The organism is Paenibacillus sp. FSL R7-0333, from assembly GCF_038000365.1.
GTDB lineage: Bacteria > Bacillota > Bacilli > Paenibacillales > Paenibacillaceae > Paenibacillus_AQ > Paenibacillus_AQ silagei.
Genome location: NZ_JBBOBZ010000001.1, coordinates 5,073,644 through 5,131,314 on the forward strand (window position 1 = coordinate 5,073,644; position 57,671 = coordinate 5,131,314).

Sequence of the window (57,671 nt, forward strand, 5' to 3'; positions counted from 1 at the left end):
CTTTGGAAGCCCTTCTGAGAACCTCTTCCTTCACACCGGTTGCTATATATACTGCCGACATTGCAGGGAACTGAGCCAAGTGGCCGGCTGCCAGATGCACATACTGCTGTGCGTAATTATCAAGACTTATGTTCATGGCCTCTTGGCCATACAATATATCTCCTTCGATACGTAATTGCATAGCAGCCCATTTGGGGTAATGGGACATAGAGCCGATGATCGTGTGGGCTAATTCCAACGGCTTGGCGGCAAAAGGAAATGAAGCAGCTATCCAGATCCCCGTGTTAAGGGCCTCCTCTGGAGTCATGGTGCTGATAGGGAAACGGGAGCATCTAACCGCCAGTTCAGACAATGATTCTGCATCTCTCATTCGTAGGAGTGACACACTTCGGGAGGCCAGGACTGACTGGAATTGATCTACCTCTATGAAAGCATCAATAGATAAAGGTGAAAAAAAAGGTTCGTTGGTCAGATTAATAAAGTTGCGTGTTTGACCATCAGCAAGGATAATACAGGCCGATTCGCCCCGTTCAATGCACAGGAATGCTTCCGATACTGCCCGGTAAAGAGCCATCAGCTGATTACAGAGCCCCTCCATCCCATGCACATGATTCTGGAAATATTTCATCTACTCACCTCTATTGTTGTATTGCATAATAATTAAATTATTCTTTGCAAAGGCAATATATGCAGAAGCCGGACCGAACTACAGAAAAGCGGTGTTCCACTGCATTCAGCAGATGGACACCGCTTCTTCGTTGGTGATCTCCCTCTGGGCTAGGAGAGATTTACTCAGGATGACCCATCTCTGACGCGAGGTCGATTAGCATGATTCTTTTCAATTCGTCCCTGTCCAGATACGGATACATATCCTCAATAGGCCTATTTACAACCAGCTTGGGATAGACGTCGGTTGTTCTGTCCACCTTAACCTCAATAAATGCCGGTCCCTTAGTACTTAAGAACTGTTCAAGCTGATGAATATCATCCGTGTTATTCATTTGAAAGGCCGGAATGGTATAAGCTTTAACAATATCGATAAATGAAGGATTAGGATTTACTGTAGACTGTTTCCTGCCCTCAAAATACAAATTCTGGAACTGCCTCACCATTCCCAGAGAGCTATTATTCATAACCACTATTTTAATGGGCAGATGCAGCCGGACAACCGTATCTAATTCCTGTATGTTCAATTGAAAGCCACCGTCTCCCGCAATGACGAGAGTCTCGTCCCCTGTTGCTAAGCAAGCTCCGATGGCTGCCGGCAAGGCGAATCCCATCGCCCCCATCCCGCCGGAATTGAGTAGTCTTTGGTTCCCGGACAATAAGAATGACTGCGATGCCCACATCTGATGCTGTCCCACATCCAGGCAGATTGCCTTGAACTTCGCAGATCTGGAGGACAATAGCCCCATGAAGCGGTTAGGTTCAATTTCATTGGCACTCGGAGTGAAAGAATACGTAGGATATTGCCCTTTGAGACCGGCAATATATGCTAACCACTCAGTGATATCCGGCGGGTGATACCCGGTTAGTGCAGAATCCATCCGTTCCAGGAATACCTTCAGATCAGACTTGATGGCAAGTGTTGCTGCAACCTTGCTGTTAAGCTCATTATGATCAATATCCACGTGTATCATTTGGGCCCCACGCCCAAAGGTATCCGGTCTGGTTCCGGTCTGCCTGCTGTCGAGTCTTGAACCGAAGATGAGCAACAGGTCACAATTAGCAAGAATCAGATTGCTGTACCGGTTACCATAGGATCCTATCAGACCTGTATACAGCGGATGATCATGCGAGATCACATCAAGCCCCATTAATGATGTAACTATGGGTATTCCTGTCTTGCCAATGAATCGGGACAGTGCTGCTGCAGAATTACCGGCTCTTACACCACCGCCCGCTAAGATCAGCGGTCTCTTGGCTGCACCTAGCATCTTAATAACATCTTCAATGACAGAATCGCTTACGTCCCCTGAATCTTTCATAAGCGCTTTGTACTCTTTGCTATTGTAGAAGCTATTCAGAGTCTCAGGCTCAACCTGTGCCCGTTGAAGATTCATCGGAATGTCTAATAAGACTGGCCCTGGCCGGCCATGCTGAGTCAGAACTATTGCCTTCTCCAGCTCATACCTGATCTGATCCGGCTCTGTAACCATGACAGCATATTTAGTCAACGGCTTCGCTACGCTGACAATATCGGTTTCTTGAAACCCTATTTGTCTTACTTGCCGCTCAAATTTATATTCGTAAGTGTTCACTTGTCCCGTGATAAACAAACAAGGAACTGAATCGAAGTAACAACTGCCTATTCCGGTAAGCAAATTCAATGCCCCCGGTCCACTTGTGGCCATAACCACACCGAGCTTCCCGTTCATCCTGGCATAAGCTTCAGCCGCAAAAGCACCTGCTTGTTCATGGCGAACCGAAACACATTCGATATCATTTCTAACCGAAACGGAATCAAGTAGATGGACAATGGCTCCGCCTATAAATTCAAAGACATGCGATATGCCTTGTTGCTTAAGATAATCTATTACATAATCAGATACCTTCAAGCACACTCACTCCTTACATTAATGGTCTTGAATCAGATATACCTCAGTTCGCAGTAAGGGATTCTTCGGCTATGCTTGATAAGTATTGTCCATACGCCAGCTTGTGCAGCGGCTTGGCCAGCTCCAGAAGCTGTTCCCTGGTGATATACCCCTTGTTAAAAGCAATTTCTTCTATACAAGCTACATACAGCCCCTGCCGCTTCTGGATAGTCTCGACCAGATTGGCCGCCTCCAGGAGCGATTCGGGCGTTCCGGTGTCCAGCCAGGCCATTCCCCGGCCGAAGCGTTCCACGTGTAGTTGTCCTCTTCTCAGATACTCTATGTTAACATCGGTAATCTCGATTTCGCCGCGCCGCGAGGGCTTGATGTGTCTGGCTATCTCCACTACCTGCCGGTCGTAGAAGTACAAGCCCGGCACCGCATAGTGGGACCGGGGATACAGCGGCTTCTCCTCCAGTGCAACCGCCTTGCCCGAGCTGTCGAATTCGACAACACCGTAAGCAGACGGATTCTGTACCCGGCAGCCGAATATTGTGGCACCTTCCTGACGCGAAACAGCCTTCTCCAGAATGGCGCCGAAGCTCTGCCCATAAAATATATTATCGCCCAGAATCATACACACCTGATCCGTGCCGATGAATTCTTCGCCGATAAGGAACGCCTCCGCGAGTCCGCGCGGCTGCTCCTGAACCGCATATTGCAGCGATAGCCCCAATTGTTCACCGTTACCAAGCAAATCCTGGAACAGCCGGATATCCCGCCCGGTGGAGATCAGCAGAATGTCCCGGATGCCCGCCAGCATCAGGACAGACAGCGGATAATAGATCATCGGCTTGTCATACACCGGTAGAATCTGCTTCGAGATCGACTTCGTCAGCGGATGCAGCCTCGTCCCCGAGCCGCCTGCCAGAATGATTCCCTTCATAATTGTCCACACTCCCTACTCCCCTTGGTTTTGGGCTAAACTCTCTCTAAACGGCTCTGCGACTCATATCTTCCACTGGATACGGAATTGTAGAATACTGGAGTGTCTGCATTGCATCAGGCGTGAGCAGCATACCTGAGATATTTATGGTGGGGATCAAATCCATTTTCAAATCGATTGTCTCTTCCTGCGTGTTGAAACGGTACAGCGTAATTCCTACTCCGTAGTAAATATAACGGCCGTCCGGTGAAGCGGCATAGGTAGCAAAGAAGGGGTTTCTTGGAAGATTGGTGGTGTCCCACATCGGGACGGATTTAATCACACCATTAACTGCGTCAAAAATTTTAAGTGCCCCGTTACCGACAAAATAGACCTTGGATGCCCACGCAAAAGCACCTTCCTGCTCCACCTGTTCCGCGTAAAGATAGCCGTTCTCCGGTCGGGCCGGACCCTTTAGCCCCCCACCGAAGAACCCCGGGTAGCCCGCGCCCCCCGCGGATTGGCCTTAATGTGTCTGAGGCTGTGCTGCTGCGATTTGAAGTGTCTCAGCCAGATGGACTGCCGGTCCCGGCATTCCCAGCGGAAGAGACATAAGGTTCGACATCACTTCACCACTCCTTTTTCAACTTCAAGGCATTGATACGGCTTGCATGACTTCTCTCACTTGTCCAACCGATATGAATTGAAGAACAACTCCATGGTTCCCCCAACCATAAGAGTTGCTCTCGGGATAACTAATGCAGCACAGGACTTCTCGTTTATTTGCTCTGCGTCTTGTATCTTCCGTTGGAGAGGGAATAGCCCAGCGGCGAGTTGTTAGCTTCGGGCGGAAGATCGAAGGTTCGGACTGTCAGATCCTCCACACTTATCGAGTAGTTATTCTGGGTTCCGGTAAGGACAACAAAACGGCTGTCCCAGGTAAATATGAGCCCGCCCTCGATGCCTAAATCCAACATTGGAATGTACCGTGAAGTTAACTCGCTGGTCGAGAACAGCATCAGCTCACTAATTCCCGCGATACAGATCCACTGCTCATCCGGCGATAGAACCATAGCGTATGGTTGGTCCGGACCCGGGTAAATGCCCAATTGGGTGTATCCTAGATAACGGGCTATCCCTGTCACATTGTCTTGTGATAATCCGCTGCCCATTACATATACCTCACCATTCTCCAATTGAAGTATGCCAGATGTTATAGCAGCATTTCCACCAGCAGAAGCCTCTTGAGAAGAATCACCAATAATTAAAGGAGTATAATAGTATTGATATCTATTTGGAGTTAGCAAAACCTGCTTACTGTCAGGTGTAACTACCAGCGGGTTGGAGTCGGAGGGGTCCGCTGCCGGTGGACTGAGATAAGTAAAGAAAGGTCCTGTAAGCAAATCCGTTGCAATCTCATAGGCATACACCTGGCCCGTGTTGATAGTCTGGCCTGTGTAGATATAGAAGAAAGCATAACGGCTGTCAGGAGAAGCGGCAGAGAAACGGACGCTGGAGCTCAAAGACAAGATTCGGACCGTTGCCCTATTCACAAGATCATAGATCTGAACCCGGGGATTGGTAAGATCTGAGATAAAGAGATACCTCTGATCAGGCGTCAACAGCAGGTCGGAAGCGACCATGCCTCCTGTCAAGTCAAGTTCCCAATCCACAGTTAGTGTATCTATGTTGAACTGATATAGTCTATCCTTCACCGCATAGTAAATATAACGGCCATCCATTGAAGCGACATTGGCACCAAATCCGACATAGATGCTGTCGTACATAGGGACGGGTGCTGATAGACCCTCTACAGCGTCGAAAATCTGAACTGCACCTGCAGCGAGATAATAGACCGTTCTGTCCCTGACATAGGGCCGCTCTTTTTCCGACGCTTCCGCCAATAAATACCGGTTCTCCACCCTTAAGTCGAAACCATCTGGCACAGGCTGATCTATCTTTACTTGTACAGAATACGCCCCGAGACCACCAGCGTTATAATGAGTTAGACTGAACGGGCAGTCCACACTCGCCCGCTCCCCGCCCGGGAAGCTGTCAGAGCTCTGCTGAATAGAATAGAAAGAGAAGTCTTGGAGGATGGTGTCGTTGAAGAGTACATTGATAACAATGGGAACCCGCGTGGCGGTCAAATACGGCTGAAAAGTAACCAGAACATTCCCCTGTAATACGACATTCGGTCCACCCTCAAAGACCACTTGAGGTAAGGTCAGAACAGTCTGAAAGTCATAAGTCAAGCCTAATGGATCGGCACTATATTGATACTGGGGAGGAAGCAACGGCTCTCCAGTAGCACCTGCAGCTCCTGTCAAACCTACCGGGCCGGTTGGGCCTTTATCCCCCGTACCTGTCGCTCCCCGGTCGCCCGTTAATCCTGTGAGGCCCCTGGCCCCAGTGGTCCCCTTGCGGCCTCCGCCTGTAGCCCCGGTTACAGCAGCCCCGGTCGCCCCACGGTCGCCAGCTCCAGTCTGCCCCGTCGGGCCGGTCGGACCGGCAGCCCCGGCAGCACCGCCGGTCCCTCCGGTAGCATCGGCTCCGGTAGTACCCGTGTCTCCGGTGGGACCGGTCGGGCCGTACCCTGTCGGTCCCACCGGCCCCTTTAGCCCCCCCCCACCGAGGAACCCCGGGTAGCCCGTGACCCCCGTTAGACCGGTCGGACCGGTCGGACCGGTAATGCCGGTATCCGCTCTGATTGTGGCTACCGAGGCAATACCGGCAACGGCTCTCCCTATCAGGGGATTGGCCTTAATGTTGCTATAGCTGACCACCCTGGCTTGGATGCTATAAGCATACGTTCCCGGATTTCCCGGATGGTTGACTGTAACCTGTAGCGTTCTGGCCGCTTCCTCTGTACCGTTATCGGACAGCGTAACCAATTGGGTCTGAACAGGATGTCCGGAGAGCGTGGTCTCCAGTTCAATCCCCATCTGGGATGGCCCGGCTGTGAGGCTTTGGAAGACGAGCGGGATATGGAAAGTAACCTGCGTCTGAGGCTGTGCTGCTGCGATTTGAAGTGTCTCAGCCAGATGGACTGCCGGTCCCGGCATTCCCAGCGGAAGAAACGTAAGGTTTGACATCACTTCACCACTCCTTTATATTTTCCGGTCTTCATGTATTATCGGGAAGTACAGTTGCGGTTAAGGTACCCAAAGCTGTTACTAACCACTGATCAGATATATCGGCCGTTACCATCAGAACAAGTTTCATCTCTGTCGGCGACCCACTATACATAGCAACGAATGGGATAAACTGACTTAAATTAATACCTTGTGTCCCACTGGAATCACTATATTGATAGTAGATCGTCCCATCACTATCGGTGAGGACGAAATATATCTTTATACCCTTGTTAGGTATCTGAGCCTGTGGGCCATTCCACCGGAGCTGCACACCGCCGGCAATTTGGCAGCGTCCCGTTTCCGGGGAACTCGCCGGTAGTGTTACAACAATAACAGGCCCATTGAACTGAGTTGGTTGTAAAATAACTGAATTAATTGCGTAGGTTAATGTTGGAATGTAGGAGCCGTCTGCTGGAGATCCTGTAGGTCCCCTGGCCCCGGCGGGTCCCATGTCTCCCGGCTCATTCCCTGATCCGGCCGGACCGGGGTCACCTGGCACTCCAGTCCAGCCAGTGAGTCCTGTATTGCCTGTAGCTCCAATCCCCGTAGCTCCAGTGGCTCCCACTCCGTTCGTTCCCGTAGGGCCGGTAATGCTTCCGCCTGTTATTCCTGTCGCACCCTTCGGTCCGGGAGATCCTCCAATGTATGCGGTCGCTCCGGTTGCTCCGGTCGGGCCTGTTAGTCCGGTAGCTCCGGAGAGTGACGGACCTGGATCTCCCGGATACCCTGGCAGTCCTTGTGAACCCGTTGGCCCGGTTAGACCCGTAAGACCAGTTTGACCTTTGGCACCTATAGGACCGGCCAATATGATCGGCCCGGGTCCGGTCTGCAGCAGCGGCGACCCCACCCGGATATCGGAAGCGATATTCTGGTCATGAAGCCCCTTCAGCCTCAGTTCATAGCGGTGAACCCCTGCTGACAGCTGATCCCTGAATCTTATGATTGCTTCTGTCTGGACCAGCCCCGTTGTAGAGGTCTGCGATTCAACCGATACGGCACCCGCTGTAATACGCGATTTGTCTCTCCACAGCTCATAATCCAGATGCAGGTGGTATTCCCCCGGACTGAGGATATCCAGCAACAGGGGGACAGCCAACCGCAAATCTGCGTTAGCAATCTGCTGTTCCACATCCGTCCGTATTCCCGTAAGGGCCAGCATATTGCCGCTTCCCAGAAGAAGCGACGAATAGATCTCCGTCACGTAAGTTCATCTCCTTATACCTAAGATACGTTTCTTTTCTATTCCATAATCGGTTTGTATAAGGTCAGTTTCCATCCAGGAACACTTTTGCCGTTGCATTGAACGATGTATAGGCGATGGATGTGTTAAGAGATATTGTATAGACCTGAACTGTCAGCGTATACACATTCTGTCCAACCGGCGGATTAGGGTCAATACTAAAGAATGCTAACCCATCGCTGGACGGAGTGGAACTTTCTATATCACTGTAACTGTACTGTAATACCCAGAACTGGGGACTACCCACAGGTTGGCCGTTCCGATGGACTTGATAGTATAAAGCATTCCGGAACTCACGATCCGGAGGGTTCCCATAGCTGATCTGAAGCGTCCCCTCGATCATTACACAGCGGTCAGCCGCATCAATCTGCACCGGCGGAAGCTGGCCAACAAGCACTCCTTCACTTGGGCTGTTCGATAGTAAGGTGTCACTCACGACCACTGGCAACGATCGGCTTGGTCCAGGCGCGCCTGTAGCTCCTGTCGGACCAGTTGGTCCGGTAATGGATGATCCAGGACCGGTCTGTCCGGTCACTCCCTTGGCTCCAGTCGCTCCTGTGGGCCCGGCTGGACCAGCACCGGTCGGACCTGTCCGGCCGATTCCTGTGGCCCCGGTCAGGCCGATAATACCTGGCCCGGTGACCCCTGTATTTCCGGTTTCACCGGTTTCGCTCCCTAAGTTAATCACGATACCAGACGCTCCTACAGCGCCCCTCATCCCTTTCGTTCCGGTAATACCAGTACCGCCTAGTTGCCCAGTTGGCCCCCGGGTCCCCGTAGCACCTTTCAATCCCCGATTACCGGGGTGCCCTGTTTCTCCTGTTGGACCCGTGGGACCAACTTCTTCGGCTGCCACGGAGTAACCTTGGACGGAAACGGCTGGGACACCAAGCAGCGGGTTCCCCTGGATATTCTGATACGACAGAACCCTCAGCTCCAGTTCAAACTGCTGTTCCCCTTGGTCAAATCTTCCTGTAACACTTGCATTTACATCAGTAGACAGGGAATCGCCAGCGGTATTGGCGTTGCCTATATACGGATCATTAAAGGTATGAAGGACCTGACCGTCTTTCAGAATCGTTAATCCGATAATTAAGTGATAACTGCCGGGCACTGCCGGCCTGAACGACAGAGGTACGCTGAAATCTATTTGGGACAAGGGATGGCTAATTTCAAAAAATACAGGACTATTCAGCCTGATTGCCGCTCCCGGACTTCCCAGTTGAACCGGAATCAATGATGACATGTCGACACAACCCTTCTTTCTCTTTCAATTTGCTTACCTCCCGCTGATTGACAACTGCCCAACTACACCTCCAGTACTATTGTATGCTGAAGCCGGATTGTCCAAGTCCAGTATCAATGAAGGAATCCTATACATCCTTCTGGTCCGGCAGCATGGAATATTCTATGCTGCTCCATCCATTAAGTATGGGATAATGCTGACAGAAGCTCCAAAGAGGCGAATCACCGGATGTTCTCCCGAATCTTAACATAGCAAGGCACCGAGTTTTGGCTTCTCGGTGCCTTGCTTTTCTTAATACAAGGGAATTAATTAATTCTGATTAGTTGGATGTTGGCAGAGAGATTCGCACTTTCCCCGATAGGCTCCCCGGTGGTGTTATTGTATAAGGCTACACCTCGCACCGCGGTTGCGTCTGTCTGTATAATGCCTCCGCCTGACACGGCTGCAATACCGTCATTGTCTATAGAAGAGGTTGCTGACCCTCCAGTGACAGCGGCTCCCACCGTTCCTGCTGCATCCGTGTAATATAATTGGAAGACCATCGGACCTGCAGGAGAGGGATTCTGGCCACTTACATAGAATTGTACGAAAATTGTTGCATTTGCAGGTAAAGCAAAGTATGAGGTGTTATTTATAATCTCTCCATCTGACGGTCCCGGATCATCCCATAGGATAGGACTATCTGGTCCTACACCCAACTCAGTGGTTGAAGAAGAAGCATAATCCGCGAAGAATGCAATACCGGTCAGCCCCGTCATCCCAGTCATACCCGTCATTCCCGTCATTCCGGTAGCACCGGTCTCTCCAGTTAGACCCGTAAGGCCGGTAGCACCGGTCTCCCCGGTTAGACCTGTAAGTCCCGTAACGCCAGTCAATCCAGTCAATCCGGTAAGACCCGTCATTCCGGTTGCTCCGCTAGCGCCGGTCCCTCCAGTCAGCCCAGTTACTCCGGTCAATCCCGTCGCCCCGGTCATTCCAGTCTCTCCGGTCAACCCAGTGTTACCGACTGCACCTTCTGGACCTTGAGCACCTTGATCACCTTGAGCTCCTTGAGGTCCTTGAGGTCCTCCAGGATTACCCGTTACTCCGGTTGGACCGGTTGGACCCGCCATGATGGAAGCGCTGAGTACCGTCTCCAGTTTGTTGGTCAGAATGAATTCCTTTTTGACAATATCGCGCATCATATTCCTTACACTATCATTCATGGCCAGCACATCACCAATGGTAGCTTCAGGAGCTGTAATTCCCGGTAGAGTACCCAGAATATACTGCAGCTTCTCTCCTTCCGCATTGATAATATGACTGAGTCCCAATTCTTCCATTGCTATGGAGGACAGCAACAGGTTGACGGCATCATCCCTGGTAAGATTTATCGTTGGGGTGATATTAGGCAAGTTCGCCTGAGACATGGAATCAACTCCTCTGTATTAAGTTGGGTTAGAGCAATTTGATAATCGAAATCGTTCCTGCTATACCGTTTAGACCGCCTGCGCCGGTGTTGATCAACGTTAATGCATTAGGATTCGGAGTAGTTTCTGTTGGAAAGACGCTGCCGCCCGACACCATGTTTACCGCTGCAGGAATAGCAGAGGAACTTTCGCTTCCGGGAATGCCATTTCCGTTAAGCGACAGCGATAGTGTCATTCCCTGTCCGGCAGCAGAAGTTGCGGTTGCCGAATAGTGGACATAGTATATCGCCGGCTCATTTACCCCTCCCACATCATTATTAAGCAAATTAAAGGATCCTCCAGTCCCAAGGCCGATACTCGTACCCAATATTATACCTGGACTAGTAAAAACTACCGGATCACCAGCATCCGCAGTCCCTGCCTCGACATAGTACAGCAGTCGGTCTGCTGCAGATACACCGCCAGCGCCGGTCCAGCCGGTCACACCGGTTAGACCGGTCAATCCGGTTAGACCGGTCAATCCCGTTTCTCCCGTCAGACCTGTGGCACCGGTTAGACCTGTAACTCCGGTTAGACCTGTTAGACCTGTAGCTCCTGTCTCTCCTGTAAGTCCGGTCATACCTGTAGCCCCAGTTAACCCTGTTGCACCTGTAAGTCCCGTAGCCCCTGTCTCTCCTGTAAAACCGGTTAAGCCTGTAACTCCGGCAAATCCGGTACTCCCCGTTTCCCCCTTATCTCCGGTCTCTCCTATTTCACCTACCAGACCTCGTGGACCTATTGGACCTTCGTCTGGACCTGTTTGACCAGGTGCTCCTGTAGCGCCGTAATCAACTGGCACCGACAGCAGACTCTCTAATTGACTGGTCTGCAACCATGCGCTTTTGAGGGTTTCTCCCAACAGATTCCTTATGCTCGATGTAATGTCCATAAGATTGGATAAGTTGACCACCGGAGCGGTTACTCCCGGAAGAGTTCCCAGCACATACTGCAGTTTCTCCCCTTCTGCATTGATAACGTGACTAAGTCCTAATTCTTCCATAGCAATTGCCGACAACATCATGTTAACAGCGTCGTTTCTGGTGAGAGAAATGGTTGGTGTAATGTTCGGCAGATTGGCTTGTGACAAATCAATCCTCTCCTTTCTTGTTTAGAATAGTCCATCATATGTCGCTCACAGCAAATGGTTCGTTAATTCATCCAAGCTATGTAAAGAATACATAAACGTCCTGCTCAGCTCCCACCTTCAGATACAAATTAAGGCCAGCCCTGATTTCGGCTGGCCTTAATAGAACGGAATTACAATGATTGCTTAAGTCACGCCAGTCTCAGCCAAGCATAATAATTGTGACTTTTGCCGCAAAAATGCCATAAGATAAACCTCGGATATCGTTAGTCACAGCAGTATCCTTAAACAAAAGTGCCAACTGAATTGTTGTTTGTTCGGTAGCCAACAATATATAGGTGCCTTGTAAGGATGAAACATTATTGTTAATTGGAGCCGCAATTTGGGTGTCATACGCTATTGAACCGCCTATAATAAGTTCCAGACCAGCCGATCTGGTAGGGGTGGACTGAACAGTAGCTTGATAGATAATCAGGTAATTCCCGGCTTGAACCACAAATTCATCAGTGTCTTCACTATCCGGCCCAATAGCAACACCATTACTTGAACTAGCAAGATAACTGAAATGAGGAATTGGAAAGTCATCTGTGTCTGCTACAATTAATGTTTGATTGGAAACAAATTGAGCATAATTCTGAGACAAGTAGCCAGTTGGACCTACAATACCAACACCCGTTACTCCGGTTGCTCCGGTAAGACCCGTTGCTCCGGTTGCTCCGGTAAGACCCGTTGCTCCGGTTGCTCCAGTAAGACCCGTCGATCCGGTTGCTCCGGTAAGACCCGTTGCTCCGGTTGCTCCAGTAAGACCCGTCGATCCGGTTGCTCCGGTAAGACCCGTTGCTCCGGTTGCTCCAGTAAGACCCGTCGATCCGGTTGCTCCGGTAAGACCCGTCGATCCGGTCGATCCCGTGAATCCTGTCGATCCAGTCTCTCCCGTGAATCCCGTTGCTCCGGTCGATCCCGTGAACCCTGTCGATCCGGTCGATCCCGTGAATCCCGTTGCTCCGGTCGATCCGGTCGATCCCGTGAACCCCGTTACTCCGGTCGATCCCGTGAATCCCGTTGCTCCGGTCGATCCGGTCGATCCCGTGAACCCCGTTACTCCGGTCGATCCCGTGAACCCCGTTACTCCGGTCGATCCCGTGAATCCCGTTACTCCGGTCGATCCCGTGAACCCCGTTACTCCGGTCGATCCCGTGAACCCCGTTACTCCGGTCGATCCCGTGAATCCCGTTGCTCCGGTCGATCCCGTGAATCCCGTTGCTCCGGTCGATCCCGTGAATCCTGTCGATCCAGTCTCTCCCGTGAATCCCGTTGCTCCGGTCGATCCCGTGAATCCCGTAGGTCCCGTATCACCTTGATAGCCACGTGGACCTGGAGCTCCGGGTAAACCTTGACTCCCTTGAGGTCCTCTTGTTCCTGTAGAACCCGTAAGACCTGTCGATCCAGTTAGCCCTGTCGCTCCCGTTCTTCCCGTGAGACCCGTCGCTCCCGTTTCTCCCGCTCCGGTAAGTCCTGTCGCCCCGGTTTCTCCCGTGAGGCCTGTTGCTCCCGTTTCACCAGTAAGACCTGTTGCTCCCGTTTCTCCCGCTCCGGTAAGTCCTGTCGACCCGGTCTGACCTGTAAGACCCGTCGCTCCCGTTTCCCCAGTGAGTCCCGTCGCTCCCGTTTCCCCAGTGAGCCCTGTCGCTCCCGTTTCTCCCGTGAGTCCTGTCGCCCCGGTTTCTCCCGTGAGCCCTGTCGCTCCCGTTTCGCCGGTGAGCCCTGTCGCTCCCGTTTCTCCCGTGAGGCCTGTTGCTCCCGTTTCTCCTGTGAGGCCTGCTGCTCCCGTTTCTCCCGTGAGGCCTGTTGCTCCCGTTGCTCCTGTGAGGCCTGTTGCTCCCGTTTCACCAGTAAGACCTGTTGCTCCCGTTTCTCCCGCTCCGGTAAGTCCTGTCGACCCGGTCTGACCTGTAAGACCCGTCGCTCCCGTTTCGCCAGTGAGTCCCGTCGCTCCCGTTTCCCCAGTGAGCCCTGTCGCTCCCGTTTCTCCCGTGAGTCCTGTTGCTCCCGTTTCTCCTGTCAGTCCTGTCGCCCCGGCTTCTCCCGTGAGGCCTGTTGCTCCCGTTTCCCCAGTGAGACCTGTCGCCCCGGTTTCGCCGGTGAGCCCTGTCGCTCCCGTTTCTCCCGTGAGTCCAGTCGCTCCCGTCTCTCCGGTAAGGCCAGTCGCCCCGGTTTCGCCGGTGAGACCTGTTGCTCCCGTTTCTCCAGTGAGGCCTGTCGCCCCGGTTTCTCCCGTGAGTCCTGTCGCTCCCGTTTCTCCTGTCAGTCCTGTCGCCCCGGTTTCGCCGGTGAGACCTGTTGCTCCCGTTTCTCCCGTGAGGCCTGTCGCCCCGGTTTCTCCCGTGAGTCCTGTCGCTCCCGTTTCTCCTGTGAGGCCTGTTGCTCCCGTTTCACCAGTAAGACCTGTTGCTCCCGTTTCTCCCGCTCCGGTAAGTCCTGTCGACCCGGTCTGACCTGTAAGACCCGTCGCTCCCGTTTCCCCAGTGAGTCCCGTCGCTCCCGTTTCCCCAGTGAGCCCTGTCGCTCCCGTTTCTCCCGTGAGTCCTGTCGCTCCCGTTTCTCCTGTCAGTCCTGTCGCCCCGGTTTCGCCGGTGAGGCCTGTTGCTCCCGTTTCTCCTGTCAGTCCTGTCGCCCCGGTTTCTCCAGTGAGGCCTGTTGCTCCCGTTTCCCCAGTAAGACCTGTCGCTCCCGTTTCCCCGGTGAGCCCTGTCGCTCCCGTTTCTCCCGTGAGTCCCGTTGCTCCCGTCTCTCCGGTAAGGCCAGTCGCCCCGGTTTCTCCCGTGAGGCCTGTTGCTCCGGTTTCTCCCGTGAGGCCTGTTGCTCCCGTTTCTCCTGTCAGTCCTGTCGCCCCGGTTTCTCCCGTGAGGCCTGTTGCTCCCGTTTCCCCAGTAAGACCTGTCGCTCCCGTTTCCCCGGTGAGCCCTGTCGCTCCCGTTTCTCCCGTGAGTCCCGTTGCTCCCGTTTCTCCGGTCAGTCCTGTCGCCCCGGTTTCTCCGGTAAGGCCTGTTGCTCCCGTTTCTCCCGTGAGCCCTGTTGCTCCCGTTTCTCCGGTAAGGCCTGTCGCCCCGGTTTCTCCGGTAAGGCCTGTTGCTCCCGTTTCTCCCGTGAGGCCTGTTGCTCCCGTTTCTCCCGTGAGGCCTGTTGCTCCCGTTGCTCCCGTGAGTCCTGTCGCTCCCGTTTCTCCTGTCAGTCCTGTCGCCCCGGTTTCTCCCGTGAGACCCGTTGCTCCCGTTTCCCCAGTGAGCCCTGTCGCTCCCGTTTCTCCTGTCAGTCCTGTCGCCCCGGTTTCACCCGTGAGACCCGTTGCTCCCGTTTCCCCAGTGAGCCCTGTCGCTCCCGTTTCTCCCGTGAGTCCTGTCGCTCCCGTTTCTCCTGTCAGTCCTGTCGCCCCGGTTTCTCCCGTGAGTCCGGTCGCCCCGGTTTCTCCCGTGAGGCCTGTTGCTCCCGTTTCGCCCGTGAGTCCTGTTGCTCCCGTTGCTCCCGTGAGTCCTGTTGCTCCTGTCTCTCCGGTAAGTCCTGTCGCCCCGGTTTCGCCGGTGAGCCCTGTCGCTCCCGTTTCTCCCGTGAGGCCTGTCGCCCCGGTTTCTCCCGTGAGGCCTGTTGCTCCCGTTTCCCCAGTGAGACCTGTCGCCCCGGTTTCGCCGGTGAGCCCTGTCGCTCCCGTTTCTCCCGTGAGTCCAGTCGCTCCCGTCTCTCCGGTAAGGCCAGTCGCCCCGGTTTCCCCAGTGAGACCTGTCGCCCCGGTTTCGCCGGTGAGCCCTGTCGCTCCCGTTTCTCCCGTGAGTCCTGTCGCTCCCGTCTCTCCGGTAAGGCCAGTCGCCCCGGTTTCTCCAGTGAGGCCTGTTGCTCCGGTTTCTCCCGTGAGGCCTGTTGCTCCCGTTGCTCCCGTGAGTCCTGTCGCTCCCGTTTCTCCTGTCAGTCCTGTCGCCCCGGTTTCTCCCGTGAGGCCTGTTGCTCCCGTTTCCCCAGTAAGACCTGTCGCTCCCGTTTCCCCGGTGAGCCCTGTCGCTCCCGTTCTCCCCCGTGAGTCCCGTTGCTCCCGTTTCTCCGGTCAGTCCTGTCGCCCCGGTTTCTCCGGTAAGACCTGTTGCTCCCGTTTCTCCGGTGAGCCCTGTTACTCCCGTTTCTCCGGTAAGGCCTGTCGCCCCGGTTTCTCCGGTAAGGCCTGTTGCTCCCGTTTCTCCCGTGAGGCCTGTTGCTCCCGTTTCTCCCGTGAGGCCTGTTGCTCCCGTTGCTCCCGTGAGTCCTGTCGCTCCCGTTTCTCCCGTGAGTCCTGTCGCTCCCGTTTCTCCTGTCAGTCCTGTCGCCCCGGTTTCTCCCGTGAGACCCGTTGCTCCCGTTTCCCCAGTGAGCCCTGTCGCTCCCGTTTCTCCGGTGAGCCCTGTCGCTCCCGTTTCTCCGGTGAGTCCTGTCGCTCCCGTTTCTCCGGTAAGGCCTGTCGCCCCGGTTTCTCCCGTGAGACCCGTTGCTCCCGTTTCCCCAGTGAGCCCTGTCGCTCCCGTTTCTCCCGTGAGGCCTGTTGCTCCCGTTGCTCCCGTGAGTCCTGTCGCTCCCGTTTCTCCCGTGAGTCCTGTCGCTCCCGTTTCTCCTGTCAGTCCTGTCGCCCCGGTTTCTCCCGTGAGACCCGTTGCTCCCGTTTCCCCAGTGAGCCCTGTCGCTCCCGTTTCTCCGGTGAGCCCTGTCGCTCCCGTTTCTCCGGTGAGTCCTGTCGCTCCCGTTTCTCCGGTAAGGCCTGTCGCCCCGGTTTCTCCCGTGAGACCCGTTGCTCCCGTTTCCCCAGTGAGCCCTGTCGCTCCCGTTTCTCCGGTGAGTCCTGTCGCTCCCGTTTCTCCTGTCAGTCCTGTCGCCCCGGTTTCTCCCGTGAGACCCGTTGCTCCCGTTTCCCCAGTGAGCCCTGTCGCTCCCGTTTCGCCCGTGAGGCCTGTTGCTCCCGTTTCGCCCGTGAGTCCTGTTGCTCCTGTCTCTCCGGTAAGTCCTGTCGCCCCGGTTTCGCCGGTGAGCCCTGTCGCTCCCGTTTCTCCCGTGAGTCCTGTGGCACCGGTTTCTCCCGTGAGTCCCGTTGCCCCGGTTTCTCCAGTGAGACCCGTTGCTCCCGTTTCTCCCGTGAGTCCTGTCGCTCCCGTTTCTCCTGTCAGTCCTGTCGCCCCGGTTTCTCCCGTGAGACCCGTTGCTCCCGTTTCCCCAGTGAGTCCTGTCGCTCCCGTTTCACCAGTAAGTCCTGTCGCTCCCGTTTCTCCGGTCAGGCCTGTCGATCCCGTTTCCCCGGTGAGTCCTGTCGCTCCCGTTTCGCCCGTGAGGCCTGTGGCACCGGTTTCTCCCGAGAGGCCCGTTGCCCCAGTTTCCCCAGTTTCCCCAGTGAGTCCTGTCGCTCCCGTTTCTCCTGTCAGTCCTGTCGCCCCGGTTTCTCCCGTTTCCCCAGTGAGTCCTGTCGCTCCCGTTTCACCAGTAAGTCCTGTCGCTCCCGTGTCCCCCGTGAGGCCCGTCGCTCCCGTTTCGCCCGTGAGACCCGTTGCCCCAGTCTCTCCCGTGAGTCCTGTCGCTCCCGTTTCTCCTGTCAGTCCTGTCGCCCCGGTTTCTCCCGTGAGACCCGTTGCTCCCGTTTCCCCAGTGAGTCCTGTCGCTCCCGTTTCACCAGTAAGTCCTGTCGCTCCCGTTTCTCCGGTCAGGCCTGTCGATCCCGTTTCCCCGGTGAGTCCTGTCGCTCCCGTTTCGCCCGTGAGGCCCGTTGCCCCAGTTTCCCCAGTGAGTCCTGTCGCTCCCGTTTCACCGGTAAGTCCGTCGCTCCCGTTTCTCCCGTGAGACCCGTTGCTCCCGTTTCGCCCGTGAGCCCAGTCGCTCCGGTTTCCCCCGTGAGGCCCGTCGCTCCCGTCTCGCCCGTGAGACCCGTTGCCCCAGTCTCTCCCGTGAGTCCTGTCGCTCCCGTTTCACCGGTGAGTCCTGTCGCTCCGGTTTCACCAGTGAGTCCTGTTGCTCCCGTTTCTCCGGTGAGCCCTGTTGCTCCCGTTTCTCCGGTAAGGCCTGTCGCCCCGGTTTCTCCGGTAAGGCCTGTTGCTCCCGTTTCTCCCGTGAGGCCTGTTGCTCCGGTTTCTCCCGTGAGGCCTGTTGCTCCCGTTTCTCCCGTGAGGCCTGTCGCTCCCGTTTCTCCTGTCAGTCCTGTCGCCCCGGTTTCTCCCGTGAGACCCGTTGCTCCCGTTTCCCCAGTGAGTCCTGTCGCTCCCGTTTCCCCCGTGAGTCCCGTCGCTCCCGTTTCGCCCGTGAGACCCGTTGCCCCAGTCTCTCCCGTGAGGCCCGTCGATCCCGTTTCGCCCGTGAGGCCCGTCGCCCCGGTTTCTCCGGTCAGGCCTGTTGCCCCAGTCTCTCCCGTGAGGCCTGTCGCTCCGGTTTCCCCGGTGAGGCCTGTCGCTCCGGTTTCACCAGTGAGTCCTGTTGCCCCAGTCTCACCGGTGAGGCCTGTTACTCCGGTCTCCCCGGTGAGGCCTGTCACACCGGTTTCTCCCGTGAGGCCTGTTACTCCCGTTTCTCCAGTCAGTCCTGTCGCTCCCGTCTCCCCGGTCAGTCCTGTCGCTCCCGTTTCTCCCGCTCCGGTAAGTCCTGTCGCCCCGGTTTCTCCCGTGAGTCCCGTTGCTCCCGTCTCCCCGGTAAGTCCCGTAGCCCCGGTCTCTCCGGTAAGTCCCGTAGCACTTAATCCTGTAGCTCCACCCGCTCCTGTTTCACCCGTAGCACCTGTCATACCTGTCACACCGGTCATACCGGTCACACCTGTTACTCCTGTCACACCCGTCATACCTGTCATACCTGTCATACCTGTTAGACCTGTTACCCCTGTTACCCCTGTTACACCGGTCACTCCCGTGACACCAGTACGTCCAGTTAGACCTGTTCGACCCGTCGCCCCGCAAGCCCCTCTGGTAGCTATACCTGGATTTCCTTGCACCCCTGTAGTTCCAGTTGGTCCTGCCGGGCCGGTTGTACCCGTAGGACCTGTGAAGCCGGTTACTCCTGTACTCATGCGTTATCAACTCCTCGCTGTTCTAAGCTAGCAGGTCTACCCTTCTTCCTAGAAACCTTTCTTTGTTTCTAAGTTATTAAGAAACGAATGCAACATTCCTTTGATAAGGAAGGCATTCGTTTCCGAGGCTAATCATAAAGAAATATTTGATTCTGAAAATTAATTCAGAGCAAAAACATTAACAGAGGTGTTATAGAATCCATAAGGAACATTCTGGATATCTGAAGAGGCATAGGTACCAGCTAGAGGTAACACAACCCTCACTAACATATCTTCGTTCGTAGCATTTAGAATTCGTGAGATAGATACTGGAACAACTGGTCTAGCGGTAGTACTGACTGCCCCAGAAAAGAAAATCGAACCATCATCCCTTACGTAACTATTGCTAGAACTATCATAAATCGCCAATGCAAGACCCGGCGCAGTTCCTGGTGGAAAATTCACCGCTGCTTGACATGTGAAGTAGTAGAAATGCCCTCCTGGTAATCTAAAAGTAGTTCCGTCGTCAATCAATTCTATTCCGGAAACAGACTCACTTTCCATAAAGCCGTAGAGAGGCCCATTATCCCCGGTTGGTGTTGTATCACCGCCAATAAAGGTTCCAAAAATAAGTGAGATCGAACCAGTGGCTCCCGTATCTCCTTTTAACCCCGTCATTCCTGTATACCCAGTCATTCCCGTATATCCCGTATATCCCGTATATCCGGTAAATCCTGTCGCTCCTGTATGCCCCGTCATCCCCGTATTTCCTGTTAATCCTGTTGTTCCCGCTCCGGTAAATCCTGTCGCTCCTGTATGTCCTGTCATCCCCGTATTTCCTGTTAATCCTGTTGTTCCCGCTCCGGTAAATCCTGTCGCTCCCGTGTGTCCCGTGAAGCCCGTTGCCCCCGTTGTTCCCGCCCCGGTAAATCCTGTTGCTCCTGTATGTCCCGTCGCTCCTGTAAATCCTGTCGTTCCCGTATGTCCTGTGAAGCCCGTTGCCCCTGTATCACCATCATAACCACGCGGACCGGGTGCTCCGACACTACCTCTCCCCGGCGCCCCTGTTGTTCCTGTAGGCCCCGTTGGTCCAGTAAATCCGATATTCATATCCTTTTTTCCCCTTTCACCAAACAACATGATTTTTAATTTCCGTCTTGTCCGGATGGCCTGCGATTCATTAAAGTAACGGGGCTGTTCCTATTCATACTTCCAGGTACAGCGACAAGCTCTCCACTGATTGGATTACAGCCCAGTACTGTCTCACGGTGGGCCAGACGATTCCTCTGAACCATCCAGAGTTTCTGGTCTATTTTTTCTTCCTGCATGCATAGATTAAGAGAAATCATAGTTTTCTGACTTACTAACGATTCTTTTAGACTTCCGAGTGCGTCCAGATCCTCTCCACTAAGTTCATCATAAGGGTTCAACCACAGCACATAAGGAGTTGTGAGAATTTGCTGTATAGTCTTCCAGAGCTGAAACAGATCTCCGCTGGCGGGGAAATGAAGTACCTGTGCTTGTAGTTCATCGGCAAGCTGCTTGCCTTCTTCCCCCATATCTGCATCGATAATGATCCATTCATCCCCAAGCGACCCCCATTTCTCAGCCCATTTGTACAGAGCGGGGTACGAACCCTCTTCCCTGCTAAGCAACACTGCTATGCACCATGCATTCTCCGGAGTTGCACTTGAACGAAGGAGGGGGGGACGGTGAGTTGGTAAGGGGGGGCGGCGGTTGACTGCAGGAAGCCATTCAGCCGCTTTGACATCTTGATTCAGATTCGATAGCTTAACCGCAGCTTCCCCGAATCCAGGCGAGTACTCCAGCGCTCTGCGATACCAAGCTTTGGCATCATCAAGTTTTCCGAGCATTTCATAGCAATCACCGAGATAATAGCAGGGGTAGAAGGTTCCCGCACCTGTGAGAACCATATAATGAAGAGCATTCTCCCCAAGAGTAAGACAATGCTCGAAAGCGGAGATTGCAGCCTCCACTTGCCCGATATTCATCAGAATGCATCCTTTATTGAGATGCAGATCCACATAATCCGGGTAGAGGCCGATGGCTTTGTCAATGCCGGGCCAGCCTTCCCTGAAGCTGCCCAGCGCCAGCAGACAGCCATATTTAAGCTTGTAAAAGAGCGAGGGTGGCAGCTTCTTCTCGCCAAGCGAGGCGGCTATGGCCAGATTGACCTGCCTGAAGGCATTCGCATATTCCCCAATCCGTTGATATTCACTCGCTATATGATAAAGACTCCACGGATCGGGATTCGGGTTATCTGCAGTGGATTGCTGGAGCAGCTTCAGATTGCGTTCATGTTTGGACTTAAGTGAGGTCACGGACTGCAGGTAGCCGTAATGGAATAGCCGGACCGGAAGCGGGAACGGAGTATCTATGTCCTCTCCGTCATGTCGCCCGGATAAGCTTAACTGTTCATGGATGCCGCCAGTGAAATGGAACCCTTCTCCATTGCGGAATAGACGGCACTGATTCAGCCGGTAAGCTTCATTCGGCTCGGGCCGGAATACACTACTGAAATGGACCGTTTCGAGAGAAGCCAGCTTACTGTTCCCGATGCTGCTTACCTGCCTCAACTTCGGGGCTTCAGCAAGGGCAATTTCTTCATCGGCATCCATCCACATCACCCATTTCCCTGTCGCATGGCGGAGGCTGTAATTGCGGGCCTCTGCGAAGCTCTCCGGCCAGGGGAATTGGAGAACCTTCGCGCCGAGACTATGGGCAATGTCCATCGTTCTGTCACCGGAACCTGTATCCACGACAATAATTTCGTCCACAGCCTCCTGTACACTCAGCAGACTGCGCGCAATCCACGGCTCTTCATCTTTGACGATCATACACAAAGAGATTAGAGGGACGGTCGCCTTCGTTACTGTCTGTCATGCTGGAGCTGCCTCCTTTCCATAATGGATTTACCGGACTGTGCGGACGGACCGGACAGGATGATATGGATGCCAATTGACATCACCTCTCTACCTTATGACAGTTCCCGCCCGCATAGAACATTGTCGGATAAAGTCGGACAGCCTTGTGTATATCTTTAGACAGCAGGTATCAGTCGCTACGAAGCGTCTATTTCCTGGTCTCAGTATCGGGTGTAGGGAGCAGATGCTTCAGATGATCCGCAGCGTCTTTATGGGAAACGAGGATCCCCGCTGGACCTGCTGCAACAATTACATCGTCCAGTCCCACAAGCATCACCGGAATATCCAGCTCATTGACAATCTGACAATTTAGTGAATCTGCGCTGATCTGGCCCCATCCCAGAACTGAGGAAGCTAATTCTTCAGATAGAGTATTCCAGGTCCCCAGATCCTTCCAGTTATCCAGATAGGGTACACAGATAAGACGGCTGTTCCCCTCCAATACCTCAATATCGAAGCTACTCTTGGGAAGGCATTGATACTTCTTCAGTAATTCCGCGTAATCTGTCGGGATGTCAACTGTCTCCAGCCGCTTCAGCAGATCACAAAGGCGAAAGGCAAAAATGCCACAATTCCACATCGCTTGCTGTGCCATTAGGGTCTCAGCCGCCTTACGATCCGGCTTCTCCACGAAACACTCCACATGCACATATGCTTGATTCTCCTGATTGCTTGTAGAAGAGACTGGAGAAATGGCCGGAACAATATATCCGTATTTCTCTGACGGTTCACTTGGCCTTGCCCCAAGTAAGGCAATTTCTGCACCCGAGTGACGGAGGGCATGATCTAATTCAGCCAGCTTGAAGAAGAAATCGTCGTTCACATAAGCATCCACCGGCAAGACGATAACCGTCTCCTCCGGGGAAATCTTCTCCACGGAATATAAATAAGCCGAAGCAAGGCTTACTGCCGGAAATGTATCTCTGCGCCGCGGCTCCATAATGATAGGCGGCGTTGAACCAAGCTGCTTCCGGATCAATGACTCTTGTCCGCTTGACGTTGCGATGTACACTTCATGGTTAAGACCCGCAGCCGACAACTGCCGCCAAACCCGCTGCAGCATAGATTCCCGGCCTCCGCCAGGAGCGGGCAGCACTTGAAGGAACTGCTTACTCCTGATACTGCTGGAGAGCGGCCACAAGCGTGTGCCGGACCCGCCGGATAGAAGTACCAGCTTCATGGTTCCACCCCCGTTCTCCTATTCAAAATTATCTGCTGTAATTCCAATTCCGAGAATTTGCTCTTCCGTGTCACAGAAGGTCAGACTTCCATAGACTTTGCGATTATCCAGATATTGCGGCACCCCTGCTTTTCTCAAGCCGTGGCTAACAATGACATATTCATGCCGGCCGCTGCCGTCTTCATACTGGACATGCTCCAGAATCTCACGGCGCATCAGATAGGTGCAATGAATAACATCGACCTCAATGAGTCCCTTTATATGCTGGAATAAATACTCCAGATAGAAAGGGGATGATCCGTAATACCCATAGTCATCTGTTTTATCATGGAAATTGGAATAATAACTCAAAGGCGTCTCAGCCAACTTGAGCAGAGGACCAACTACCGGCAGATGGGTAGAGAGCAGGCTCTCCAGCGTATCGGAAATGATGAAATTATCGCAATCCGGCACAAAATAATGGGAATCTCTCGCCTTGGCCCATTCAATGGACTCCTGCCGTATCTTTGCTATCACCCTAAGGCGAAGATCATTCCATTCATGTGGAGTGAAGTCTTGTACAGATTCTTCCACATCGCTTGCATTGAAATACACCTCATGATATCTTTCACCTACCCGCTCTACCCATTCTTCGAGAATTTCCTTGGTACGGTCATTATTGTTGTTTGTACGGATATACAGATTGATCCGGGAAGCCGGGTAGGTCTGTTTCTCAATCAGTTTAAGATAGAGCGGCAGCACATGTGCCTTGTCCTTCGCCAATATCGCAATAGTAACCAAATCCTGTTCCATAACTAACCTCCGATTCAAAGTGGTTTGGCAGTCTCACGGTCCGCATGCTCAATGTCTATGAACCGGCTGATGGTAGCTCCGCTGGAATATCCAAAAAATGGATTCTTCCTTGGCTGTTCGATATCTTTCGGGTAAATTTTCTCCCCGGACTGCCTGATCATATAACGTACACCGTCCGCACAGTTGAGAGAAATTACATGGTATTGGTGGAATAAAGAACGCTTGAGCCCAGCAAATCTCCGGCGTTCTTCCGTATTTAGGACATCGCCTTCCTGGAGCCAGAGAATATAAGGCTCTACCGCCATATGACTGATCCATTCCAAGCACATCTGCTCACTTATCTCCCCCTTCACGCAATAGATGTACTGGGTATAACGGGCAACTGTACGTGCAATGTCTTCATTTCCCGATGGATCTAGTACAATCATCTGCTCTGCCACATCTACAAATGAATCTAGTGTCTTCTCCAGTGCAGATTCATTGCCGGATGCAATAATACCCACACACAGACGTACGGGAGGAGCATAGATCAAAGAGTGAATGTCCGCTCCCCATTTCTGAAAGGCTCTTGTCTTATTCTGTTGTAGGAGCGTAGTAAGATCAAAGGAAGGATTCTGTCCCATACTGGCATGACCGATATGGTGGATGAACGAGTCTTCTGCGATGAGCAGCTTGTAGCCATGCTGAAGCGCCCGGAGACACAGATCATCATCTTCGTAATTTCCAAGGCCATAACGTTCGTCGAACAAGCCGATTTCATCCAAGACGCTGCGTTTGACCATCAGACAGAAGCCAATCAGACGGTCAACCTCCTTCACGAGCCCGCGTTTGCTCTCACAGTACTCCTGCGCAAAATTCTCCATATCCTTCAAATCACTGTAGGTCACTGGAATACGCTGATGTCCGCTAATGTAATTCGTCACGGGTCCCGACATGCCTACAGTACTGTCACTGTGCAATGCATCAAGCATGGGTGCCAGCCAGCCGGGTGGAACTACAGTGTCATTGTTCAGGAATAATATCGACTCTCCTTGCGCTGCCTGAACTCCCTGGTTACAGCCTTTAGCAAACCCGAGATTCTTCTTGTTCTCAATTAATTTCATCTCTGGATAATGATGCTTCAGGAAATTCACGGTTCCATCACTTGAAGCATTATCGACAATAATAATCTCATGTTCCTCAGGAGTTCCGCGCTTAATACTCTCTAGACATTGAACCGTTAACTGAAGCTGGTTAAGTGTGAGAATAATGATACTTGTCTTCATCGGGTCAACTCCTTTCGTTCTTCAAGCACTGGTCTGTCTATTTCCACATGCCTGTTCCCCAGCAGGTTCCGGTAGTAATCCCGGTTATATTGGACACTGTAATGATTCGGGTATTGCGCATGTGCAATCTCATTGCAAAAGTCAGCGTAACTGGTCTGACCCAGCTTGTCGTAGCAGACGCAACGCTGCAAGTTGGACAGCCATGAACCTGCAGCTTCCTCATCCGTTCCCGGGTCACTTCTCGTTGGCAGGGACACCGCAAGCTCGAACCAGTAAGCAGCCTGTTCATATTGCTGTAAATCCATGAAATAGAACCCTATTTTGCTGCAAGCATCCGGGCGAGGGGGGCCATACTCGAAGGTGCGGCACAGCGACAATAACTGCTCTTCTTTCTGCCCCAGCGCACCGTAGCTGTCCGCAAGGCGCATGCAAGCTTGAATATTATCCTCTATCCAACCGTCACCGCGGGACAGGAAGATCTGATAATTCTCAAGAGCCTCTTGATAATAACCATGATCGTAGAGCTCATGGGCGAAATAAATCTGGTCTCTTGGGGTGAATTCTTCACCCTTAGCTTGCATCTTTCGGTAAATCAGCAAATTTCGTTCTGTAAATTCTTTATCTTTCTTGTGAGTGATGCAGACGTCGCTCTCAAACGTTGGCGGTGTAACTTCAACAAATTCATGTACGGCGCCACTCCACTGAAACTGGCAATCACGTCTGAACAACCGATTTCTCCTCAAGCTTGCCGTCGGCTTCCCTTCGTCATCGGTGGATAGAATATAGGCCATGCTAACCGAATGATATTCGGAAGACAAAGTGGCCTTTAAGGCCTTTAAGCGTTCGTGGTCGGTTTCTTCAATGACATCGTCCGCATCGAGCCACATAATATACTCGCAGGTCGCTTTACTGAATGAATAATTACGTGCTGCTGCGAAGTCCTGGATCCACTCATAATCATAGATATTTGCCCCGAAGCTGGCCGCTATTGTTTTGGTGCGATCAGTCGAGCCAGTATCTACAATAACTAACTCATCCACAAGGTCCGCGACTGATGACAGGCATCGCCCCAGACTCTGCTCTTCATTGCGTACAATCATGCATAGACTGATGGTCGGCAACTCTTCTCCTCCCTCTTGCAGATTCTGAAAATTCGGATTTAACGGATTTCTCGTATATGTATATGCCAGCCCTGGCGGATCATTCGACCGGATTTACTTGCATGATTCCTGTTCCGGTTCATAAGCTAGTACAGAGTCTTCACACTGTGTGTATTCCATCTGATACAAGGAGGAAGATATGGATACTATCCCCCCCTCGCTCTATTATCGTCTCTATGCTTACGGAACAGGCTGTAGGATAGCCTCAGACGGTGTGTTATCTTTGCCGGAACAGACGGCTTTCGGTGCAGGCGTGCTGGTACGGGAGGGCTACCGGTGGAATATCCCTTCTCCGGCCATGAATGGCTCTCCCCGAATCATGATCGGGGACCGTTGCGAATGCAACCGGTTCCTGACCATTACTGCAACCGGCAAGGTGGTACTGAAGGCAGATGTAATAACAGGCCCCCATGTGTTTATAACTGACGCCAGACAAGTATGGGATAAGAAGAGCAGCAGCGCTTCTACAGTAGTGATCGGTGAAGGCTCCTGGATCGGAGCACATTCCTCCATCTTGGGCAATGTGAAGATTGGTAAAGGCTGCGTGGTAGGAGCAGGGAGTGTTATTATGCGGGATGTACCGGATTACTGCGTGGTCGCCGGCAACCCAGCCGAATTTCGCCGGATCTACGAGCCGACAAGCGGCGAATGGATCAGGGTACACAGTGAGGGGGAAGCCCGGGAGGTATTGGAGCGCAGGAGCAAGGAACCGCTGCTATCCATTTGCTTACCGGTACACAATCAGGCCGGCGAGCTGCGGCGAGCTCTGGAATCGATCTATACACAGACCGATGATGCCGGAATAATCGAAGTCTGTGTTCTGGACGATGCCTCGGCAGATGAGACTGAGGAAGTGGCGCGCCACTATGAAGATCATCACCACAGCTTCCGCTACCTTCGCAATCCGGCACATGCAGGAGAAGGTCTCCTTAACATTCAGGCGGCGGATATGGCGCGCGGGAAATTTATAATGGTGCATGAGCCTGGAATCTCCTTCCTTAATGGCTCTCTCAATCGTTTTCTGAATGTGCTTCACACTCATCCTGAGTGTGCTATCGTGTTGATTCAGCCCGAGCTTATCCACCGCTCCCCGCAGACAGAACGGCTGGAGGGATTATCCGAGTTTGTCAGACATGCTGCAACAGGCGCTTCTCCGCCTCTTCCGCTTGTTCTAAACAGACGGGAATGGGAGCGGACTGCCGATTTGGTGCAAGCGGGGAATTTTGTCAACCCGTGGGTGTCCCGACAATATGCACTACTGCAATCCAATCCGCATTTCTGCCTTTGTCGCTATAAAATGACTGATCCACCAATCCATTTGCAGCAGATATTATAAGTACCTTTGACAAATTCCATTGATGTTTGGGCATTGTCTGAATATACATAGACTATGCCCGGACAGATGGCAAAACCGAAAGCCTCGGGTCCACAAAGTCCAGTAAATAAGGAAGATGCCGGACCTGGAGGGTTAAAAGAGAGGGATCGAGCGACATGGATGACTGTAAAATAAGTTTCATTATTTGTGTAAACGACGAGGGGCTGGCCCAACGCAGCGAACTGAATCTGAAGCAATTAATCATCCCGGACGGATATGAAGCAGATATTCAAATGGTGAGGGGAGCCGTAAGCCTGACAGCAGGCTACGATGAGGCTATGCGCCAATCGGATGCCAAATACAAGGTGTATATTCATCAGGACGTCCATATCCTTAACCCCCACTTTATTGCAGACATCGTACGCCTGTTCACCGATCATCCGTCTTTAGGTATTCTTGGAGTCGTAGGTGCTAAAGTACTTCCGTCTTCCGGCACCTGGTGGGAGGCCCCACACAAATATGGCAAAGTGGTTGAGAGCCATACGGGTATGCTCAAGCCCATGGAATTTCTGCAGCCGGCGGGAGATTATGAAAGTGTGGAGAGTCTCGACGGACTGATGCTGGTCACGCAATATGATATCCCTTGGCGTAAAGACTGGTTTGACGGATGGCATTTCTATGATATTTCGCAATGCCAGGAGTTTCTCGCAAACGGTTATGAAGTAGGCATACCCAAGCAGCATCTTTCCTGGTGTCTGCATGACTGCGGTATTCCGAATACGGCCAACGGTTTCGCTGAAGCCAAGCAGGTCTTTCTGGAACGTTATGGCTATGGCCAAAGCTATGGACCGCACCAGTTCCACCGGCTGGGCAGCGGATGCGACATCCATTCCACATGCGATTTATTTGGTACGCAGGGCATAGCTCTGGGCAATGAAATCAAACTGCAGGCTGAGTGCTGGATGATGCTGCCTTACAACAACTACATCGGTGAGCCGCGGATCGTGATCGGCTCCGGAAGTGATATCGGACGCAGGTGCTGCCTGTCTGCGGTCAACCGTATCGAAATTGGTTCCCAGGTAATCATCTCGCCGGGTGTCCATATCTCGGACCACAACCTCGCCTATCAGAACCCTGATCTTCCCATCATGCAACAGGGCGTGGATTCCTGGAGCCACACCGTAACCATTGGCTCCGGAAGTTGGATCGGCATGAATGCCGTGATAACAGGACAAGTGTCCATCGGCAGAAACTGTGTCATTGGTGCAGGCGCGGTCGTGGTATCCGGCACGGTGATTCCCGATTACTGCGTGGCGGTCGGTGCTCCGGCCCGGGTAATCAAACAATATGATCCTATGATCAGGAAATGGAGAAGGGTCGGTGTACTCTCCGGTGAAATAGAGCATTTGCCAGTGTTGGAAGATGTTGTGCCTACAATAGAAGATACCCTGCCTTCAGAAATCCACAGCAAGCCCCTCCTCTTCAGCATTTGCATTCCAACCTATAACCGCGAAGAGGAGCTTGATGTCTGCTTGAACAGTATTTACAGCCAGAACGCCAGAATGGAAGACTTCGAGGTGATCGTCTCGGACAATGCCTCCACAGATCGCACTGAGGAACTCGTCCGAAAGTATCAATTAGGTTACCCCAACCTCCGCTACTACCGCAACGAACATAACGAAGGCGCGGACTACAATTTCCTGAAATGTGCCGGCTATGCCCGCGGTGAATTCATCAAGCTGCACGGTGACGATGATTACTGGCTGCCGGGCTCTCTTGAGGCTTTGTACAGTGTTATAGAACAAAACAAAGACTGCAGCCTAATCTTCCTGGATATACTTCAGAACACCGGACGGGTCGATCGGGGGGCTGGCATAAGCAATTATGTAAGGCATGTCTCTATCTACAGCACATTTGTATCCGGAATCACCATGCGCAGGAAGGAATTTGAACAGATTCCCACGCCAGAGCTTTTCATTGGCTCCAATCTTATCCAGGTCTATCTGGAGTTCTCCATTCTCGGTATCACACCGGATTATTGCGTCTATCGCCGCAAGCTGCTGACGAGCAGCGGCAAGATAACCGGCGGATACAGCTTCGCCCAGACGTTCATTCATTCTTATTTGAATATTCTAAATTACTTCTTGGATAAAGGATTGAGTGAAGCCGCGCTTGCGGCCGAGAAAAAACATATTGCCTACTCCTTTCTGCTCTGGTGGTACAACTATTTACTGGAGAACAACCTCCAGCAACTGCAACCCGCAGATTTCGAAGAGGTCTTAGTCGAGGCCTACCGCAACGAGTCATACTTTGAGGATCTCCATACACATATCAAAACGATTCAGGCCAGACACCAGTAAATCTGCAACGCTGGGCGGGTCTGAAGATGGCTCGCCCAATTAATGAAAGGTGGATTGTGGATGGACTTCATCAGCGAGGATTTTCAAAATCGTTTTTACCAATATGGTCCCGGCAGCCTGATCGTACAAAAAACCGATATCAACTGTCCGGAGAAAGTCGCTATCGGCAGCAAAGTGCATATCCTTGAGAACAGTTGGTTCACCGTGATACACCCCGGTCAAGGGGAGCCACCCGCCATCACCATTGGAGACGGCTGTTATTGCAGCCGCAATCTGATTATCGCCGCTGCGAACAGCGTTGTGCTTGAAGAGAATGTCATCATCGGACCTGATGTCTATATCTCCGATACCAACCATCAGTACAGCCAGGTCGGCGTTCCTATACGCGACCAGTGGATCACCTCCAGCAGCCAACGCGTACGGATCGGTGCCACAAGTGAGATCGGTGCCCACTGCGTCATTGTGGGCAACGTCAGTATCGGTCAAGGATGCAGAATCACACCCAACAGTGTAGTGACCAGAGATTTGCCGGATTTCTGCATTGCGGCGGGAAATCCCGCCAGAATTGTGGATAGTTATGACCCGGAAGCCGGAGTATGGCAGCTTCCCGGCAGATGACAACGTCCGGCGGACCGGCATACTCTAGAAGGAACGCTTCAGGTTGGACGAGGTTATAATTCCTGAATATTCTACGGGTTCACTTGCCTTCAGGTTTGTTGTCTTCTTCGGCGGCTGTGACTTCAGCTCGAGCTTCGGCTTCGGCAACTGCAGCTCGAGCTTCGGCTTCGGCGGCTGCGACTCCAGCTTTTTCTTCGGCGACTGCGGCTCCTGCTTAGGCTTTATCACCTTCGGCTCAGGCACACTCGGCTGCCGCAGCGACCTTGTACGTTCTCCTGTTGCGCGCACGTGTTCCGTCCTGCTTCTCTTCGCGCTGGAAGTGCGTTTGCGCTTAACCTGCGGAGAGCGCTTCTGTATGAACCGACCTGCCTTACGCTGGGCAAAGGCAGGCTTACGCATGGATACAAATGGAGCAGCGGCGGGACGTACGGCGTTCTGGACGGCGCTCTTAATGAATGCCGCAACCTCTTCTTCGGGCTCATTCCATTCCTTCTCCGGCTCCTGACCGGATGTCTGAACCTTGTCAAGCAGCCTGCGGGTCTCCTGCATAAACAGCGCCAGTTCCTCATCTGCATTGACTGAGAGGCGCAGGCAGGCGTGCTTCAGCTGCTCCATTTGTCCCATGGTTTTATGGATCGCGTTCACCAGCAGTTCATCCTCCGATTTCCGGGATTCAGTATTCATAATCATTCACCTCTCCCAGCAGGCGCCTGCTGGTATCCAGTGTCCTGCAGATCATGGCCTGCTTCTGCGCCAAGGCTAGGATGACTCTGGCTACCGCCTCCCGCAGAGCGCTGAGATTCTCTATATTCGATTCTGTCCACAAGCTTCCTTCGGCGGCCATCATATATTCAAGCTTGCGGATTTCAGCCGCGATCAAAGCTGAGACCGCCTCCTCTTCCAGTGCCGCAGCCAGAATAATCGCTTTGATCAACTGTTCACGCTTCTGCATCGCTTGTTCACCTCCGCCGCTTAGCATCATTTCTATACCATTATATATATGTGCTTTTGAGTTGTCCCTATCACCATTAGTCCAAGGTATATCGGATTTGACGGATTTCAAAGAATAACAGGAATAGGACAATCTGTGCCTGAAGTATACATAGCTATGACCGGACAATTAAGCGCAATGCAACCTTTCACGTTTTGGAGGAGATCTGCATGTCAATGCCCCACATTCCCAATATAACCCCTGATATCTCGCTTACGCGGGAGGAAAGCATCTCTCTCCTGCTTACCTCTATCGCTATCAACGAGATGTCATTGTCTCACATCATCAATGCAGAAGCGGAAGCTATGCAGGCCTTCGTACTATCCAATCCCGGAAATATGAACTTCCGCAATATGATCCAGTTAAATAATACAACTGCCAGATTGTTGGAAGAGATCACCAAGGGCCAATGGCTGAGTCTAAGCAAGATGGACCGGATTCTGCGCCTGCTCAGCGACTCTGGTGCCTTGTCGGAAAAATTGCTGGAAGAAGAGCTTGAAATAGACATTGAAGAGGAGGAAGAATAACGGGTCTCCGTCAATTCTTCAGCCAGCTCGTAACAATATACTGAGGGTTGCGGCGCAACAGCGGAACACCCGATGCTAAGAACAGGCGGCTGACCCGCTTTCTGCCTGTTCCGGGGACTGGAGCCCTCAGTCTTGGTGTATACTCGAACCGACAGGCACGCTGGTGCCTAGAGAGGGACAAGCCTTAATCACAGAATTAGCAGCTCAAGGAATTCTCCAGGACTTGTGTAGCTATTGCACCTTCCAGTGATTCAGATGATCCGCAATTCGGACAAGCTCACTCGCAAGGGACGATAGAGAGGCGACAAGCTGCTGCTGCCTGTCAGGCTGTGGAGACTCGGCAGCGTCGATTTCCGTTTGCTCTATAGCGGGTGCTTCTTGTTCTCCCTTGCCGTACATCGGGAATCCTTCCTCAATCAGCAGACGCACAATGGTGCTTAGATGATAACGCTCCATTCGCAGCTCACTGATCCGTTTTAGCAGTTTCAGAGTTTCATAGGGATAGAGCACCTGGTCTCCCTGACGGGTTCCCGGCACAAAATAAGAGAAATACTCCAACCATCTCTTCACTGTAGTGGGGGGCAATTTCGATAAATTGATCATTTCCAGTTGCGTGTAGTGGCGTACCATATAACATCTCTCCTCTATTAAGTGGATAAATGGACTTATTTACTTTAATGGTATTCATGTGCCTCAAAATAAATGTGTAAAAATACCTATTTGTGTGATTCTTACCCCAAAAAAAGAAAGACAGGCCCCGTTCCGAAGAACGTTGCCTGTCTGTTGTACTGCTTCCGGGCAGCGGATGCTGCTTCTAAGAAACTTTAAATAATTCAGTAAAGGATTCACCCAGAAGCTCTTTATAATATTTCCGGTTGTGCAGCATACTGGGATGTGAGGGATAATAGAAAAGCGCAGATTCATTGTGATAATTAGCCTTCATGTACTGACCCAGACGGTCATAGCAGACGCACAATTGCAGATGTGGCACCCAGGTTGTAGACGTCATATCCTGCAGCCCCAGGGATTCCGATCTTTTTGGCAGTGTGACCGCTAGTTCAAACCAGTAAATGGCCTGTTGATACTGCCCTGCCTCCAAGAACTCCACACCAAGACGGCAGCAAAATTCCGAGCGTGGAATATCATAGTTCAAGGTGCGGTAAAGCGAATTCAGCTTACCTTCCTTGTTCTTTAAATGCCCATGGCATTCAGACATCTTCAGACAAGCCTGATAGTTGTCTTCGATCCACCCCTGGCCGGTCTGCAGGAACTTTTCGTAATATTCCAATGCTTCCTCGTAGATAGCATGATCCCGAAGTTCATTGGCAAAATAGTAGAGATCACGTGGAGAGAAGTCCTCACCCTTGGCCTGACGTCCACGGTAGATACGCAAATTACGGTCAGTATGCAATTTATCCTTCTTATGGGTGATACAGATGTCGCTGTCCAGTGTATAACCGGCGACTGCCAGGTACTCGTGTACCGGTCCCACCCACTGAAAGTTACATTCACGCCGGACCAGCCGGTTCCGTCTCAAGCTCGTGGTCACTCTGCCTTCGCTATCAAATCCCAGATTGTAGGGCATCGTCACAGACTGGTATTCCGGTGACAAAGTCTCCTTCAGCTTTTTGAACCGCACCTTATCTATTTCCTCAATGGTATCGTCAGCATCCAGCCACAGAATGTATTCCTTAGTCGCCTTGCTGAAAGCTTCATTACGTGCTGCGGCGAAATTATCAATCCATTCAAAGTCATAGATCACCGCACCATATTCTGCTGCGATCTCCTTAGTGCGATCTGTCGAACCGGTATCGACAATTACAATCTCGTCAGCAATATCCTTTACACAATCCAGGCAACGGCCCAGGCCGTTCTCTTCATTCCGTACGATCATACATAGACTGATAGTAATCATTTCGCCCTCCTAATGGTTCTCTGTCATATATTCGCGTATTTGAAGCTCACTGATCCTCCGCATATCCTGCCCTGCTTCCAGCGCCCTGTGCCATTCCACTGTCTTCTGCAGCGCCTGTTCTACACTCCAGCGCGAGCGCCAGCCTAGCAGGCGGCGGGACTTGGTACTGTCGAGCTGCAGTTCGCCTGCCTCGTGCAGCCCGGAGGAAGCCGCAATATCAATGCCGGCTCCCTCTCCCCAGATCCCTGCCAGCCGGAGCGCAACCTTCTCCACGGAGTGTATGCTCTCCTCTTCGGGACCGAAGTTCCAGGCGGCTGCATAGTCCGCCCCTCCCCGCACCAGCTGCTCGGCTAACAGCAGATAGCCGCCAAGCGGCTCCAGCACATGCTGCCAGGGCCGTGTTGCCCCCGGACTGCGTAGCAGCGGCCGCTCCCCCGCAGCGAATGCCCGCAGACAATCCGGTACCAGCCGGTCCGGTGAATCGTCGCCGCCTCCAATGACATTGCCCGCCCTGGCGGTTGCGACAGCGACTCCATGCTCGGCATAACGCGCCGGCAGGAAATAGCTGCTCCGGTAAGCCTGTGTGACCAGCTCCGAACACGCCTTGCTGGCAGAATAGGGATCATATCCGCCCAGCGGATCAGTCTCGCGGTAGCCCCAAATCCACTCACGGTTGTCATAGCATTTATCTGTTGTAACATTGACGACAGCCTTAATTCCCATTCCGGAATCCACGGCGCTGCATACAGCCTCCAGCAGATTCACCGTACCCATCACGTTCACCTCAAAGGTGTCTGCGGGGATTTGGTAAGAAGCGCGGACCAGCGGCTGAGCGGCAAGATGGAACACTATCTCCGGGGTCGCTTCCCGCAATGCTGCATCGAGACGCTGCCGATTCCGCACATCCCCCCAGACGGTTTTGACCTCCCGCTCGGCTCCGGTTAGCGTGAAGAGCTTATGCTCATCCCGGTCCCAGGCGTACCCGCTTACCCGTGCACCCAGCATCGTCAGCCACAAGCAGAGCCAGCTCCCCTTGAAGCCGGTGTGTCCGGTCACGAACACGCGCCGCCCTTTCCAGAAATCCGCTGATGTCAGAGTGTTTGCATCCACGGGAGACCTCCCTCCCGCCATAGCTGCTCCAGATACCGCTTATCACGGAGCGTATCCATCGGCTGCCAGAAGCCGTGGTGCTTGTAAGCTCTGAGTTCATCCCGCTGGGCCAGTTCCCGGAGCGGCTCCTGTTCCCAGACCGTACTATCCCCCTCGATCAGTGAGAAGATCTCCGGCTGCAGTACGAAGAAACCGCCGTTTACCCAGCCCTCGTCCCCTTTGGGCTTCTCCACAAAGCCGGTTACTCTGGTCTCCTCCACAATATCCAGCGCTCCGAAACGACCCGACGGCTGAACCGCAGTCACAGTCGCCAGCTTCCCGTGAGAACGGTGGAAGTCCAGTAACTGCTGTATGTTAATATCCGCAACACCATCCCCATAGGTCAGCATGAAGGGTTCATTGCCGATGTATTTCTGGACTTGCCGGATTCTTCCTCCAGTCATCGTCTCTTTGCCTGTGTCTGCAAGTGTTACCTTCCAGTTCCGTAACTGACGGTTATGGCGGGTGATCTGGTTGCCATTACCGAAATCGAAAGAAATATCCGAGCTCTGGAGATAGAAATCGGCGAAATATTGTTTAATGACATGCCCCATATACCCCAGACAAATGACAAAATCATCGAATCCCTGATTGGCATAGTTCTCCATAATATGCACAAGCAGCGGCTTGTCGCCGATCTCAATCATTGGCTTGGGCTTCACATCGGTCTCCTCGCTGATGCGCGTCCCGTATCCCCCAGCCAGAATAACCACCTTCATGGTCTAACCTCCTTACCCTTCAGCAAGCCAAGCAGCACCTCGGCAGTATAATCAAGCATCTCCGTAGTTAGTCCTGGATAGATGCCTGCCCAGAACGTGTCGTTCATGATCCTGTCCGTCTGGGTCAGCGGCGCGGCAATGCGGTGGGCTACACCGGAATAAGCCGGCTGCTTGAGCAGGTTCCCGGCGAATAAGAGCCGGGTGCCAATCCGCGCCTCCTCCAGCTTTCGCACGAGATCATTACGGGAGAGATGAGCACCCTCTCTCATTGTTATCGGAAATCCGAACCAACTAGGCTCACTCCGGGGAGTCGCTTCCGGCAGAATAAGCCATTCTTCGGCAGGCTTCAGCGCAGCCTTAAGATAATCAAAGTTACGTTTACGTGCAGTATGGAAGCTATCCAGCTTATCAAGCTGGGCGACGCCAATCGCAGCCTGCATATCCGTAGCTTTCAGATTGTAGCCGATATGGCTGTAGGTATACTTGTGGTCATACCCGGACGGAAGCTCGCCTTTGGTCCAGTCGTACCTCTTGCCGCAGGTATTGTCGTCTCCCGGCTGGCACCAGCAGTCCCTGCCCCAATCGCGGAGAGATTCGACAATTTTTTTGAGCCGGGCACCCGAGGTAAGTACGGCCCCCCCCTCACCCATAGTCATATGATGCGCAGGGAAGAAGCTGACGGTCGCCAGATCGCCGAAGGAACCGGCCGGGCGCCCTTCATAGAGCGATCCAACAGCATCGCAGGTATCCTCGATCAGCCACAGGCCGTGCCGGTCCGTGAAGGCCTTAACGCTGGCCAGGTCGAAGGGATTGCCCAGGGTGTGGGCCAGCATAACCGCTTTGGTACGGGGGCTGAGCGCCGCGTCCAGCTGGGCTGTATTTATATTGTAAGTAGGCAGCTCGACATCGACGAATACTGGAATAAGTCCATGTTGTATCAGCGGATTGACCGTGGTCGGAAATCCGGCGGCAACGGTAATCACCTCATCGCCCGGCAGCAGCCGGCGTTCACCGAGCAGCGGTGAAGTCAGCGCCGCAACTGCTAGAAGATTGGCACTGGAGCCGGAGTTGACCAGCAGGGTGTGCTTTCTTCCCATGATCTGGGCGAAGCGCCTCTCGAATTCACCCGTGTATCTGCCTGCCGTTAAATGGAAATCGAGCGAAGCATCGACCAGACTCATTAATTCATCCCCGTCGAACACCTTGCCGCTGACCGGCACATAATCGCGTCCGGGCACGAATGACCGGCCAGGCCAACGGCTGCTGTAGAATTGGCTGGTCAGCTTCAGAATCTGTTCACGCAAGGTTGAAGCTTCTGTGGACAAACAATCCCCTCCTTCACTAGGTGTCTGCGTTTGGTGGATTTAACGGACTTAGTAAATCATTTATATGCAGAGCGGAGGTTAAATACGAATGAAAATTAATGAAATTTTATTGGACCTTGTACTTAGGCTACTGTCTAGTACAGACAAGAACCGTCAGGAATACATTGTATGATCCCATCAAATAAGGAGGTTTTTTATTTTGTCTACACCGAATATCCCTAATATTTCCCCGACGATTACATTGACACGGGATGATGTCGTGAACCTCTTGTTCTCTTCCATTGCAATGGAGGAGCTGGGTCTAGCACATATTATTAATGCAGAAGGAGAGAAAATTCAGTTCGCCCTGGGTACGCTGCCGGGAATTACCGGACCAGGGGCCACCCTGCAGCAGGTGCTGGATGTGAACAGCAGTACGCAAAGCATGCTGAATATGATCCTAAGACAGGAAATGATGCTGGACTCAAAGCTGTCGACGGCCGCCAGTGTACCCACCCTGATTGGACCCACAGGTGCTACCGGTTTCACAGGTGAACCCGGTGAGGTCACCAGCGTCAACGGCCAGATCGGGGATGTGGTACTTGACGCTGCAGATGTAGGCGCATTTCCCATAACTGAGGAGTATTCTGGTTCTGATCTTAACTCCTTCATAGAGGCCGGTGTTTATAGCTCCAATGACCCCACTGGCCCAGCACCCCAGAATGGTCCGACGGGAGTAGCGCATCCGCCGGTCTGGACCTTGTATGTCTCCCGGGTTGGGGAATATGTACAGCAGATCTATATCTCGAACCCTGCCCTCTTCTACCGCAGTAGTCAGGATAACGGGGCCACGTGGCCTAGCGGCTGGGTCCCAATTGGACAACAGGGTGAGACTGGCGTTACAGGGGTCACAGGGGTAGGGGGTACCGGACCGACAGGGGTCACTGGCCTTACTGGCCTTACAGGTCTCACCGGCCTTACCGGCGCCACCGGACTCACCGGTCTTACCGGACTCACCGGCGCCACCGGACTCACCGGCCTCTCCGGAGCCGCAGGTCTCACGGGCCTCACGGGTCTTACCGGCCTCACCGGTCTCACCGGACTCACCGGCGTTACCGGCGTCAGCGGTATGACCGGCATGACCGGCGTTACTGGCCTCACTGGTCTTACCGGCGTTACTGGCCTCACCGGGATGACCGGCCTTACCGGCGCCACCGGACTCACCGGCCTCACCGGTCTCACGGGCGATACCGGTCTCACCGGCCTCACCGGCCTCACCGGTCTCACGGGCGTTACCGGTCTCACCGGCCTTACCGGTCTCACCGGCCTCACGGGTCTCACCGGTCTCACGGGCGTTACTGGCCTCACGGGTCTCACCGGCCTCACGGGCCTCACGGGTCTCACAGGCGTTACCGGCGTTACCGGCGTCAGCGGTATGACCGGCATGACCGGCGTTACTGGCATGACCGGTCTTACTGGCGTTACCGGCGTTACCGGCATGACCGGCATGACCGGCATGACCGGCATGACTGGAGCTACCGGCGCGAACTTGAGTGCTATGTTCCAGCCAAGCGCAGCAACCGTAGGTGTTACCGCAACCATACCACTCACTATGTTAATTGATAACAGCAACAACACCATTACGTTATCTGGAGGAAACACGATTAATCTACAGCCTAACACCACCTACTATATGTCCTTTTCCATGAGAGTATCGATCACTCCTGGTACCATTACTGTAACTTCAGGGGAAGTATTCGCCAGCCTGAACGGTACCCGCCTACACATCACCAATGTTGGAAGCAAAGCTCCTGCTGGCGGCACGGGCACAACAGCCATGACGCTGGAATCCAGCGGGTTAATTAAAACGGATGCTACAACGACGCAAGCCCTAATACTACAATCAGTTTTTACTTTTTCCACAGCTCCTTCTTCAGCAGTGTTCAATAGCACCTGGTCCAATGTAAGCATCTTTCAGGTAAAGTAAGCTTCTTGAGGTAAGAGAAAGTACGAGCGAAGGAGGGTTTTCGTTGTCAACACCCAATCTACCCAATATAACACCGTCCGTGTCATTGACACGGGATGATGCCGTTAATCTGATCTTCTCTTCCATCGCTATGGAAGAACTGGGTCTGGCACACATTATTAATGCAGAAGGTGAGAAAATCCAGTATGCCTTGGGGACCCTGCCGGGCCTAAGCGGACCGCCCGCTACAGTAGCGCAGTTACTGCAGGTTAACAACAACGTGCGATCCATGCTCAACACAACCTCCATGCTGGAAATGATATTGGATTCGAAGATGGATACCGCCGCGGATCTGCCCGTTGCCGTCATCGGGGCCACCGGACCTACAGGGCCTACGGGTGCCCCCGGTGGGGCAGTTATCGTCAACGGCCAAGCCGGTATAGTTGTTCTGGACGCTGCCGACGTTGGCGCAGTGTCCTATAACGAGGAGGACTCTGATTCCCCTCTGGAATCCTTCAATCAACCAGGCGTCTACAGCTCTGATGATCCTAATGGACCGGCGCCCCCGTTCAATCCGCCGGTCGTCCATCCTGAGGTCTGGACACTGTATGTCTCCAGGGTTGGAATTTATGTACAGCAGCTCTATATCTCGAACCCTGCATTGTATTACCGCAGCAGCCAGGACGGAGGGGGCACCTGGACAACGTGGGAAGAGATCGGACAGAGCGGGGTTACAGGACCTACAGGCCCGACAGGTTCCGGTCCAGTCGGAACAGGCGGAAACACCGGACTGACTGGCATTACCGGTATTACCGGCGCTACAGGAGTCACGGGCCTCACGGGAGCCACAGGAGAAACAGGGGCCACCGGTAACACAGGTCTTACAGGCGTTACCGGAGCTACAGGAGTCACTGGCGCTACCGGCTTCACGGGTCTCACGGGCGCTACCGGCGTTACGGGGCTCACGGGCGCTACCGGCGTTACGGGGCTCACGGGCGCTACCGGTGTTACTGGCGTTACTGGCGTTACGGGGCTCACTGGCCTTACAGGCATTACCGGGGTTACCGGGGTTACCGGGGTTACCGGGGTTACCGGGGTTACCGGGGTTACCGGGGTTACCGGGGTTACCGGGGTTACCGGGGTTACCGGGGTTACCGGCGCTACCGGCGCTACCGGTGCTACCGGCGCTACTGGCACTACCGGTGCTACTGGGGCTACCGGTGCTACTGGCGCTACTGGGGTTACCGGCGCTACCGGCATCGCATTGACTGGAGCTACGGGCCTCACCGGCGTTACCGGCCTCACCGGCCTCACCGGCCTCACCGGGGCTACAGGGATTTTCCTAAATATAAATAACCCCAATGCTTTGTTCGGCCTTATTACTACCACCGCACCCAGTACCCTTTCAAGACTGGTATTTCAAGAAATATATAATGACAGTAATGGAAGTATTACACTAACTAGCGCTGGCCAGAGTATAGATCTACTACAAAATCACGTGTATCACGTTTCTTTTTCTTTTCGAATAACAGCACCTGCAAATCGTGATGTGACCCTTGTAGAAGTATTAACTAATCTCGGTAGTCAAATTATGCATATTACCTATTACGGCACTGAATCAGCAGGTTCTACAACAGGTAACTGGGATTATACGGTTCAATCAGCGGGTATCCTCAAACCGACGGCATCAATAGAACTCTATCTCAGAGCAAATGCTGTATTAAGCGCTGGAGGAGGAACTCAGACATTTAATACAGACCTGTCAAACCTAAGTATTTACGAGTTACAATAGATTTGACTTGAATACAGCAGCCCCTCCTGGCAGACAAAGACACTTCTGCACAAGGGGGCTGCTTATTTCTGTATTGAGAATTATTGGAATTTAAATTCCAATTTTGTTCAGTTCTTGTCTATGAGGTCTCTCTATAATGGGCTTGACTTGAAACGAAACTTTCATGGAGGGATATACAATGGGGAGACTCAGGGCCATTAATGAAAGAAAATGCACGATAGAGAACTGCGACAGAAGGCATTATGCGAAAGGGTTGTGCAAGCAGCACTACTGGCCAGCCTGGAAAGCAGGACAAAAGACCGAATCTGACACCAGTCAAGGTTCCAGTGACAATTCGCCGCCGCAGCTCCAGTTTGTTCAAGAATTTATTTGATGTTGTAGAAGGTTAAGCCTTTCCTTTGTCGAACTCATTACACTATGATGAATACAAATTCCAAATATTACTTCAAACATTTGACTTTAACAATGTTATATATGTCTTTGCTCTTGGGAATGCACACGGTATGGCAGCAGATTTTTGCTGCTCCGCAGCAGCCCGGGGCGTCCAGAGGCGCGCTGGATTTGCGCGGCTGGCATCTCAAGAATGCCCACTCGCTGGTTCTCGACGGTGAATGGGCCTTTTATCCGAACCGGCTCGTGACAGCGAGCGATATCCGCTCAGGGACTGCCGGAGCTCCGCTCATGATGAATGTTCCGGGTAACTGGAAGTCCGCCCTGTCCGGCTCTTCTCTCGGCTACGGGACTTATGCTCTGCGTGTTCTAGTGGATCAGCCCCTGGATGAGCCCTATTCCTTCTGGGTACAGCAGATCCAGGCCTCTTCCCGGATCGAAGTCAACGGCCAGGTGTATCCGGCGATGGGTCAGCCTGCTGTAGACAGGGAGCTACACCGGCCGATGGCTGTTTCATATACGGTTGACTACCCCCTGCCTGCGGGAGAGCAGGAGATGCTTGTGCTGATCCAGGCAGCCAATTTCGAGCATGGGGAGAAGGGAGGAATCTCTTACTCCATCCGCTTCGGCGCCCAATCCTCCATTCAGAAGGAGCGCTGGTACTCCACCGCTTTTCAGCTAACCACTATCGTCATCCTTCTGCTCCACGCCCTGTATGTCTGCATCCTGTATGTGCTTGCCAAAAAACAGCGGGTCTTGCTGCTGTTTGCTCTTATGCTGATTACGACAGCTCTCTCCATTGCAGCGGACAACGATGTCCTGCTGCTAATTGTGCTGCCGCTTAACTATACGTGGATGATCAAGATCAGGCTCCTGTCTTATGTATGGATGGTCTTTTTCATGCTGCTGCTGACCTACAAATTCTACAGCGCTCAAGCCGTAGGGTGGGCCTTCAAGATCTACAGCTTCCTCCTTGTTCTATACACTCTCTGTATAAGTGTGCTGCCGATCCATCTCGTATTGTCCAATGCCACTATTTATTTCAGCCTTTTGTATATGATTCCCCCGTGCTGGATGTTTGTAATTTTCGGAATAATGGTATATAAACGGAAAAGGGACGTCAGCTTTCTTACCTTCATCGCTTCCTGTATTGTATCAGGGGTCGTATGGGGGAATACGCTGAACGGTGAACGGCAGAACCTCCCGTTCTACTCTATTGACATTCTGGCTGCTATTGTCGGATTCTCCGCCTACGGACTGAAGCAATATATCAGGCGCTCCGACGAGAGCAGAGTGCTCTATGAACAGCTGGTGCAAACAGATAAGCAGAAAGAACGCTTCCTGATCAGCACCTCGCATGAGCTGCGGACTCCGCTGCATGGAATGATCAGCATTGCTGAGACCGAATATGACAAGAGGCGGACAGCCTGCCCTGAGGAAGAATCCGGCGACCTGGAGCTGCTTGTCCGCATCGGGCGACAAATGTCGCAGCTGCTGGATGATCTTATGGATCTGACCCTGCTGCGGGAGAACCGGATGGTTCTTCACCCCGTGCCGTTATCGGTCTATACAATTGCGGCAGGAGTTGCGGACATGCTCCGTTATTTGACGGAAGGCCGTAACCTGACACTTCATGTAAGCGCATCCGAAGCGCTCCCGAGCGTATGGGCGGACGAGAAACGGCTGATTCAGATTCTGTTCAACCTGATCCATAACGCCGTGAAATTCACCGAATCCGGCAGTATACGGATATCTGCTGAGGAGGCAGACGGGCAGCTGCTGATCAGCGTTGCCGATTCCGGTGAAGGGATCGCCCTGGAAGAACTCAGCCGTATCTTCCAGCCCTATGAACAGGCGGGCGGGCAGGACAGGGGCGGCCTGGGTCTGGGCCTGAGTATTACCCGGCAGCTCGTGGAGCTGCACGGGGGCAGGCTTACGGTGGAGTCCAGGCCGGGGGAAGGCTCCATCTTCCGCTTCAGCCTGCCGCTGGCAGACGGGCCTTTCTTCACGGACGGCAGGTTCGGCGGGAGCGAAGCAGAGGAATGGCCGGACGTTTCGTTGAACGCTCAGGCGCCCTATTTCCAGGGCAGAGGCGAAACGCCGCTCCCTGCCGGTTCACCTCTGTTCCCGGCGGCTGAGGAGGATCAGGATGGAGCCATACTCCACATTCTGGTGGTTGACGATGATCCGGTGAATCTTCGGGTGCTCTCCACCATTTTGCATGAGGATATCTACCGGCTGACTCCGGTGCTCAGTGGTGAGGAGGCGCTGAAGCACCTGGGAGAGGAATCCTGGGATCTGTTAATCACGGATGTGATGATGCCACAGATGTCAGGGTATGAGCTTACCCGGCAAGTCAGGGAGCGGTATTCGGCCTCCGAATTGCCGGTGCTGCTGCTGACGGCTCGTGCGCGGCGTGAGGAGATCTATTACGGATTCCGGCTGGGGGCCAATGATTATGTGACCAAGCCGGTCGATAGCCTGGAATTGAAGTACCGGGTTACGGGGCTGGCGAGGATGAAGCAGAGCATCCAGCATAACCTGCGCCTGGAGATCGCCTACCTCCAGGCGCAGATCCGTCCTCATTTCCTGTTCAATACGCTGAATTCGATCTCGACGCTCAGCCAGATTGATATCCGCCAGATGCAGGAGCTGATTGACGCCTTCTCCTCCTTCCTGCGCGCGAGCTTCGATCTGATGAATACCGGGAAGCTGGTTCACTTGCGTCAGGAGCTGTCGCTGGTCGAAGCCTATTTGTATATCGAGAAGGTCCGGTTCGGGGAACGGCTGGAGGTCGCGTGGGAACGGAATTACAGCGGACTGCTCTTAATCCCTCCGCTGATCCTGCAGCCGCTGGTAGAGAATGCCGTCCGGCACGGACTGCTTAGTCTTATCGAGGGAGGCACCCTCATGATCCGCATTGAAGAGCTGGGGGATCATGTCCGCTTCGAGGTTCAGGATAACGGCAAGGGCATGGAGCAGGCTGAAATTGAACGCTTGCTGAAGAAGAACAAAGACACGGACTCCGGTATCGGTATTTGGAACACGAACCGGCGGCTGATTGAACGTTACGGGCAGGGCTTGTCTATCCGGAGCCGTCCCGGCCATGGAACCACCGTCTCCTTTATTGTTCCCGTCCGGTGGATGGAGTGAACCCTTCCTCCACCGGCTATATCCTGTATGAGGAGGTGAGGCAATGCTTCGGGTAGTGCTGATTGATGATGAACGTCTCGCTCTGATCCAGTTGGAATCGACACTCAGAGCGCTGGGATCTGCCGTTGTAACGGCAACCTATACCAATCCGCTGCTGGCCTTAAGCGAAGCGTCAGACTGGGATGCAGATATTATTTTTCTGGATATTGATATGCCCGGGATAAACGGAATGGAGACTGCGAAGAGGCTGGAGGAGATTTGCCCCCGTTCAGCCATTGTATTCGTAACCGCCCATAACAGCTTCGCGCTGGAGGCGTTCGAGGCCAGTGCCCAGGATTACCTGCTCAAGCCCGTCCCCAGGGAACGGCTCAGCAGAACCATTCAGAGAATCAGGAACCGCAAAAAAGCTATGCACAAAGAACTCAAAAAACACTCGCTGCTGATCCGCGGCTTCAATTCCATCCAGTTCGAGCGGGATGGAATACCGATCAGGGACTTTCGCTGGCGGACCTCCAAGTCTCAGGAACTGTTCGCTTATCTGCTCTATTACCACGACCGGATCGTCGTCAAGGACAAGCTGGTTGAGCTGCTGTGGCCCGAAATCTCGCTCAAGCGTGCGTCCACCCATCTGTATACGGCGATCTATCAGCTCCGGCAATCGCTGAAGCGGTCGGACATCAGCCTCGTCATCAGTAATGCAAGCGTGGGTGAAGGTTATATGCTGGAGAGCGGGGACGCACAGATTGATTTTGTCCTCTGGGAAGAAGGCATTGTCTCGCTGGACCCGGTTGGTGATCGTAATGTCACAGAGCATGAAGAGCTGCTGAAGCTCTATACAGGCGATTTCCTGGGCGATTACGATTACCTCTGGGCCGAGAGTGAGCGCCAGCGGCTGAGAAATCTCTCCCTGCAGCATGCCACAGAGCTGGCCGATTATTATACCGCCAAGGAGAATATCACCAAAGCCGTCAACACCTATCAGCAGATTGTGGAGCTACACCCCTATCATGAGCCGGGCTACCTGGCGCTTATGGAATTCTACAACCGGCTGGGGGAGCTCAGCTTCGTCCAGGAGCAATATGAGAAGCTCCGCAACCTGCTCTGGCGGGACCTGAAGCTCACTCCTTCCGCGAAGGTCGAGCGCTGGTATGGGAACTGGAAGCGGCTATATACCTGACCCTTATGTATACAAAAACGGTATGCCGGCACCCCCGGTCAGGGGTTAGGCATACCGTTTCTTGTTGCACCCGCAGCTCCATTCCAACGGGAGGACCTGCGCATGGCGCTGTCCCGTCCTTTCAGTGAGAAGCTGCGGGACATGCGAATCCGCTGACATAACCGGTGTACACAGGTTCTCATGCAGTAGCTACCCATGTCAGGCGGACCCTCACTCTTTCATTGTACCCGGTAGGGAGAAGTTAAAACGCTCCTGCCCGAGGTTTAGAAATTCATGTAGACCACCTCGTAATCAGAGAAAGGCTCCATCCATTGCACAATCGTCTTCGGCAGCTTGCTGGTGCCGGGAACATTCGTATAGAACCGCACGAAGGTCTCGGGAACCTCGTCCGAATCCGAGGCTTCATCCGAATCGAGCGCAGCCGCCCAGAAATGGCCCTGCTTATCATACATGATGATGGCTTCCGTAAAGGTGAACAGCCCTCTCACGCCGCCCTGTACCACTCTTGCCCCCTTACCATCCAGATCCTTCGGCTCATCCAGCAGCTGCATACTGTACAGGAACAGATCATAATCTTCCCCTACCAGCTTACGGAAGGCTTTGTCCTCCGCCGCCGTCTTGAAGACGCCGGTGTCCTTCAGCGTGTAGACCTTCTCGTTCGGATCTCTTGTATATTCGCCAGTGTAGGTTACATTAGCCCCAGCAGAATACACCGGCGAAGGGCTGGTTACGTACAGCTTGCCGTTCAGCAGATAGAAGAAGACCACCGAACCGTCCTCTTCCTTATAGACGGCCATCCGTTTGCGGACTACTGCCGACTCTTCATACAGCTGGCCGGAATGGGCTCCATCATAGGCATCCACCGAGAAGACCAGCTTGTCGCTCTTCACATTGCTGAATTCCACATAAGAGCCATAGAAAGGCGATTGACTCTGCATATACCATTCCCCCTGCCAATCCGCAGCGGATGGCACCTTGGAGCTGGCTGCGGCGGCAGACGTCAATGCCTCTACCGGAAGCTGGCGGGTACCGTCCGGATTGCTCCATACCCCGGCGAAGCCGGTGCCGGGAATCCACCAGCCCTGGAAATGACCGGTCTCCTTGCCCTTGGCATCATACTCATACATATGGGCGATTTTGCCGTTGACATTGCCGGTGAGTCTGATCGTCTTTTTGTATTTGTCATAATAATAACTGCCGGTCAGCTTGCCGCCGCTCTCCACCTTAATGGACATATGGATCGGCAGATTGCCATTGATCGCCCCCGTCAGCGGCACCAGGCCGTTCGTTACCGGACTCGGTGTTGCTGAAGCGGCAGCAGCCACTGTCCCGGCCGATGCAGCCTTCGCCTGTGCCGGAGCAGCCCCAGCTCCCGGCGGCAGCAGGATGGCAGGCAGCAGAACTGCAGCAGCCAGCAGGGTACTGATTTTACGGATAATTCTCACTATAACCCCTCCCTTTCACAACCCTCTATAACAGCTACGTTACACTGTATGCCATCAATTACCCTTTTACAAGCAGATAGAAAATAGCCCCGCTATATTTATTGCACTTATAATTTCACCAATCGCAGGCTGAGGATATGCCATATCCAAATTAAGGTATTACCGGACCTTAACGAACCAGCGTCTCATTCGCAGAGGAGTCATTCGGATGCTGTAGGTGCTGGAACGACAGTAACTGCATTTTGTACAATGGAAGGCTGGAAAAAAGGCTTCGAAATAGAATCTACTGCATTCCGTACAATGGAATGTTGAACAAAGGCCAGTTTTCACCCAAAACACAACATTCTACGGTATGAAATACAATAGAATCTCCTTTTACGGTCAGCTATGCGTTTTCTATTGCAGGAAATACAATCACCTACTTGAATGTAAGTGCAGAAATCGCTAACGGGTGCAGGATCAACCCAATATTGGTAAGGGATAAAGCTGCGTTCGTAACGAAAAAACAGGGATAAGTGGTCGAGTAGGCGGGGCCTCTCCATCGTGGATTGTGCCCCTACCCCTCACAGATCCGTACGTGCGCAATTTACGCATACGGCTCTTCACCCCATCGTTCACAGTTGGCCTTAGTCGTAGATATTGACGTAGATCCGCGGCTTCGGTAGCTTGAATTCTTTAAGCACTTCGTAGAATCTCTCCCGGGTGAAGCTCCTGCGCTGACTTCTGCGGTTTAGCCATTTGTAAATCAAGTCCAGCGTTTGCAGGTAGTAGGATTTCATTTTCTGCGCGTTATCCGTGATTCCGTAGTATCGGTAGTGACCCGACAATTTGGCCCGGATGACGCCTAGAAACTCCTCCTGCTTCATATGCCGATTCCACCTGACCCAGTTCTTCATGGCTTTGACCTTCTGTCTGAACTTCTTCCCACTCGTTTTACGCTTCACCCGGAAGGTTCCTCTTCGGCTCTTGGCGCAGTAGTGTGTGAACCCTAGGAAATCGAATGTTTTCGGTTTCCCTTCGCCCTTCCTCCGTGACTCTGCTTCCGCAAAGCGACCGAACGCGATGATTTTTGTCTTCTCTTCCGCAATGCTTAGCCCGAATTTCTCCAGCCGGAGCACAAGCGCGGTATAGAAACGTTCTGCGTCTTCTTTGTACTGGAAGCAGCACACAAAATCATCGGCAAAGCGCACCATTTCGGCTTGCCCCGCGCACTGCTTCTTCACCGTCACGGTGAACCATAGGTCAAGGACATAGTGCAGGTAGACGTTGGCTAGCAGGGGCGACACCACCGAACCTTGGGGAGTTCCTTCCTCCGTCGGTTCAACGTGTCCCTCCTCCTGTATGCCCGCTTTCAGCATCCGTCTCACCAGCCGGTGGATGTTTGGATCTCCGATTCGTAGTTCGAGGAACTTCATCAGCCATTCGTGATCCACGTGGTTGAAGAAACCCGAGATGTCCGCATCGACGACATAGCTGGTTTTCCCATGTTCAATGACCCGGTTTAGATGTTTCAGCGCACTGTGCATGCTTCGGTTCGGGCGAAATCCATACGAGAAATCCAGGAAGTCTTGTTCATAAATGGCTTCGAGCACTCTTTTCAGCGCATGTTGCACCAGTTTGTCCTCATACGCAGGAATGCCTAGGGGCCGCATGCTTTTCTCGTCCTTTGGGATGTAGACTCTTCTCGCCGGCTGAGGTCTGTAGCTTTTTCGCTTTAGCCGGTCCACTAGATGTGCTACATTCGCTTCCACGTTGGTTTCGTACGTCTCTTTGGTCGATCCGTCGACTCCCGTTGCTTTTCCCGGTTTCATCTCTTTGTGACTTTCCGTTAATGCTTCTACGTCAATAAGATGTCCGATGGAGGTGAACCGTAACTTCGGATCTTCTTTGGCCATTTCTGCTATTCTTGCTAATTTCGTTTCCATTTTTTTTTCCCACCTCTGCGTGTGGCCAATGTGTCCTTACCAAGATTGATAGGGTGTCGCCTGCCTTTCCTCCGCCCCCATTACAGGGGTTTCACAGGTCTTATGCGGCAATCCGACTCCCTGGACGCCGTTTGGCATTCTTACGTGTTACGGCTTGTTTGCCATACTCCTGTAAAGGTTCCTAAAGAGTACTTCTCTCGCAGAAGAGCGCCAGGGTCTCCCGAGTTGCTGAGTAACCAATGGGTATACATGCCTGGCTCTTCGACCCCGGGGAAGCTCCTCCATCCTCGCCCTTTCGGCTGGAATCATGTTGTCTTCCGGGAGAATAAGCCCGTCGACCTTCCCGTTTATTGCGTTTCGAGGCTCAATCACTTTCAGGCCTGCATCCTAACTGTCTACGCTTAAACGGTAGGGTTACCCCTGCCGCTCCAAGACTCGCTATTGGTGGCGTGGCTTTCGCCTTTCCAAGCAGGGATTCCACCTGCTAAGTTACTCAACCTAGGCTCGGTCGCTCTATTCTGTGCAACTAGAAACAGCGAAACGGGAGTCCTTCTTCTAATTGTAGTAATTCTCACACGGACAAGATACATTACTAACATTAGGGTAATTCTATATATATACCAAAATTCACGTAGGAGATGATCCGTGTGTCAGAATACAATTCGGTATGCCGGGAGTCGGACGAATCTATAGTGAAGCTCAGCTTCCAGGCGGATGGCCTGCTGCCGAACAATCCGCAGCTTCCTGCCGTGCTATATAAAGGGGTGCTGCGGGACCACCCGGAAGATACTGAACAGATCTTCAATGCCAACGGCTGGCTGAACAGCTGGGTGAACGGCGTCTTCCCTTACCACCACTATCACAGCAACGCGCATGAGGTACTGGGTGTGATCTCCGGCAGCGCCAAGCTCCAGCTTGGCGGAGATGCCGGGTACACCGCCGACGTTAAGGCCGGGGACGTTGTGGTGCTGCCTGCCGGGACCGCGCACAAGAAGCTCTCGGCCTCGCCGGACTTCCGCATCGCAGGCGCTTATCCCGGCGGAGCCGATTATAACACCCGCCAGGCCACCCCGGAGGACTTCGCAGCGGCGCTCCCCGAGATCCGCGAAGTCCCGCTGCCGGAGCGCGATCCCGTCTATGGCGAGGCCGGGCCGCTGCTGCGGCTGTGGAAGTGACAACAGTTCCTGGAGCATATACTTAAACAGCGGAGCGGGCGGAGCGCCCCCCGTAAAAGCGTAGCGTTCGCCTTGATCTCCGGATGTTCAGCACTCCGCTTGTGCAGTCCAGGGATTAACTTCTGCCTTTGGCCCCCTGTTCTGCTCATTTCTCTTGCCATACTATATAATGTTGTATACAACTATCCACTTAGGCCATGCGCCTGAATAAAGGGGGGCACTTGGATGTATCGAGTAGCGATATGTGAGGATGAAGAACAGCAGCGGGAGCTGGTGAAGAGGATTCTGGTCGGCTTATCCGTCAAGACGGATACCGAATTCGAAATTGAGCTGTTTCCTTCCGGAGAAGATTTAATCTCACACTATGAACGGGGCGGAGCCCCCTTCCATATCCTGATTCTGGATGTGGAGATGGGCGGGATGAACGGGATTCAGGCGGCGCAACGGCTGAGAAGCCGGAAGCATTTTGACGAACAGATTATCTTCCTGACCAGCTACCCTGAATATATGGTGGAGAGCTTCGACGTGATTACCTTCCAGTATCTGATCAAGCCGGTCGCCCCGCAGCTCCTGGAGGAGAAGATTCTTAAGCTGTGTGACTACTTCCAGGCGCAGGATAAGAAGTTCATGGTCATCAAGTCCGGGTATGAGGAGGTCGTCTTGCGGCATGATGATATCATCGGCATTGAGGCGGCCAAGAGCCTGACGGTCAAGAGCAAGCTGAATGTGATTACCACCACAGGAATCTATGAGACCAGAGGAATTATAGCAGAGTACGCTTCAGCACTGCGGGACAGCCATTTCCTGCACATCCACCGTTCGATTATTATCAACCTGCTGCATGTCCACAAGTTCGCGGGCGGCTCCGTGCTGATGTCGGGCGGGCAGGAGTTCCCCATCGGCCGGTCCAAAATCAAAGAGGTCAAGGACTTCTACACCAAATTCATGATCATGAAGGGCAGCTCCTATGACTCACTATAATCTGACCCTTGTCGTCTGTGTGGTGCTGGTGATGTGCTTTCAGACCCAATTCTTCTTTGCCTCCGTATTTGATAAGTCCGCCAGGAAGCCTAACCGGATCATGTACTTCCTCATCTACGGGATACTCTGCTTCCTCTATCTGGTCACCCCGCTGTCCCCTCTCTTCTCCTCCGGCATAGCTCTGCTGATGATCTTCAGTATGGCGCAAGCCTATAAGGTGGAGATGAAGACTCAGGTGATCTTCTCCCTGCTGTACGCTGTGCTGATGACGGTGGTCAGCTTTATGTCGCTGTATATTTTCTCAATGATAGATTCGGTTGACTATACCAGCATGAACTCGGGTGCGGGGATTGACCGGCCGGCCTTCATCAAGGGGCTGATCCTGAGCTGCATTATTATGTTCCCTGTCATTCAGATCATCCGGCTGATCTCCAAGCGGCGAAGCGTATCCCTGCCCTACCGGTATTATGTAATGTTCCTGCTCGTCCCGCTCATCAGCACCTATCAGATCAACGTCCTTACGGTGAACAGCACGAAGGATTTCTATTATTTCTTTGCGATTCTCGGCTTCCTGTTCCTAAATGTGATGATCGTCTATATCTTCGATACGATAACGGATAAGTTCCAGTTCATGCATGAGAACGCCCAGCTCCAGCACCAGATGAACTATCAGGACGCCAACTATGAGAAGACGGTGCACAGCTTCAAGTCGATTAAAAGAATCATCCACGATACCCATCAGCAGTTCCTCTACATTGAAGAGTGTATCCGGCGGGATGATCCGGCCGCGGCTCTGGAGCATATCAAGCTTACGCAGAATAAGGTAGAGGATGCCTACCAGCGGGTCAACACCGGCCATCTGGCGGTGGATGCGCTGGTCACGAACACGCTGAATATCGGACAAGCGAACGGCATCCGAATCGATACCCGGCTTAAGCTGCTGCCTGGTGAGCTTCACATCGACCGTTATGACCTGTGCGTCGTGCTGGGCAACATGCTGGACAATGCCATTGAAGCCTCCAAAAAAGTACGGCTCGCCGAGGACCGCTACATTCTGATCCAGATGCACTCCAGTGAATCCGCGTTGTTCATCCGCATCCTGAATCATACCGCCCCGGAGACCACCTCTTTGCAGAGCCGGAAGCCCGACCCGGAATACCACGGCATCGGCCTGACTAATATCTCCAGAATCTGCGAGAAGTACGGCGGCAATATGACGATTGAAGCCGGGCATCGGGAATTCAACAATATGGTGATCCTCCCCTTCTCACGCGAAGCTTCTATATAAAATGCACTAAACATTAAGTTTCGCCGTCACTGCGGTGAACATTTGGACTTCCGGCCGCTGTTGTATTTGGATTTCCTGATCGTAACCGCTCCTCGCGGTAGAAATCCAAACCAAGCATATGCTTACGATGCGAGCTTTCCTGCGGAAAGCTTTCAGGCGGTCGCTACCGCTCCTTTCACTTTTTGTTACCGTTTTTTGTGCCTTTTAATCTAAGTTTCTACGTTAAGGGATCGTTATTAACGTTTCAGGGTTATTCGGCCACGCTCCTCTCTTCTGCCTGTATGATAACTTCAGGAAGATTACCCAAGAGACACAAGAGGAGGAATTCAAGATGAACAAGTTAACTTCAGTCGTATTGGCTGCCATGCTGGTGATCCCCGCAGCCCAGGTGTCCGCTGCACCGGAGAAGGAGAGCCCGGTGCAGGCAACGGCCCGCCTGCTGGGCTCTAAGATCGTATCCGATTATGGGGTAAGCGGCATGCAGTATGCGATCAGGGATAAAGGTGCCATTACAGTGTCGGGCGGCTTCGGTGTGTCCGATCAGGCAGCCGGGACACCCATCACGAAGGATACGATGTTCGGCATCGGCTCAGTCAGCAAAATGCATGTCTCCGCAGCCACGATGATGCTTGCCGAAGATCAGATCATTGACATTGATCAGCCGCTGACTACGTATCTGCCGCAGTTCAAGATGGCCGACGAGCGCTACAAGAAGATTACACCGCGCATGTTAATGAACCATTCCTCGGGCCTGTATGGCAGCCACTACGGGAACAGCATTCTGATGGATGATAGTGATACACAGAATCATGATGACCTGCTGACAAGGCTTCAGTCCGAACGGCTCAAATCCGATCCCGGCGCCTATTCCGTATATTGCAATGACGGCTTTCAGCTGCTGGAGCTGATGATTGAGCAGGTGACCGGCAGCAGCTATACAAAGTTCCTGGAACAGCACATGAGCAGCCCGCTGAAGCTAAGCTCTACCAAGACGCCGCTGGATACTTTTAATCGGCAGCAGCTTGCCAAGACCTACTTCCCTGGTCTAACGCAGGCATTGCCTAGCGAGAATGCCAATATCCTCGGAGCAGGCGGCCTCTATTCCACAGCCGAGGATCTGACTACATTCGCCGAGATGCTGAACGGAAAGCATCCGGACATTCTGTCAAAAGCCTCCGCTACAGCGATGCAGCAGCCTGAATACAAGAACGGGCTCTGGGTGCCTGAGGAGAGAAACAGCTTCAATTACGGTCTGGGCTGGGATGCCGTAGATCTGGCACCCTTCGGTGATTACGGAATCAAGGCCTTATCCAAAGGCGGAGATACCATCATGTATCATGCTGACCTGATTACCCTGCCGGAATCGGATATATCCATCGCGGTGCTCTCTTCAGGCGGAAGCTCAATCTATAACACTATTTTCGCCACCAATGTGCTGCTGGCTTACCTGAAGGATACCGGGAAGATTAAGAAGATTCTGCCGGATGCTACCTTCACTCCTCCGGTCAAAGCGGCTATGCCTGCTGAACTGGGAGCCTATTCGGGATTATACGGGACCGTCGGAGCAACCACCACGATAGCCATTAAGGACGGGGCACTGGATCTGCCTGCGCTTGAAGGGGGACTCATTCCTGCACAGAAGTATATCTATACCGGCAAGGGACAGTTCACAAGCCCGGACGGCAGCGCAGCCGTGAGCTTCGATAAGCAGAAGAACGGCAAGACGTATCTGAAGCTGAACACCCACTTGACTATCCCCGGTATCGGTCAAATGCTAATGGTCACGTATGAGTATCAGAAGCTGGATGTAAGTCCGCTGAATGCTTCTACGAAGCAGGCCTGGGCGCAAAGAGACGGGAAGCATTACTATGCTGTGGATGAGAAAATCAATTCCTTCTTCTACCTCTCCCCTTCCATCTTGACAAAGACAATTGAGGTTGAACAAGGCTACGCCACCGGGACGCGGATTGTGGACGAGAACACCGCCGTCAATGCGGCTGAGATTCCGGTGATGAACGGCAGAGACGCCTTCGATCTGACCTTCTCCAAGCAGAACGGTACCGAATACTTAACCATCGACGGCAATGCTTATATCAGCGAAGATGCCGTGAAGCCGATCTACGGAGGGCCGGCCTCTACCAGCACCGTTCCGGCGGGCGGACAGAGCGTGTGGTTCAAGATTGATAAGAAGGCCGCCGGCAAAACCATGACCGTTACGGCTCCCTCAAGCGGCGGATACGTTGTCTATGATGTGGACGGGATGATCGTAAGCCACTCCAGAGTGATCCAGGCCCCGTCGGTCAAGTTGCCGCAAGGCGGAATGGCCGTCTTCGGCGGGCAGGCGGGCGATGTGTTTAAGATTGAGCTGAAATAACGCTTTCATTTTTTCATCCAAAATTTCTCCCTTCTCCCAAACTTGCTTAATGGTATATAGGTGTGTTTTAATGTTATCAAATTGAATAATACTCTTATCCAGAGTTCGGTGGAGGGCTTCGCCCGATGATACCGCTGTGACCGGAATGCTAATGAGCATCTCAGGTACAGCACTAGAGGCGTCCAGGATGCCTTGCAAAGATGAGAGGGTGCTGACAGTTGATGAGACTGCCCCCTTTAATTAGGGGGCTTTTTGTTTGAGAAGGGAGAGAAATGCATGACAGAATGGATCACGGAATTTATACTCTTTTTCAAAGATTTGTCGTATGCAGGAATTGTTATCGCCTTGTCGTTTGAATTCGTACCTGCTGAAATCGTGCTGCCGCTTGCCGGGTATTGGGTGTATCTGGGGGACATGAAGCTCATTCTTACGATTCTTGCCGGTACTGTTGGAGGGACATTCGGCCCGCTTACGCTCTATGCCCTTGGCCGGTTTGGCGGCAGACCTGCGATTGCTAAGTACGGGAAGTATTTTTTCATCCGTCCGCATCACCTGGAGGCCTCCGACCGTTTCTTTGATAAATACGGCAGCGGTGTGGCCTTCTACGGGCGCTTCATTCCCGGTGTGAGAACACTCATCTCCATCCCATGCGGCATTGCCAAAATGAATGTGTTTGCCTTCAGTCTCTACACCTTCCTTGCCATGCTGCCGATTACCTCGATCTACGTCTACCTGGGCTACAAATTAGGGGCGCAGTGGGAGCATGTGGACGAGATTGTCAAGCCTTACATTCTTCCGGCGGCAACCCTGTTCCTGCTCGGCTTCGGGCTGTACGTCTTTTCCAAGCGGTACCGGAGACGGCAGGCTTAATAATGATGCGTTTCAACTTTAGGAGGAAAATATGGAATCTGCATTCGATTGGCTGAAATACCTGCTCTTAGGCCTGGTCCAGGGGGTGACGGAACCGATTCCCGTCTCCTCCAGCGGGCATTTAATCATCGTACAACGTCTGCTCGGCATGAAGCAGAATGGGCTATCTTTTGAAATCTTAACCAATACGGCTTCCTTGATCGCCATCTGTTTCATTTTCCGCAAAGATATCATGGACTTAATCACAGGGTTCTTCCGTTATCTGAAGACGCGCGATACGAAATACCGGTCTGAGTTCATGTTCTGCATTTACATCGTTATCGGCACGATCCCCGCAGCGGTTGCTGCCGTATTCTTCAAGGATACGATCGAACGTGTCTTCACTTCCGTACATACCGTATCCATCAGCTTACTCATTACCGGGGTAGCTCTCTGGCTGATCCGCAATCTGCGCGGCCAGAAAAGAGACGGCAATCTCACCGTGAGAGATGCCATCATCGTCGGGCTGGCTCAGGCGGTAGCGCTGATTCCCGGCATCAGCCGTTCCGGTTCAACGGTGATCGCCTCGATTGCCGTGGGGATGAAGCAGGAGACCGCACTTAAGTTCTCCTTCATGCTGTACATCCCCATCAGTATCGGGGGCCTGATCATGGGCGCATCCGACATCGTGCATGACCCTAACCGCGCCGCGCTGGCGATGCCTTACCTGATCGCCTTCATCACCACGCTTGTCGCCACCTACTATGCCATGCGCTGGTTCATCGGCATTATGGCGAAGGGGAACCTGATTTACTTTTCCTATTACTGCTTCGTGGTGGGTACGCTGCTGCTGATCTTCCTGTAAAAAGGAGCCGCCCTGGCGGAAATCCACCTCTTGCCCGAATGGCGATACTCTCAACTAAAAGAGCAGCACTTCTTCCATCTCAGGAAAAGTGCTGCTCTTTTTATTGTAACACTATTCTATTGTCCCATCAGTATCTTCGCATATGGCGAATCGATCGGGATCATGATCACCGGCTCATTCTTCAGCGTGGTCACATAACTCTGCAGCGTACGGTAGAAGCTATAGAACTGTGGAGACTTGCCATAGGCCAGATTGTAGATTTTGGCGGCTTCCCCTTCCCCTTCGGCAATAATCTTCTTGGAGTCGGCTTCTGCCTGGGCCATCAGCTCCCGGGAAGCGCGGTCTGCCTTGGAGGTGATCTTCTTGGATTCCTCATCCCCTTCGGACAGATAACGCGCAGCAATGGATTGGCGGTCCGAGATCATCCGGTTGTATACGCTCTGCTTATTCTCTTCCGGCAGGTCGGTACGTTTGATCCGAACATCAATGACTTCAATGCCATAGTTATCACGGGATAGGGCGTCACTTACATCCTTGGTAATCTCATCGTTAATATTGCCCCGTCCGGTATCCTCACTGATGATATTCTCATAGTTAATCTCCGACAGCTTGCGGCGCACCGAGTTATAGACGGCTTCATCAATACGCTGAACCCCGCCGCCTACCGATTGCACGGTTCTGAGGAACTGTGAGGCGTTGGTGATTCTCCAGACCGTATAATTATCGACCACAATCGGTTTCTGGTCTTTGGTCAGAATGCTGGTCGGCGAGCTCTCGTATGTCATCTGATACTTGGGAAGCTCCGAGACATTCTCGATAAAAGGAAGCTTGAACTTCAGCCCCGGCTCCTCCACCGCACGCATCGCTTCACCGAAACGGAGGACGACCTTATACTCCCCTTCCTTCACGATGTACATAGAGCCGGCCAGCAGAATAATTAGGACGATTGATGATATCAATAAGATGATCGGGTTTCTTTTCACTTGGCATCTCCTCCTTGCGGTGCGGCTGAAGGTGCCGGATTCACAGCAGCAGGAGCAGAGGGGCTGTCCTTGGTGCTGCGCATCAGCTCATTCAGCGGCAGATAGTTCACAGTATCACTGTTCGAGTTGGTAATGAATATTTTGGCGTTAGGCAGGATCGTCTCCAGGGTCTCCAGGACCAGCCGGCTCTCGGTGACGCTCTGATTATTGGCATATTCGGCAAAAATCGCATTAAAACGCGCCACATCCCCCTGCGCATTCAGGATACGTGACTTCTTCTCGCCTTCGGCCCGCTCCAGCAGCGCCTGCGCTTCACCGCGCGCCTTCGGAATGATATCGTTCTCATACTTCTTGGCGTTGTTGATCTTCGTATTCTTCTCTTCGCGGGCATTAGTGACTTCGCGGAAGGCCTCTTCGACCT

Annotated in this window: 43 protein-coding genes (2 of these 43 running past the window's edge); 15 read left to right on the forward strand and 28 right to left on the reverse strand. The window is 53.0% G+C overall.

The window, feature by feature from the left end; all coding sequences use genetic code 11:
* From MKY86_RS21440 to MKY86_RS21485, 10 genes are all read right to left on the reverse strand, one after another.
* Window positions 1-628, reverse strand: the 5' portion of a protein-coding gene (locus MKY86_RS21440; RefSeq protein ID WP_076084119.1) for a hypothetical protein. The gene continues 281 nt to the left of window position 1, outside the view; 628 of the gene's 909 nt are visible here — the first part of the coding sequence; its start codon is at window positions 626-628; its stop codon lies beyond the left edge, outside the window.
* 160 nt (window positions 629-788) lie between these two features.
* A complete protein-coding gene (locus MKY86_RS21445; RefSeq protein ID WP_076084116.1) occupies window positions 789-2,558 on the reverse strand; it encodes a thiamine pyrophosphate-binding protein in 1,770 nt (589 codons plus the stop codon).
* Between the two features lie 43 nt (window positions 2,559-2,601).
* Window positions 2,602-3,483: a glucose-1-phosphate thymidylyltransferase RfbA gene (gene rfbA / locus MKY86_RS21450; protein WP_076084192.1), complete on the reverse strand. Its 882-nt coding sequence runs from the start codon at window positions 3,481-3,483 to the stop codon at window positions 2,602-2,604.
* Window positions 3,484-3,529: 46 nt separating this feature from the next.
* The gene (locus MKY86_RS21455; RefSeq protein WP_076084113.1) at window positions 3,530-3,892 is read right to left on the reverse strand and encodes a hypothetical protein; all 363 of its coding nucleotides are present in this window, start codon (window positions 3,890-3,892) and stop codon (window positions 3,530-3,532) included.
* A gap of 349 nt (window positions 3,893-4,241) precedes the next feature.
* Window positions 4,242-6,557 carry a hypothetical protein gene (locus MKY86_RS34185; protein WP_445669906.1) on the reverse strand — a complete coding sequence of 772 codons (2,316 nt, stop codon included), beginning with the start codon at window positions 6,555-6,557 and terminating at the stop codon, window positions 4,242-4,244.
* A 31-nt stretch (window positions 6,558-6,588) separates the two neighbouring features.
* Entirely contained in the window at window positions 6,589-7,800 is a 1,212-nt protein-coding gene (locus MKY86_RS21465) for a collagen-like protein (RefSeq protein ID WP_076086886.1), read from the reverse strand.
* Between the two features lie 64 nt (window positions 7,801-7,864).
* Window positions 7,865-9,085, reverse strand: coding sequence for a collagen-like protein (locus MKY86_RS21470; RefSeq protein WP_076086889.1), 1,221 nt, complete (start codon window positions 9,083-9,085; stop codon window positions 7,865-7,867).
* Between the two features lie 305 nt (window positions 9,086-9,390).
* The gene (locus MKY86_RS21475; RefSeq protein ID WP_076086892.1) at window positions 9,391-10,494 is read right to left on the reverse strand and encodes a collagen-like protein; all 1,104 of its coding nucleotides are present in this window, start codon (window positions 10,492-10,494) and stop codon (window positions 9,391-9,393) included.
* A gap of 28 nt (window positions 10,495-10,522) precedes the next feature.
* Complete coding sequence (locus MKY86_RS21480; RefSeq protein ID WP_340827454.1) at window positions 10,523-11,620, reverse strand: collagen-like triple helix repeat-containing protein; 1,098 nt, start codon at window positions 11,618-11,620, stop codon at window positions 10,523-10,525.
* Window positions 11,621-11,819: 199 nt separating this feature from the next.
* Window positions 11,820-12,260, reverse strand: coding sequence for a hypothetical protein (locus MKY86_RS21485; RefSeq protein ID WP_340827455.1), 441 nt, complete (start codon window positions 12,258-12,260; stop codon window positions 11,820-11,822).
* Window positions 12,261-12,525: 265 nt separating this feature from the next.
* On the opposite strand from MKY86_RS21485, the gene MKY86_RS34190 reads away from it, so the two are divergent.
* Complete coding sequence (locus MKY86_RS34190; RefSeq protein WP_445669907.1) at window positions 12,526-12,978, forward strand: hypothetical protein; 453 nt, start codon at window positions 12,526-12,528, stop codon at window positions 12,976-12,978.
* Between the two features lie 4,343 nt (window positions 12,979-17,321).
* On the opposite strand, the gene MKY86_RS21500 is transcribed toward MKY86_RS34190, so the two are convergent.
* The 7 genes from MKY86_RS21500 to MKY86_RS21530 form a co-directional block, all read right to left on the reverse strand.
* A complete protein-coding gene (locus MKY86_RS21500) occupies window positions 17,322-18,593 on the reverse strand; it encodes a calcium-binding protein (protein ID WP_445669937.1) in 1,272 nt (423 codons plus the stop codon).
* A 234-nt stretch (window positions 18,594-18,827) separates the two neighbouring features.
* Window positions 18,828-19,757, reverse strand: a complete 930-nt coding sequence (locus tag MKY86_RS21505; protein WP_340827457.1) for a collagen-like protein — start codon at window positions 19,755-19,757, stop codon at window positions 18,828-18,830.
* A gap of 35 nt (window positions 19,758-19,792) precedes the next feature.
* Entirely contained in the window at window positions 19,793-21,505 is a 1,713-nt protein-coding gene (locus MKY86_RS21510) for a glycosyltransferase (RefSeq protein ID WP_076086291.1), read from the reverse strand.
* Between the two features lie 235 nt (window positions 21,506-21,740).
* Window positions 21,741-22,772, reverse strand: a complete 1,032-nt coding sequence (locus MKY86_RS21515) for a sugar phosphate nucleotidyltransferase (protein WP_076086294.1) — start codon at window positions 22,770-22,772, stop codon at window positions 21,741-21,743.
* Window positions 22,773-22,790: 18 nt separating this feature from the next.
* A complete protein-coding gene (locus MKY86_RS21520; protein WP_076086297.1) occupies window positions 22,791-23,564 on the reverse strand; it encodes a glycosyltransferase family 2 protein in 774 nt (257 codons plus the stop codon).
* 14 nt (window positions 23,565-23,578) lie between these two features.
* A complete protein-coding gene (locus MKY86_RS21525; protein WP_076086300.1) occupies window positions 23,579-24,829 on the reverse strand; it encodes a glycosyltransferase family 2 protein in 1,251 nt (416 codons plus the stop codon).
* Window positions 24,826-25,950 carry a glycosyltransferase gene (locus tag MKY86_RS21530; protein ID WP_083685800.1) on the reverse strand — a complete coding sequence of 375 codons (1,125 nt, stop codon included), beginning with the start codon at window positions 25,948-25,950 and terminating at the stop codon, window positions 24,826-24,828. Before MKY86_RS21530 ends, MKY86_RS21525 begins: the two co-directional genes overlap by 4 nt.
* A gap of 178 nt (window positions 25,951-26,128) precedes the next feature.
* Between MKY86_RS21530 and MKY86_RS21535 the strand changes: the two genes are divergently transcribed.
* The 3 genes from MKY86_RS21535 (at window position 26,129) to MKY86_RS21545 (ending at window position 30,282) form a co-directional block, all read left to right on the forward strand.
* Window positions 26,129-27,325 (forward strand): glycosyltransferase, encoded by a 1,197-nt coding sequence (locus MKY86_RS21535; RefSeq protein ID WP_076086303.1) that lies wholly within the window; start codon window positions 26,129-26,131, stop codon window positions 27,323-27,325.
* 155 nt (window positions 27,326-27,480) lie between these two features.
* Window positions 27,481-29,664 (forward strand): glycosyltransferase, encoded by a 2,184-nt coding sequence (locus tag MKY86_RS21540; RefSeq protein WP_076086306.1) that lies wholly within the window; start codon window positions 27,481-27,483, stop codon window positions 29,662-29,664.
* A gap of 60 nt (window positions 29,665-29,724) precedes the next feature.
* Complete coding sequence (locus MKY86_RS21545) at window positions 29,725-30,282, forward strand: acyltransferase (protein ID WP_076086309.1); 558 nt, start codon at window positions 29,725-29,727, stop codon at window positions 30,280-30,282.
* 24 nt (window positions 30,283-30,306) lie between these two features.
* Here MKY86_RS21545 and MKY86_RS21550 read toward each other — a convergent pair whose 3' ends face one another.
* Both MKY86_RS21550 and MKY86_RS21555 read right to left on the reverse strand, forming a co-directional pair.
* The gene (locus tag MKY86_RS21550) at window positions 30,307-30,966 is read right to left on the reverse strand and encodes a hypothetical protein (RefSeq protein WP_076086312.1); all 660 of its coding nucleotides are present in this window, start codon (window positions 30,964-30,966) and stop codon (window positions 30,307-30,309) included.
* The gene (locus MKY86_RS21555) at window positions 30,956-31,234 is read right to left on the reverse strand and encodes a hypothetical protein (protein WP_076086315.1); all 279 of its coding nucleotides are present in this window, start codon (window positions 31,232-31,234) and stop codon (window positions 30,956-30,958) included. The genes MKY86_RS21550 and MKY86_RS21555 overlap by 11 nt, the downstream gene beginning before the upstream one ends.
* A gap of 209 nt (window positions 31,235-31,443) precedes the next feature.
* Between MKY86_RS21555 and MKY86_RS21560 the strand changes: the two genes are divergently transcribed.
* On the forward strand, window positions 31,444-31,800 hold the full coding sequence (locus MKY86_RS21560; RefSeq protein ID WP_143803910.1) for a hypothetical protein: 357 nt from the start codon (window positions 31,444-31,446) through the stop codon (window positions 31,798-31,800).
* A 231-nt stretch (window positions 31,801-32,031) separates the two neighbouring features.
* Here the strand turns inward: MKY86_RS21560 and MKY86_RS21565 are convergent, their stop codons facing one another.
* From MKY86_RS21565 to rfbH, 5 genes are all read right to left on the reverse strand, one after another.
* Window positions 32,032-32,430: a MerR family transcriptional regulator gene (locus MKY86_RS21565; RefSeq protein ID WP_076086321.1), complete on the reverse strand. Its 399-nt coding sequence runs from the start codon at window positions 32,428-32,430 to the stop codon at window positions 32,032-32,034.
* 184 nt (window positions 32,431-32,614) lie between these two features.
* The gene (locus MKY86_RS21570) at window positions 32,615-33,715 is read right to left on the reverse strand and encodes a glycosyltransferase (protein ID WP_143803911.1); all 1,101 of its coding nucleotides are present in this window, start codon (window positions 33,713-33,715) and stop codon (window positions 32,615-32,617) included.
* Between the two features lie 9 nt (window positions 33,716-33,724).
* A complete protein-coding gene (rfbG, locus tag MKY86_RS21575; RefSeq protein ID WP_340827461.1) occupies window positions 33,725-34,825 on the reverse strand; it encodes a CDP-glucose 4,6-dehydratase in 1,101 nt (366 codons plus the stop codon).
* Complete coding sequence (rfbF, locus tag MKY86_RS21580) at window positions 34,807-35,583, reverse strand: glucose-1-phosphate cytidylyltransferase (RefSeq protein WP_076086324.1); 777 nt, start codon at window positions 35,581-35,583, stop codon at window positions 34,807-34,809. Before rfbF ends, rfbG begins: the two co-directional genes overlap by 19 nt.
* Window positions 35,580-36,908: a lipopolysaccharide biosynthesis protein RfbH gene (gene rfbH, locus MKY86_RS21585; RefSeq protein WP_076086327.1), complete on the reverse strand. Its 1,329-nt coding sequence runs from the start codon at window positions 36,906-36,908 to the stop codon at window positions 35,580-35,582. Before rfbH ends, rfbF begins: the two co-directional genes overlap by 4 nt.
* Before the next feature lie 199 nt (window positions 36,909-37,107).
* On the opposite strand from rfbH, the gene MKY86_RS21590 reads away from it, so the two are divergent.
* The 4 genes from MKY86_RS21590 to MKY86_RS21605 all read left to right on the forward strand — a co-directional run bounded on the left by MKY86_RS21590 (window position 37,108) and on the right by MKY86_RS21605 (window position 45,365).
* Entirely contained in the window at window positions 37,108-38,874 is a 1,767-nt protein-coding gene (locus tag MKY86_RS21590; RefSeq protein ID WP_076086330.1) for a pyocin knob domain-containing protein, read from the forward strand.
* Window positions 38,875-38,917: 43 nt separating this feature from the next.
* Window positions 38,918-40,645, forward strand: coding sequence for a collagen-like protein (locus tag MKY86_RS21595; RefSeq protein ID WP_340827462.1), 1,728 nt, complete (start codon window positions 38,918-38,920; stop codon window positions 40,643-40,645).
* Window positions 40,646-41,119: 474 nt separating this feature from the next.
* Complete coding sequence (locus MKY86_RS21600) at window positions 41,120-44,188, forward strand: hybrid sensor histidine kinase/response regulator (protein ID WP_340827464.1); 3,069 nt, start codon at window positions 41,120-41,122, stop codon at window positions 44,186-44,188.
* 43 nt (window positions 44,189-44,231) lie between these two features.
* Complete coding sequence (locus MKY86_RS21605) at window positions 44,232-45,365, forward strand: response regulator (protein ID WP_076086856.1); 1,134 nt, start codon at window positions 44,232-44,234, stop codon at window positions 45,363-45,365.
* A 263-nt stretch (window positions 45,366-45,628) separates the two neighbouring features.
* On the opposite strand, the gene MKY86_RS21610 is transcribed toward MKY86_RS21605, so the two are convergent.
* Together MKY86_RS21610 and ltrA are read right to left on the reverse strand one after the other, a co-directional pair.
* Complete coding sequence (locus MKY86_RS21610) at window positions 45,629-46,810, reverse strand: hypothetical protein (protein ID WP_076086859.1); 1,182 nt, start codon at window positions 46,808-46,810, stop codon at window positions 45,629-45,631.
* A gap of 626 nt (window positions 46,811-47,436) precedes the next feature.
* Entirely contained in the window at window positions 47,437-48,735 is a 1,299-nt protein-coding gene (ltrA, locus tag MKY86_RS21615; protein ID WP_076086932.1) for a group II intron reverse transcriptase/maturase, read from the reverse strand.
* 647 nt (window positions 48,736-49,382) lie between these two features.
* Between ltrA and MKY86_RS21620 the strand changes: the two genes are divergently transcribed.
* The 6 genes from MKY86_RS21620 to MKY86_RS21645 all read left to right on the forward strand — a co-directional run bounded on the left by MKY86_RS21620 (window position 49,383) and on the right by MKY86_RS21645 (window position 56,267).
* Window positions 49,383-49,910, forward strand: a complete 528-nt coding sequence (locus MKY86_RS21620; protein ID WP_340827465.1) for a cupin domain-containing protein — start codon at window positions 49,383-49,385, stop codon at window positions 49,908-49,910.
* A 225-nt stretch (window positions 49,911-50,135) separates the two neighbouring features.
* Entirely contained in the window at window positions 50,136-50,891 is a 756-nt protein-coding gene (locus MKY86_RS21625; protein WP_076076332.1) for a LytR/AlgR family response regulator transcription factor, read from the forward strand.
* Window positions 50,878-52,179 carry an ATP-binding protein gene (locus tag MKY86_RS21630; RefSeq protein ID WP_076076329.1) on the forward strand — a complete coding sequence of 434 codons (1,302 nt, stop codon included), beginning with the start codon at window positions 50,878-50,880 and terminating at the stop codon, window positions 52,177-52,179. The genes MKY86_RS21625 and MKY86_RS21630 overlap by 14 nt, the downstream gene beginning before the upstream one ends.
* Before the next feature lie 331 nt (window positions 52,180-52,510).
* Window positions 52,511-54,553, forward strand: a complete 2,043-nt coding sequence (locus MKY86_RS21635; protein WP_076076328.1) for a serine hydrolase domain-containing protein — start codon at window positions 52,511-52,513, stop codon at window positions 54,551-54,553.
* Window positions 54,554-54,829: 276 nt separating this feature from the next.
* Window positions 54,830-55,423 carry a DedA family protein gene (locus MKY86_RS21640; protein ID WP_076076325.1) on the forward strand — a complete coding sequence of 198 codons (594 nt, stop codon included), beginning with the start codon at window positions 54,830-54,832 and terminating at the stop codon, window positions 55,421-55,423.
* Between the two features lie 31 nt (window positions 55,424-55,454).
* Window positions 55,455-56,267, forward strand: coding sequence for an undecaprenyl-diphosphate phosphatase (locus MKY86_RS21645; protein ID WP_076076323.1), 813 nt, complete (start codon window positions 55,455-55,457; stop codon window positions 56,265-56,267).
* Window positions 56,268-56,383: 116 nt separating this feature from the next.
* Here the strand turns inward: MKY86_RS21645 and hflC are convergent, their stop codons facing one another.
* Both hflC and hflK read right to left on the reverse strand, forming a co-directional pair.
* Window positions 56,384-57,250, reverse strand: a complete 867-nt coding sequence (gene hflC / locus MKY86_RS21650) for a protease modulator HflC (protein ID WP_076076320.1) — start codon at window positions 57,248-57,250, stop codon at window positions 56,384-56,386.
* Window positions 57,247-57,671: the 3' portion of an FtsH protease activity modulator HflK gene (hflK, locus tag MKY86_RS21655; RefSeq protein WP_076076392.1), read on the reverse strand. It continues 619 nt past the right edge of the window; 425 of the gene's 1,044 nt are visible here — the last part of the coding sequence; the start codon falls outside the window, past its right edge — the gene reads right to left on this strand; the stop codon is at window positions 57,247-57,249. The genes hflC and hflK overlap by 4 nt, the downstream gene beginning before the upstream one ends.

Bases quoted from the DNA above. Each gene is read 5' to 3' on its own strand.
- MKY86_RS21640 (WP_076076325.1), top strand. From the start codon at position 54,830: ATGACAGAATGGATCACGGAATTTATACTCTTTTTCAAAGATTTGTCG.
- MKY86_RS21470 (WP_076086889.1), bottom strand. From the start codon at position 9,085: ATGTCATCATTGATTCCGGTTCAACTGGGAAGTCCGGGAGCGGCAATC.
- MKY86_RS34185 (WP_445669906.1), bottom strand. From the start codon at position 6,557: ATGTCAAACCTTACGTTTCTTCCGCTGGGAATGCCGGGACCGGCAGTC.
- MKY86_RS21570 (WP_143803911.1), bottom strand. From the start codon at position 33,715: ATGATTACTATCAGTCTATGTATGATCGTACGGAATGAAGAGAACGGC.
- MKY86_RS21545 (WP_076086309.1), top strand. From the start codon at position 29,725: ATGGACTTCATCAGCGAGGATTTTCAAAATCGTTTTTACCAATATGGT.
- MKY86_RS21525 (WP_076086300.1), bottom strand. From the start codon at position 24,829: ATGAAGACAAGTATCATTATTCTCACACTTAACCAGCTTCAGTTAACG.
- MKY86_RS21605 (WP_076086856.1), top strand. From the start codon at position 44,232: ATGCTTCGGGTAGTGCTGATTGATGATGAACGTCTCGCTCTGATCCAG.
- MKY86_RS21625 (WP_076076332.1), top strand. From the start codon at position 50,136: ATGTATCGAGTAGCGATATGTGAGGATGAAGAACAGCAGCGGGAGCTG.
- MKY86_RS21520 (WP_076086297.1), bottom strand. From the start codon at position 23,564: ATGGAACAGGATTTGGTTACTATTGCGATATTGGCGAAGGACAAGGCA.
- MKY86_RS21555 (WP_076086315.1), bottom strand. From the start codon at position 31,234: ATGCAGAAGCGTGAACAGTTGATCAAAGCGATTATTCTGGCTGCGGCA.
- MKY86_RS21635 (WP_076076328.1), top strand. From the start codon at position 52,511: ATGAACAAGTTAACTTCAGTCGTATTGGCTGCCATGCTGGTGATCCCC.
- MKY86_RS21630 (WP_076076329.1), top strand. From the start codon at position 50,878: ATGACTCACTATAATCTGACCCTTGTCGTCTGTGTGGTGCTGGTGATG.
- rfbA (WP_076084192.1), bottom strand. From the start codon at position 3,483: ATGAAGGGAATCATTCTGGCAGGCGGCTCGGGGACGAGGCTGCATCCG.
- MKY86_RS21600 (WP_340827464.1), top strand. From the start codon at position 41,120: ATGTCTTTGCTCTTGGGAATGCACACGGTATGGCAGCAGATTTTTGCT.
- MKY86_RS21505 (WP_340827457.1), bottom strand. From the start codon at position 19,757: ATGAATATCGGATTTACTGGACCAACGGGGCCTACAGGAACAACAGGG.
- MKY86_RS21540 (WP_076086306.1), top strand. From the start codon at position 27,481: ATGGATGACTGTAAAATAAGTTTCATTATTTGTGTAAACGACGAGGGG.
- MKY86_RS21565 (WP_076086321.1), bottom strand. From the start codon at position 32,430: ATGGTACGCCACTACACGCAACTGGAAATGATCAATTTATCGAAATTG.
- MKY86_RS21515 (WP_076086294.1), bottom strand. From the start codon at position 22,772: ATGAAGCTGGTACTTCTATCCGGCGGGTCCGGCACACGCTTGTGGCCG.
- ltrA (WP_076086932.1), bottom strand. From the start codon at position 48,735: ATGGAAACGAAATTAGCAAGAATAGCAGAAATGGCCAAAGAAGATCCG.
- MKY86_RS21550 (WP_076086312.1), bottom strand. From the start codon at position 30,966: ATGAATACTGAATCCCGGAAATCGGAGGATGAACTGCTGGTGAACGCG.
- MKY86_RS21510 (WP_076086291.1), bottom strand. From the start codon at position 21,505: ATGATCGTCAAAGATGAAGAGCCGTGGATTGCGCGCAGTCTGCTGAGT.
- MKY86_RS21535 (WP_076086303.1), top strand. From the start codon at position 26,129: ATGGATACTATCCCCCCCTCGCTCTATTATCGTCTCTATGCTTACGGA.
- rfbF (WP_076086324.1), bottom strand. From the start codon at position 35,583: ATGAAGGTGGTTATTCTGGCTGGGGGATACGGGACGCGCATCAGCGAG.
- MKY86_RS21645 (WP_076076323.1), top strand. From the start codon at position 55,455: ATGGAATCTGCATTCGATTGGCTGAAATACCTGCTCTTAGGCCTGGTC.
- MKY86_RS21475 (WP_076086892.1), bottom strand. From the start codon at position 10,494: ATGTCTCAGGCGAACTTGCCTAATATCACCCCAACGATAAATCTTACC.
- MKY86_RS21560 (WP_143803910.1), top strand. From the start codon at position 31,444: ATGTCAATGCCCCACATTCCCAATATAACCCCTGATATCTCGCTTACG.